Consider the following 54,877-nt stretch of genomic DNA (forward strand, 5'->3'; position numbering starts at 1 on the left):
CACCGTCCGACGGCGAGTTCCGCACCGATGGCGCGGCCTCGCCTTCGTTGCGCGCGAGCAGCGTGGACGAGCCGCCGCCGTCGAGGTTGATCGCGTCGTCCGCGCCGAGGCGCTTCAGCTGACGCGCCATCTCCAGCTCCGTCATGCCGCGGCTGTCGGCCTGCCGGCCGTCCACTGTGACGAGCCACATCTTCTTGCCGTCAGCGGAAAAACCGACGCCAGTACGCGGCGCGAGCGTGGTGTCGTCGAGCTGCTGGAGCTGACCGTCCTTCACCAGCGTCTTGTTGCCGCCGACCGCGACCGCGATCTTGCCCGCATCGGACCGCGGCGCGTACGTGACGCCAACGCGATCGCCGACCTTCAGCTTCGCCAAGCTGTCCGCACCGGCTTCACGGCCGAGCAGCAACGTCGCACCTGCCGGAATCGGACCGTCGGCAGGCTGCTGGCCCACCTTCGTCACCACCCCGTCGCGGACTTCGACCTCGGTGACCCGCTGCGCGCCGGCCACCGAGGTCGCGCGCGTCGAAGCGCCCCACAGCGGTGTGTAGACGCCGAGCGCGTCCTTGCCGAGGACCGGGCTGTTGAAGTTGGTGGCCGGCACGACGCGGCCGTCCGGCAGCGTCACCGCCGCTTCGAGGAAGATGTCGGCGAGCTTCGCGCGGCCCTCGGCGGTAATCGCGGCGGTGGTGTTGTGCCCGGCGGCGGGCGCGTTGCGCAACTCGCCCTTGTCGATGCCGACGCCGAGCGGAGCACCGGTGGCATTGATGTCGAAGAAGTCGCCGTTGACGCCCGCCACCGCGCCGGCGCGCGCCACTTGCTGGGACAGCGGGGTGCGCGCGGAAACGGTTCCCGGACTCAGGTAAGCCGGCTTCAAGACCTTGCTGGTCAGGTCAACGCTCAGCGCGTCGCCGCGGATCCAGCCCTTCGGGTCGAAGCGGTCGAACTGGGTGAGGTTCAGACCAGGTGCCACTTCGCTGGTGGCGCTGCTGGTTTCCAGCCCGTCGTCGGCTGCCGGTGCGGCGGCGACGGCCGGGGCCTCGCGGCCCGAAGAGAAGACGGGCGCGCTCTCGATCGGCGGCGCGGAAAGCGGGTCAGCATGTGCCGGAGTGGCAAGGCTCAGCGCCAGCACGGCGCTGAGCAGCACAGATCTCGACTTGTTCACAGAAGCCCCCACGGTCGTGAAAATGGCTCAGATCAGCCAAATCCATCGGCGCGACCGCTGGAGGTCTCCACGGTGAACGGCACCTGAATGGCGCGGGATGATCCGCTCAGGGAGTCATCCGCGCGGCGAGGAACGCCTTCGCGACCGCCTCGTCGCCCGTGATCTCAGGCGTCCACTCGCCGCGATTCCACAGCAGCAACAGCAAATCCTGCGCCGGTGCGGCGACCGTGGCGACCGGTTCTCCTTCGCCGAGCACCGGCGGTTCGCCCGGCACGACGGTCCAGGAATGCCCGCTGTCGGTGGTGCGCACAGTGATCGGTGCCGGAAGCGGCGGCATCGGGAGCCTCCACCGGGACACCCGAGGCAACATGGTGCCCAGGACTTCGTCGACGCCGTCCGCGGCGATCGCCGGGTCCAGCCTGGTCGTCGTGCCGCGCGCACCGAACAGATCCACCAGGTGGACGGCGGTCTCCTGCACCTGACGGCGGAACCAGAACGCCTTCGTCTTCGATGCGGCGCCGAAGACCCAGCACGGGCCAGCCGGATCCGCGGCGGCGAGCGCGTCGAGCAGTTCGGCCGCGCTTTCGGAGTACCAGGACGTCAGCTCGCCGGTCGGCTCGGCCTCGAACTCCTGCGAGCTCAGCTCGCCGGTGCGGACGATCCCGGCGGCCCAGCGGTGCACGTTGCCCAGGTGCAGCACCAGGTCGCGCTTGGTCCAGCCCGCGCAGTACGGCACCGGGTTGTCCAGGTGCCCGGCCGATTCGGCGGCGAACGCCTCGGTGAGCGCGCGCAGGTGCGGCAGATAGTCGATCGGAGGCAATGCGGTCACCGGTGGAGATTAGCCGATCTCCGCCGTCGGAAGCACCGGGTAAAAAGACGGACGCCGGGCAGGGACCGCGGTCCCTGCCCGGCGTCCGCGGGTGCGGTCAGCCCCGGATCACAGGTCCGGGAACCACAGCTTCAGCTCGCGCTCGGCCGACTCCGGCGAGTCCGAGCCGTGCACCAGGTTGTACTGGGTCTCCAGCGCGAAGTCGCCGCGCAGGGTGCCCGGGGTGGCCTTCTCGACCGGGTCGGTGCCGCCGGCCAGCTGACGGAACGCGGCGATAGCGCGCGGGCCCTCGACGGCCAGCGCGACGAGCGGGCCGGACGTGATGAACTCCAGCAGGTCGCCGAAGAACGGGCGTTCCTTGTGCTCGGCGTAGTGCTCCTCGGCGACGGAGCGCTCGACGGTGCGCAGTTCCAGCGCGGCCAGCTTCAGGCCCTTGCGCTCGATGCGCGAAACGACCTCGCCGACGAGGCCGCGCGCGACGCCATCGGGCTTGACGAGGACCAGCGTGCGTTCAGTCACGACGGTATTTCTCCTTGTGCGAATCTGTGTTAATCGGCACCGAGCCTATCCGACGCCCTGGCGCGGCCGGTTGCGGCCGGGTCAGCCGCGCTGGGGCTGCAGCGTCTTCGACCAGAGCGACCGCCCGGCCGAGTCGCGCAGGTCGACGGTCAGCTCGCCGCCCGCCCCGTCCACGTTCAGCTCGCCGAAGTGCTGGAACCCTTGTGCCGGCGAGGAATTCTGCGTCGCCGGGGCGTGCACGAACACCGCTTCCGGACCGAACGTCGGGTCCAGCTTGTTCGGGCCGAACGCGCCGGCGTTGAGCGGGCCGGACACGAATTCCCAGAACGGGTCGAAGTCCTGGAACGAGGCGCGCTCGGGCGAATAGTGGTGCGCGGCGGTGTAGTGCACGTCGGCGGTCAGCCACACGACGTTGCGGACCCGGTTGCGGGAGATCTGACCGAGCACCCAGGCGAGTTCGGTCTCGCGGCCGCCGGGCGCGCCGGGCAGGCCGTTCGACACCGCTTCCATGTCCTTGCCGTCCGGCACGACCAGCCCGATCGGCATGTCCGCCTGGACGATCTTCCAGGTCGCGGTGCTCCGCTGGAGCGCGTCGACCAGCCAGCGGGCCTGCGCCGCGCCGAGGATGTGGCCGGGCTTGGCCGGGTCGGAGGGGTTGGCGTCGCGGTAGGTGCGCATGTCGAGCACGAAGACCTCGACCCGGCTGCCGTAACGGAAGTTCCGGTACACCCGCCCGTCGACGGCCTGGCGGCGGTCGATCGGGTGCCATTCGTGGAACGCCTGGAACGCGCGCTGGGCGAGCACGTCGACGCGCTTTTCGGCGTACTCCGGGCGGTCGTTGAGGATTTCGCCCGGGTACCAGTTGTTCAAGACCTCATGGTCATCCCATTGGACACAGGCCGGAACCTCGGCGGCGAAGCGGCGGAAGTGCTCGTCCAGCCGGTTGTAGGCATGCTGGCCGCGGTACTCGTCGAGGGTCTCGGCCACCTTCGACTTCTCCGGCGTGACGACGTTGTGCCAGGTTCCGCCACCGCCGGGCAGCGTGACGGTGTCGGTGAGCGGACCGTCGGCGTAGACCGTGTCGCCGCTGTGCAGGAACAGGTCCGGGCGGCGGTCGGCCATCGCGGAGAAGATCGTCATCCCGCCGAGCGCCGGGTTGATGCCGTAGTTCTGTCCGGCGACGTCGCCGCTCCACAGGATCCGGGTGTTCGCGCGGCCGATCGGCGCGGTGGCGAAACGGCCGGCGACTGGCTCGCTCGCGCCGCGGCCGTCGAGGTCCACCGCGGTGACCCGGTAGTGGTACTCGGTGCCCGGCGCCAGCCCGGCGATCCGGACTTTGCCGGCACCGCCGGTCTGCGGCGTGGCGAGCGGGCCGGGAACCCGGCGCGCGTGGCGGAACGACGGATCGCGGGCGATCTCGACCATCAACCGGGACGGGCGGTCGGCGCGGGACCACACGATCCCGGAACCGGCGGTCACGTCCCCGGACGCGACGCCGTGGGTGAGCACCGGACGGCCCCGGCGGACGAGCGGGGCGGCGGAGGCCGGGCCGGACAGCGCCAGCCCGCCCGCCGCGGCGAGCGCGGGGACGACGATTCCGGCTTTGAGCACGGAGCGCCGCGATGAGGTCATTTCGGTCATGGCGGGTGTTCTATCCCGCGGTCACGGCCGGGCGGCCAATTCGGGTTTACCGGCGCGTGAACGGATCATCCAGCAGGACGAAGTCACCTTCGCCGGTCACGCCCGGCGTGCTTCCCGGACCATCTCGTGCCCGCACTCGCTCGGCCCGGACAGCGGCCGCTCCACGAACCCGTGCCGTTCGTACAGCGCCATCGCGTGCTCGTTGCCCGCCGCGACGCGCAACGCCAGTTCCTCCGCGCCGCGGCCCTCGCTCCACCGCACCACCGTCTGGACGAGAGCGTCGCCGACTCCCTGGCCGCGCGCGGTCGGGCTCACCCACATCGACAGCAGTTCGGCTTTGTCGCCGCCCTCGGCAAGATGCCCGCTGACCATGCCGGCGGGGACGCCGTCGAGGTCGGCCAGGACGTTGAAAGACACCGTGCGCAGCCGCGCCCGCCAATTCGGTTCGGCGTCGCTCTCGCCTTGCCAGTCGGCGAGTTTCGAGCTGAACGCCTCCGGGGCCTCGCGCAGCGCGGCGAGGCGGAGTTCTCGCCACTCCGCCCAGTTGTCGCCGCTCAGTTCGCGCACCACGATCACACTGAGACTGTCGTCGCAGCGGCCGGGCCGTTACCTCGGATTAGGGTGAATCCATGCGGATCGACCGGCTCGACCACCTCGTCCTCACCGTCGCCGACCTGGCCGCGACGGTGGATTTCTACACCCGGGTGCTCGGCATGACCGAGGTGACGTTCGGCGCGGGCCGGAAGGCGCTGACGTTCGGGACGAGCAAGATCAACCTGCACGAAGCGGGCCGCGAGTTCGAACCCAAGGCGGAGCGGCCGACGCCGGGCAGCGCGGACTTGTGCCTGATCACGGCCGATTCGCTGGAGCAGGTGGTGGCGGACCTCGCCGCGCACGGCGTCGCGATCGAGGAAGGCCCGGTCGACCGCACCGGGGCGACCGGGCCGATCCGCAGCGTGTACTTCCGCGACCCCGACCGGAACCTGATCGAGGTCAGCGTCTACCGCTAGGGCTGCGGCTGCTGCTGGCTCGGCAGCGTCCCGGCGGCCATCCGGCGCGCGACGTCGCGGCGCAGCCAAAGGAACCACAGGAACGCGGCCAGGAAGATGATGCCGATGATCGCGATCGCCGGCTGGGCGATCCCGGTCGCGATGATCGCCAGCTGCAGCAGCAGGATGACCGGTACCGCCCAGACGTGCTTGAGCATCCCGCACAGCACGACCAGCACCACGGCCAGCGCGATCACCGTCCAGCCGGTGAAACTGGTGAGGCCGCCGCCGAGCTTGGCGACGACCGGCAGCGCCAGCGCGACCGTGATCGCTTCCATGATCAGCGTGCCGGCCAGCACACCGCGGAACCCCTTCATCGGGTCCTTGGCGGGCGGCTTCGCCGGAGTGGTCTCGCTCATGCCGGTCCCTTCCCGAACAACGTGCGCGCGTCCCCCGCGAGGACCACCGATCCGGTCACCAGCACGCCGCCGCCGGCGAGTGGTTCCTCCGGGTCGTCGCTCTGCTCGACAAGACCGATCGCGGTCTCGATCGCGGTTTCCAGGTCCGGCTCCGCGAGCACCCGTTCCTCGCCGAAGATCGACCCGGCCAGCGCGGCCAGCTCCTCCAGCGGCAGCGACCGCGGCGACGAGCTGCGGGTGACCACCACGTCGGACACCACCGGCTCCAGCGCGTCCAGGATGCCGCGCGCGTCCTTGTCGGACAGCACGCCGACCACCGCGACCAGCCGGCGGAAGTGGAACTCGTCGGCGATCGTCGTGGCCAGCGCCCGCGCGCCCATCGGGTTGTGCGCCGCGTCGACCAGCACCGCCGGGGCGGCCCGGACGTGTTCGAGCCGTCCCGGGTTCTCGACCTCCGCGAACGCCTCGCGCACCGCCTCGACGACCAGCTGCTTGTCTTTGCCCGCCCCGAAGAACGCCTCGACCGCGGCCAGCGCCAGCGCCGCGTTCGCGGCCTGGTGCGCGCCGTGCAGCGGCAGGAAGATCTCGTCGTACACGCCGCCGAGACCCTGCAGCTTCAGCATCTGCCCGCCGACTGCGATCTCCCGCTCCAGCACGGCGAACTCACTGCCCGCGCGCGCCACCGCGACGTCGACCTCGACCGCGCGCTTCAGCAGGACGTTCAGCACCTCGGGATCCTGCTCGCCGATCACCGCGACCGCACCGGGCTTGATGATCCCGGCCTTCTCCGCGGCCGCGTCGACGGCGGTCGGGCCGAGATAGTCGGTGTGGTCCAGCCCGATCGGGGTGATGACCGCGACCTGGCCGTCGGCGACGTTCGTCGCGTCCCACGCGCCGCCCATGCCCGCCTCGATCACCGCCGCCTCGACCGGTGCGTCCGAGAACGCGGCGAACGCCATCCCGGTCAGCACTTCGAACTTGCTCATCGGCACGCCGTCCGCGCTGGCCCCGTCGACCATCGCCACGTAAGGCGCGACGTCCTGGTACAGCTCGGCGTAGCGCGCGGCGGACACCGGGCGGCCGTCGAGCGCGATGCGTTCGGTGACCAGCTGCAAGTGCGGGCTGGTGTAGCGGCCGGTGCGCAGACCCATCCGGGTGAGCAGCGAGTCGATCATCCGGGCAACCGAGCCCTTGCCGTTGGTGCCCGCGATGTGCAGCACCGGATAGCCGTGGTTCGGTTCGCCGAGCAGGGTGGTCAGCGCCTGGATCCGGGCGAGCGACGGTTCGAGCTTGGTCTCCGGCCAGCGCTGGTTGAGCTCCGCCTCGACCGCCATCAGCTCCCGACGGGCCTGCGGCCCGTTCTCGTCGCCGTACTCGGCCGGTGCACCCTCGTCGTCGAGCTCGTGCAGCTCGGCGCCTTCGTCCGCGATCAGGTCCGGGACCGGCCCCAGCGCCAGGTTGTCGCCGAGCTGTCCGATGCCGCCGATCCCGCCGCGCGAACCGCCGCCGACGGTGTAGGCCGCGTCGGGCGCGTCGAGGTCGGGTTCCAGATCGTCGCGTTCGTCGTCGCCGTCGTCGCTGTGCGCGAGGGCGCCCAGTTCGTCGACGCCCGCGAAGCTGTCCGGATCGGCGAGATCCGGCCGCCGGGTCTCCTCGGGCTCTTCACCGCGCGGCACGCACTCACTCCTTGGCAATCGCTGTCCCGGCGCTGCCGGGAGGACCAGGAGAAAGGCTCGTCCTGGCACCTGTCGAGCGTACCCGCAGACGCTGCGGTACCCGGCGGCCCCGGGGGCGTGCAGTGATCGTGCCCGCAGGAGTCGGCCGAAGCCGGCCGGCGTCGTTTGGTGGCATCGTCTGGCCCATGCCCTTCGACCACAACCACCACTACCACCCCACGCTCCTCAAGCTCCTCCCGCCCGGCCCCGGACGCGCGCTGGACGTCGGCTGCGGCGACGGCCGTTTCGCCCGCAGGCTGGCCGCGGCTGGCATGACCGTCGAGGGCATCGACGTTTCCGAAGAAATGCTCCGCCGGGCGACCGCCGCCGGTTCGCCCGGCCCGGGCACGGTCGCCTACCGCCGCGCCGATGTGACCGCCGAGCCGCTCGAGCCGGAGGCGTACGCCTTCATCTCCTGCCTCGCCTCGCTCCACCACGTCCCGTTCGAGACCGTCACCAAGTTCAGAACCGCCCTCGCTCCCGGCGGCACTCTCGCGGTCCTCGGCTGCGCCCGCCCCAGCCGCCCGGCCGACTTCGCGCGCGAGATCGTCGCCGTCCCCGCCAACGTCGTCGCCCGGCTCGTCACCGCGGCCGCGGATCGGCTCAACGGCGGGCCGGACCCGCTCCCCCGCGCGCCGGTCCGGATGGACTTCCCGTTCCTGGACGACGTCCGGCGCGAGGCCGTGGATCTGCTTCCCGGCAGCACCGTCCGCCGGCTCGTCTTCTGGCGGTACCTGCTGGTCTGGCAGAAACCGGCGGATCACCCGGCCGTTGGGTGAACTCCTGCCCTGGACCACCCGAACGGCGGAAAGCGGCCTCGTCGTGCCTGCCGAAAGGTATGGCGGGACGTACCGCTCGGGAGGACAGGGGTCGTATGCGCATCACCCGGATCGTGCTCGCCGCCATCGCGGCGTTCGCCTTGCTGTTGACGACGGCGGCGGCCGCCAGCGCCGCGTCGCGCCACTACCGCCATTACGTCGCCCTCGGCGACTCGTACACGTCGGGGCCGCTCATTCCGCTGCCCCGGCTCGATCCGCTCGGCTGTTTCCGCTCCACGAACAACTACCCGTCGATGCTCGCCATCGGCCTGCACGTGGACCGCTTCACCGATATCAGCTGCGGCGGCGCGGACACCTCGAACATGACCAAGCCGCAGAACGTGCCGCTCGGGCAGAACGCGCCGCAGTTCTCCGCGCTGCGCCCGGACACCGATCTGGTCACGGTCGGCATCGGCGGCAACGACTCGGCGCTGTTCGGCACGCTCATCGACACCTGCCCGGGCCTGCGTGCCTCCGACCCGACCGGCAACCCGTGCCAGCGGCACTTCACGGTCGACGGCGTCGACACGATCAAGGCGCTCCTGCCGAAGACCCAGGCCAGCATCCAGCAGGTGCTCGCCGGGATCCACGCCCGCTCGCCGCACGCGAAGGTGCTCGCCATCGGCTACCCGCGGATCGCGCCGGCCAGCGGCTACTGCCCGAACGTGCTGCCGTTCGCCAACGGTGACTACGCCTGGCTGTCCAGTGTGGAACAGGCGCTGAACGCCGCGGTCAGCGGCGCGGTCGCCGCGGACGGCAAATCATCCTATGTGGACACTTACCGTCCTTCGTTCGGCCACGACGCCTGCCAGAAGCCGGGTGTCGCCTGGATCAACGGCAAGGACCTGAACCCGCTCGCCGCCGCGCCGTACCACCCGTTGTACGCCGGGATGTACGGCGAGACCCAGGTGATCAAGCAGCATCTCGGGGCCTGAACCCGGGCTGCCCCAATGTGGCATTGGGTGCGTCACACGCAACCAATGCCACATTGGGTGCGTCACACGCAACCAGTGCCACATTGGGTGCGTCACATGCACCCAATGTGGCATTGGGGTGCTCAGGACGCGGGCAGCGCCGCCAGCCGGGCCTCGATCCGGCTGATGTCGGCCACCGCGGTCTCGCGACGCACCTTGATCTTCTCGATCACCTGCGCGGGCGCCTTGGCGATGAACGACTCGTTCCCGAGTTTGCCCTCGGTCTGCGCCAGTTCCTTCTGCGCCGCGCCGAGATCCTTCTGCAAGCGCTTGCGCTCGGCCGCGACGTCGATGGTGCCGGACGTGTCCAGCTCCACCGTCACCACGCCGCCGGCCAGCGCGACTTCCAGCGAAGCGCTCGCCGAGAACCCGTCCTCCGGCTCGGTCAGCCGGACCAGCGAGCGAATCGCGTTCGAGTGCCCTTCCGGGTACGCCTCGCCGGTCAGCCGCGCGGCGACCTTCTGCCCCGGCTTCAGGCCCTGGTCGGCGCGGAACCGGCGGATCTCGGTGACCAGCTTCTGCACATCGGCCACCCGGGCGTCGGCGACCGGGTCCGCATAGCCCTCGACCGGCTTCGGCCACTCGGCGATCACCAGCGATTCGCCGCCGGTCAGCGCGATCCACAGCTTCTCGGTGACGAACGGGAGGAACGGGTGCAGCAGCCGCAGCACCGTGTCGAGCACCTGGCCGAGCACCTTCTGGGTGGCCTCGACGCGTGCGGAATCCCCTTGGTACAGCTGAACCTTCGCCAGTTCCAGGTACCAGTCGCACAGCTCGTTCCAGGTGAACTGGTAGAGCGCGCCGGCCACCTTGGCGAACTGGAAGTCCTCGAACAGCCCGTCCACTTCGGACACCAGCGCGGCGAGCCGGCCCAGGATCCAGCGGTCGGACTCGGTCAGCTCGTCCGCCGCCGGCAGCGAGCCGGCCGCGGTCGCGCCGTTCATCATCGCGAACTTGCTGGCGTTCCACAGCTTCGTGCAGAAGTTGCGGGAGCCGGCCGCCCACTCGTCGGCGAGCGCCATGTCCGCGCCCGGGTTCGCGCCGCGGGCCAGGGTGAACCGGGTGGCGTCCGCGCCGTAGGCGTCCATCCACTCCAGCGGGTCGATCACGTTGCCGCGCGACTTCGACATCTTCTTGCCGTTGGCGTCACGGATCAGGCCGTGCAGGTACACGTGGTCGAACGGCTGGCGGCCGTCCATCTGCTGCACGCCGAACATCATCATCCGGACGACCCAGAAGAACAGGATGTCGTAGCCGGTGGACAGCACGCTGGTCGGATAGAACTTCGCCAGGTCGTCCGTTTTGCCCGGCCAGCCCAGCGTCGACATCGGCCACAGGCCCGAGGAGAACCAGGTGTCCAGCACGTCCGGGTCCTGCGTCCAGCCCTCGCCGGCGGGCGGCTGCTCGTCCGGGCCCACGCAGACGACCTGGTCGTCCGGGCCGTACCAGACCGGGATCCGGTGGCCCCACCACAGCTGGCGCGAAATCGTCCAGTCGTGCATGTTGTCGACCCAGTCGAAGTAGCGCTTCTCCAGCTCGGCCGGGTGGATCTTGGTGCGCCCGTCGCGGACCGCGTCGCCCGCGGCCTTGGCCAGCTCGGCGACCTTGACCCACCACTGCAGCGAAAGGCGCGGCTCGACCACGGTGTCGCAGCGGGAGCAGTGCCCGACCGCGTGCACGTACGGCCGCTTCTCGGCGACGATCCGGCCCTGCTCGCGCAGCGCGGCGACCACCGCGGGGCGCGCCTCGAACCGGTCCAGGCCCTCGAACGGGCCGGACACGGTGATTTCGGCACGCTCGTTCATGATCGTCAGCATCGGCAGGTCGTGGCGGCGGCCGATCTCGAAGTCGTTCGGATCGTGCGCCGGCGTCACCTTGACCGCGCCGGTGCCGAACTCCGGGTCGACGTGCTTGTCCGCGACCACCGGGATCTTGCGGCCGGTCAGCGGCAGCTCCACCTCGGTGCCGACGAGATGCGCGTAGCGCTCGTCGTCCGGGTGCACCGCCACCGCGGTGTCGCCCAGCATCGTTTCGGCGCGCGTGGTCGCCACGACGATCGCGTTGTCGCCGTCGCCGTAGCGGATCGAGACGAGTTCGCCGTCGTCGTCGTGGTGGTCGACCTCGATGTCCGAAAGCGCCGTGTGGCAGCGCGGGCACCAGTTGATGATGCGCTCGGCACGGTAGATCAGGCCCGCGTCGTAGAAGTTCTTGAACACTGTCTGGACGGCCTTGGACAGGTTCTCGTCCATCGTGAAGCGCTCGCGCGACCAGTCGACGCCGTCGCCGAGCCGCTTCATCTGGCCGAGGATCTTGCCGCCGTACTCGGCCTTCCACTCCCAGACCCGCTCGACGAACTTCTCGCGGCCCAGGTCGTGCCGGGACAGCCCTTCGCCGGCCAGCTGGCGCTCGACGACGTTCTGCGTCGCGATGCCCGCGTGGTCCATGCCGGGCAGCCACAGCACCTCGTAGCCCTGCATCCGGCGGCGCCTGCTCATCGCGTCCATCAGGGTGTGGTTGAGCGCGTGGCCCATGTGCAGGCTGCCGGTGACGTTCGGCGGCGGCAGTACGATCGAGAACGGCGGCTTGTCCGACGAAGCGTCAGCCGTGAAGTACCCGGCCGCTACCCAGCGGTCGTACATCGGGGCTTCTTCGGCGGCCGGGTCCCAGGCACCCGGAAGGTCGGTTTTCTGCTGCGGAGCGTTCTCGGTCACAATGGACAAGTCTACGAACCCGCCGCGGCGGGGTTACGCAGGGGGAAAGGCGGTGCGCGGATGAGTCGGCCGGACGAGCCGGACGACCGGATGGAAACCCATCCGGACCTCGTCGACCCGGAGTGGCGCAAGCACGCCGAGCTGGACGCGTGGCTCGGCGCGAAGAAGGACCTGAAGAAGAAGCGCAAGCGCGAGCGCCGCACAGGCGGCCCGGTCGGCTACGGCCGTTCGGCCGCGCCGAGCCGCTGGCCGGGCATCGTGGCGATCGTCGGGCTGGTCGTGCTGCTCGCCGCCGCGATCGTAGTGCACCAGGTGATGCCGGTCGGCGTGAATCAGGACCGGCTCGGGTACACCTACGGCATGAGCGCCGCCCCGCACCAGACGGACCGCTCGCCCGCCTGATCCGCCCCCGAAGGCCCTCTCCCCTGCCGGGAGGGGGCCTTCGTCGCGCCTGCGGTCCGTGAAGGGAACTTTGAGGGAATCAGATTCCCTCAAAGTTCCCTTCACGGACTCCGAGCCGCCCAAGGGGTCGCTTCACGGAGATCACACGGCAGCAGGATGCACAGGCTGAACTCAACAGGCTAGACTGTGCTTATGACCGATCTGCCGCCTCCTGTCGCCGAGTCCGCCGGCTGGATCCGCGGCGTGGTCGGCCAGCTGCACCGCAGGCTGCGGCAGGTCGACAACGCCGAGATCCTCACGCCGACGCAGACCGCGGTCCTGCACCGGCTGCACCGCGAAGGTCCTGCGACCCAGGCGGAGCTGGCCGCCGCGGAGCACGTCCGCCAGCAGTCGATGGCCGCCACGCTCGGCGTCCTCGATTCCCTCGGCTACCTCAGCCGCACCCGCGACCCGGCCGACGGCCGCCGCACCGTGATCTCCCTGTCCGACCTCGGCACGAAGACGGTCGTCGGGATCAAGCAGCATCGCGACGAATGGCTGGCCCGCGCGCTCGCCGCCGAGCTCTCCGACGACGAACTCGAGACCGTCCGGCGCGCCCTCCCCCTGTTGCAACGCATCGCCCAGCGCTAACGACCCGAGGAGTTCTGACGAACACCGCGACCGCCCCCGCGAAAGCCCCGTCCCGTTTCGGCGCCCGCCTGGTGACCCCGCTGGTCGCGAGCGCCGTCCTCAACCCGATCAACTCGACTCTCATCGCCGTCGCGCTCGTCCCGATCGGGCAGGCGTTCGGCGCCGGGCCCGGCCGGACGGCCTGGCTGATCTCTTCGTTGTACCTGGCCACCGCGGTCGGCCAGCCGGTCGTCGGACTGCTCGTGGACCGCTACGGCGCCCGCCGCGTGCTGCTCGGCGGCGCGTCCGTGGTGCTGGTCGCCGGGGTCGCCGGGATGATCCCGATCTCGGTCGAATGGCTCACCGGAGTCCGCGCGGTGCTGGGCATCGGCACCTGCGCCGGATTCCCGGCCGCGATGGCCGTGCTGCGCCGCCGCGCCGACGAACTCGGCGTGGGCGTGCCCGCGCGGGTGCTGTCGGTGATGGCGATGTCCGCGCAGACCGTGATGGTGATCGGCCCGACGCTCGGCGGCGTGCTGATCGCGCTCTTCGGCTGGCCCGCGATCTTCGCGGTGAACCTGCCGCTCGCCGGCATTTCGCTGGCGCTGACTCTTGTCTGGGTCCCGAAGGACGCACCGGCGGTCAAGCCGGCCGACCCGATCGACGTCGCTGGGATCGTGCTGTTTTCCGCTTCCCTGCTGGCATTGCTCTGCTACCTGATGGCGCCTGGCATCGGGGACCTGTGGCTGCTGGCCGTCGCGATCGGGCTCGCCGCCCTGTTCGCCCGCGTCGAACTGCGTGCCCGGCGGCCGTTCATCGACCTGCGGATGCTCGGCGCGAACGGGGCCATCCTCCGCACCTATGTACGGCAGGCGCTGAGCTTCCTGGCGATCTACACGATCATGTTCGGCTACGTGCAGTGGCTGGAAGAGGCACGCGGGTTCGCCGAGTCCGTCGCCGGGCTGCTGCTCCTGCCGATGTCCGGCACCGCGGTGGCCGCTGCCGCCCTCTCCGGCCGCCCGACCGGCGTGCGGCTGCGGTTGCTGCTGGTCTCCGGGGCGCTGCTCGCCGGTTCGGTCGCGTTGCTGTTCGTGGGCAATCGGACCGCGTTGATCTGGCTGCTCGTGCTCGCCGCGTTGTTCGGGCTGGCGCAGGGGCTGACCAGCGTCGCCAACCAGACCACTCTCTACCGCGAGACACCGGCCGAGACGATGGGCACCGCGAGCGGGCTCTTCCGCACCGCGCAATACCTCGGCGCGATAGTCGCGGCCACGGTTATCGCGCAGTGCTATGGCGGCAACGCCGACTCCGGCGGACTGCACCGGCTGGCCGTCGTGCTCATCGTGACCAGCGCATTGCTGCTCGTCGTGACGGCGGCGGACCGGGCGCTGCTGCACGCGGAACGGCGGGAACGGGCCCACAACGACGCGCAATGACGACCCCCTGCTTGGGTTATGGGCCGCCAAGGCGGACGATGAAGCCATGACACGCGAAGCTCCTACTGGTGATGTGGACGAGGCCCGCTTGGAAGTGGGCAAGCCGAAGGCCTGGGCGGCCGGGATCCCGGGCGTCGCGGTGTCGCTCGCGCGCGGAGTGGAGCAAATGGGCCCAGTCCGCACCGCGAAGACGCTGCGGCTGCTGAACCAGCGCTCCGGGTTCGACTGCCCGGGCTGCGCCTGGCCGGAGCCGCGGCAGGCCGACGGAGAGAAGCGCAAGCTCGCCGAGTTCTGCGAAAACGGCGCGAAGGCGGTCGCCGAGGAGGCCACGAAGCGCCGGGTCGGCCGTGAGTTCTTCGCCGCCCACCCGGTGTCCGAACTGAACGAGCGCACCGACTACTGGCTGGGCCAGCAGGGCCGGCTCACCGAGCCGATGGTGCTGCGCGAGGGCGCCACGCACTACGAGCCGATCTCCTGGGACGACGCGTTCGGCCTGATCGCCGATGAGCTGAAGGCGCTCGCGAGCCCGGACGAGGCGATCTTCTACACCTCCGGCCGGACCAGCAACGAGGCCGCGTTCGTGTACCAGCTGCTGGTCCGCGCGTACGGCACGAACAACCTGCCGGACTGCTCGAACATGTGTCACGAGTCGTCCGGCGCGGCGCTGTCGGCGACCACCGGCATCGGCAAGGGCTCGGTGTCGCTGGCCGACCTCCACCACGCCGACCTGATCGTGGTGGTGGGCCAGAACCCGGGCACCAACCACCCGCGGATGCTGTCCGCGCTGGAGCAGGCGAAGGGCAACGGCGCGAAGGTCGTCGCCGTCAACCCGCTGCCCGAGGCCGGGCTGATGCGGTTCAAGAACCCGCAGAACGTGCGCGGGGTGATCGGCAAGGGCACGCCGCTGGCCGACGAGTTCGCCCAGATCCGGCTCGGCGGCGACCTGGCGCTGTTCCAGGCGGTCGGGCACCTGCTGCTGGAGTGGGAGGACGCCGCGCCGGGGTCCATTGTGGACCGTGCGTTCGTCGAGCAGTCCACGCACGGCTTCGAGGACTGGGCCAAGCAGCTGCGCGAGATCGACTGGCCGGAAACGGAGAAGGCGACCGGGCTGCCGCGCGAGCAGATCGAGCACATCGCCCGGATGATCGCGACCTCGGAGCGCACCATCTACTGCTGGGCGATGGGATTGACCCAGCACAAACACGCGGTGCCGACGATCGCCGAGATCGTCAACCTGGCGCTGGCGCGCGGGATGATCGGCAAGCCGGGCGCCGGTCTGTGCCCGGTGCGCGGGCACTCGAACGTCCAGGGCGACCGGACGATGGGTGTCTGGGAGAAGATGCCCGAGCAGTTCATGGACGCGCTGGACCGCGAGTTCGGCATCACCGTTCCGCGCGAGCACGGCTGGGACACCGTCGACTCGATCCGCGCGATGCTGGACGGGCGCGGCAAGGTGTTCTTCGCGATGGGCGGCAACTTCGCCTCCGCCACCCCGGATTCGGAACGGACCGCGGACGCGCTGAAGTCCTGCTCGCTGACCGTGCACGTGTCGACCAAGCTCAACCGGTCGCACGTCGTCCCCGGCCGCACCGCGCTGATCCTGCCGACGCTCGGCCGCACCGAACGCGACGAGCAGGCTTCGGGCGCCCAGTTCGTCACGGTCGAGGATTCGATGTCGCAGGTGCACGCCTCCCGCGGGCGGCTGGCCCCGGCGAGCCCGGAGCTGCTGTCCGAGGTCGCGATCGTCTGCCGGCTCGCCGCGCGCCTGCTCGGCGACGGGCACGCGGTGCCGTGGCTGTCCTTCGAGAAGGACTACGACCTGATCCGCGACCGGATCGCCGCCGTGGTGCCGGGCTGCCACGACTACAACCGGCGGGTCCGCGAGCCGGACGGGTTCGTGCTGCCGCACCCGCCGCGCGATTCGCGGGAGTTCACCGGGACGGCAACCGGCAAGGGCACCTTCACGGTGTCCGAACTGGAGTACCCGCAGGTGCCGGAAGGCCGGCTGCTGCTGCAGACGCTGCGCAGCCACGACCAGTACAACACCACGATCTACGGGCTGTCCGACCGCTACCGCGGCATCGAGGACGGCCGCCGCGTGGTGTTCGTGCACCCCGACGACCTGGCCGGGCTGGGCGTCGCAGACGGCGAAATCGTCGACCTGGTCTCGGAATGGCGTGACGGGGACCGCCGGGCGCCGAGCTTCCGGGCGGTGGCCTACCCGACGGCGCGGGGCTGCGCGGCGGCTTACTTCCCGGAGGCCAACGCGCTGGTGCCGCTGGATTCCGTCGCGGAGAAGTCGAACACGCCGGTGTCGAAGGCCGTGGTGATCCGGCTGGAGCCGCACCACCACGTCTGAGGCCTCTTGAGCGGCGGTGCCGGTCGAACCCGGCACCGCCGCTCAAGTCGTCAGTCCACGCAGTTGTCGCCGTCCGACGTCACGGGCTGCGGCTCGTCGGCTTGCGCCGGGCGGCCAGCCGTGGACCCGCCGTCGGACACCCCCGGACCGGAGTAGACCTTGCCGAGCACGACCTGGACGTGCCCGGCCGGAACGTCCGCCGATTCCTTGGTGGACAGTCCGCCCAGTTCCTTGGCCACCTGCGCGCCCTCGTCGGCGAGTCCGGCCGGGTAACGCACGACCGAAGTCCGCTGCGCGGGCGCGTTGCCCGCCGCGTTCGCGGCGAATCCCTTGCTCTTCAGCGCGTCCGCGACCCGCGCCGCGAGACCGGAGGCATCCCCGGCGTTGGAGACGTCCACCGTCGCCTTCGGCGCGGCCGGGGCGGAAGGCGGCGCGGCCGCGCCGATCAACCCGGCGGCAAACGCTTTCACCTGCACCGGATCGACCTGCACGGCGGTCGCCTTGTGGTTCGAAGGGTCGTACCGGTAGTCCGGGTTCACCACCGGGATCGTCGTGAACTGGATACCGCCGCCGGACACCCCGCGCATCTTGGTGACGAAGTCGAGGATGTTCCACGACTGGTCCAGCACCACCGACCGCTTGACCGCGTCGATGAGATCGCTCAGCTTCCCCGGGTCGGCGAGCGTGCCGGCGGACAGCACCTCGTGCGCCATCGAGGCGAGGAACACCTGCTGCCGGCGCATCCGGCCGAAGTCGGTGCCGGGCAGGTTGTCGCGCTGGCGCACGAAAGCGAGCGCGGCCCCGCCGGAGAGCCGTTGCTTGCCCGCCGGGAAGTCCGCACCCGAGTTCTCGTCCTTGGTGGCCTTCTTCAAGCACACCTCGACTCCGCCGACCGCCTTGCTGATTTCGGAGAAGCTCAGCAGGTTGACCTCGGCGTAATGGTCGATGGTGATGCCGGTGAGGTCTTCGACCGCCTGCCGGGTCGCTTTGCGCGCCGCGGTCATCGACTCCTGTTCGATCTTGTCCTTGTCGGTCTCCCCCGCCGCGCGCAGCCGCGCCGCCTCGGCCGCCTTGCCGCGGCCGAACGCGGCGTTGATCTTGCCTTTCCCGCCGGGCATCGAGACGTATGAATCGCGCGGGATCGAGAACGCCTTGACCTCCTGCTGCCCGTTCGGGATCCGCAGCACGATCAGCGTGTCGGTGAGGTCGTCGCCGTTCGGTCCGGCGCGCAGTTCCTGCAGCACGCTTTCCGGCAGCGGGTTTCCCTGCGGGTCCTTGCGCGCGTCCCGGCCGACCAACAGGATGTCCGTCGCCCCGTCGGCGGGCTGTTCGCCGCCCTCGTTCACGGCGCCGCCGCTGCCGATCACGTCGCTGCGCGTGATGTCGTCCAGCGCCTGCAGCGTCGAGTATCCGTAGGCCGTTCCGGCGAACACCACCAGCGACAGTGTTCCGGCGATGACTTTTCCTGCGATCCGCACGCCTCTCTGGACGCCGCCGGGCCTCGTTCTGCTGCATGAGTGACCCAGTTCACAGCCTCAGCGCAAGTAGGAGGCGCCGTTCAGGTCGAGGATCGAGCCGGACGCCCAGGGCGTTTCCGACGAGGCCAGGAACACCACCGCTTCGGCGATCTCCTCCGGCTCGGCGACCCGGCCGAACGGGCTCTGCCGCCGGACCTCGTCGGTGACCCGGCCGGCCACCCGCTCGGTCGCGGTGAACCCGGGCGCCACCGACGTCACCGAAATGCCGTGCGGAGCCAGTTCGACCGCCAGTGACTGGCCGAGCGCGTGCAGGGCGGCCTTGCTCGCGCCGTACGCCGGGTACTCGGGCTCGCCGCGGAACGCGCCGCGCGAGCCGATGTTCACGATCCGGCCCGGTGCACCGCGCGCGATGAGGTGGCGCGCGACGTGGAAGGAAACGTTGGCCGCGCCGAGCAGGTTGACGTCCAGTGTGTGGCGCCAGGCGGCCAGCCACTGCTCGTAGGACACTTCGGCGATCGGCGTGCGGGTTTCCGGCGTGGTGCCGACCGCGGCGTTGTTGACCAGTACGTCGACGCCGCCGAGCTTTTCTTCGGCCACGTCGGCGATCCATTGCGCGGCTTCCGGATTGCCGAGGTCGCCGGACACCAGCACGTGCCCGGCCCCGGGCAGCGCTTCGAGCGTCTCCCGCGCGGCCTCGCGGTCGGAACCGCAGTGGACGGCGATCCGGTCGCCCCGGGTGGCGAAGGCGACGGCGATGGCGCGGCCGATGCCGCGCGATGCACCCGTGACGAGGACGTTCATTTCGCGAACAGCTGCCCTTCGTCACGGAAAGCCTTGAATTCCAGCGCGTTTCCCGCCGGGTCGTGCAGGAACATCGTCCACTGCTCTCCCGGTTCGCCGGCGAAGCGCTGATACGGCTCGATCACGAACTCGGCACCCGCCGCACGCAGCCGTCCGGCCAGCTCGTGGAACCCGTCGACGTCTAACACCAGCCCGAAATGCGGAACCGGCACGTCGTGCCCGTCGACTGGATTGCGGCCGGCCTCGACACGGGCGCCGGGCACCACGTGCGTGACGACCTGGTGGCCGTGGAAGTCCCAGTCGACCCACGAGTCCGCCGAGCGTCCCTCCGCCAAGCCGAGCACGCCGCCGTAGAAGGCACGCGCTTTCGGCAGGTCGTCGACCGGGATGGCCAGGTGGAACGCGGGACGGACGGCCATGGGCACTCCTCGGGTCCGGGGCTCGGCACTTTCACGTTGACGGGCTGATGTCCGAATGTCAACATTAACCCGTGGAAGTCACCCCGCTGAGGAAGGCGGCGCGCCGCGGGCTCGCCGAGGAGGCCGCCGACCGGGTGCGCGAAGCGATCTTCGCCGGCCATTTCCCGCCCGGCGCGCCGCTGCGCGAGGTCGAGTTGGCCGCGTCGCTGGAGGTCAGCCGCGGTTCGGTGCGCGAGGGCATCGCCCAGCTCGCCAGGGAAGGCCTGGTCCGCTGCGACTGGCACCGGCCGACCACGGTGGTGGACGTGACCGCCGAAGACGTCGAAGAGGTCTACTCGGTCCGCGCCGCACTCGACCGGCTTGCCGCGGTGACCGCGCAGGCCGCCGCATCCGCCGAGGATCTCGACGCACTGGATGAGTTAGTCGAAGAATTGGCCACGGCCGTGCGCACGGATGCGGAGGGACCGCGACTGCTGGCACTGGACATCGCATTCCACGACCGCGTTTACGCGGCAGCGGGCAACGGCCGGCTCACCGAAGCCTGGGAAGCCGTGCGGTCGCAGGTGTTCCTGTTCCAGCTGCGCCGGGTTTCGCTCGGACACGAGCATTACCGCGCCCGAGTGGTGGCCGAGCACCGGGAATTGGCGGAACTGATCCGGGCGGGAGACCGGGACCGGCTTTCCCGGGTGGCGGAAGCGCACGTCCATTCGGCACGGGAGAGCCTGCTTTCTGGATTGTGACCCGGATCCGCCCCAGCAGATTTGTCCGGGCGGAGAGAATTTCCGGGTGCGGGTCCAGGACGCGTCGCCCGAAAAGGCCATCCGTCCAGCATCTCCGACCGGCTCTGGTTCGGCGCGACGCGCGGACTCGGCGCGGCTCTGGCGGCCGGGACGCTGGTGAGCTTCGGGTCGGGATACTTCGCGGGCGGAGCAGCGTCCGGCGCGCTGTTCGCGCTCGTCTACCGCCGCTGATCCGGGTAGTTTCACGGATTCGCCCGCGCCGCCCGGACCGGCAGCATCAGCGGGGTGAACACCGAACCGAGCCGGGCGCGCGTCGCGGTAACCGGCGCACTGCACGGCATCGTCGCGTCGCTCGCCTGCGCCCTCGTACTGGCCGGGATCGCGCTAGCGGTGTGCAACGGCGCGCACGAACTGTCGCTGCCGGTGCTGTTCGCCATCATCCTGCTCACCAGCTTCCTCCACTTCTGGTACGTCCTGCTGGTTGCCGCCGCCGGGATCAGCGCATTGGCAGCCGGAGCCGGGCGGCCGGGGCGGGCGGCGCGACGGGTGTGGTGCACCGTCGCGCCGCTCACCCTCGTCTTCCCGATCTTCGCGTTCTCCTTCGCGACCGTTCAGGCGCGATAGCCGGTTTCTCCCCAGGGCATCCGCAACTTCCGGACAGTCCGGGCCAGCGGAGGTCGCCGCTCGCCCTACCCAGACCAGGAAAGCGGTTCCCGGCGCGCGCCTGGCGGTCGCCGCCGCGTGAGCACCTTGCTCACGCGGCGGCCATCGCTGGAGAGGCCTTCGCCCGCGCCAACGCGGCTTCTACCCGCTTGTTGCTCGTCATCGTGATCGTCACCAGCGTCATCGAGACCAGCACTCCGGAGGCCGCCAGATACGGGACGCGCAACCCGGCCTGAGCCGCGAGCCAGCCGCCGAGCACCGCGCCCAGCGGAGCCGCAGAGGCGCCGACCAGCCGTGTCGCCGCCGCCACCCGGCCCATCAGCCGAGCCGGCACGATGACCTGCCGCAGCGACGCACCGAGCACCATCGTCGTCCCCATCGCGCAGCCGAGCACCGCGAACATCGCGCCGGCGAACCACGGGTCGCGCGCCAGCCCGAACGCCAGCGTCGCACCGCCTTCCACGAGCGCCGTGACGGTGAGCGCGGTACCCGTGCCCAGCAGCTTCTCCACTGGCCCGGCCAGCACCATCGCGCCCAGCAACCCGCCGGCCGCCTCCGCGGACAGCAGCAGGCCGAAGCCCGCCGAGTGCAGTTTCAGCTCGCCCTGCGCGAACAGGACCAGCACCGCGCCGAACGCGCCGAACGCCAGGTTTCCCACTGCTGGACGCAAGGAAAGCCCCAGCAGCAGCTTGTCCTTGAGCACGTACCCGAACCCTTCCTTCGCGTCCGCCCACACCGAACGTCCCGGATCCCGCTCCGGCACCGGGGTCCGCGGCAGCGTCCGGATCAGCACCGCACTAGCCACAAACGACAGTGCATCGGCCGCGAAAGGCAGCATCCGGCCTGCCGCGAACAGGAAACTGCCGGCCGGCGGCCCGGCGAACTGTCCGCCCGCGCTGGACCCGCCGCGCAGGTAGCCGTTGGCCCGGCGGAGCAAGGTCTGGTCGCGGTCCAGCAGATCCGGCAAGTACGCCTGTGCGGCGACATCGAAGAACAGCCCGGCGGAGCCCAGCAGGAACGCGACCGCGAGCAGCACCGGGATGCTGAGCCAGCCCAGCATCCCGGCCACGACGGTCAGCGCCAGCAGCGCCGCCCGGCCTGCATCGGCGACCCACATCGTGCGCCGCCGGTCCCAGCGGTCGACCAGCGCGCCGGCGAACAGCCCGGCCAGCGGGTACGGCGCGAACACCGCCACCGTGACCAGACTGACCACCAGCGGATCGCTGTCCAGCACCACGGCCATGAGCGGCAGCGCGGCCGCGGTCGCGCCGTCGCCGACGGAACTGATCGTCGCCGCGGTCCACAAGCGACCGAACGACCGGGGCATGATCGGCTTGGTCATCGGGCCGCTCCGGGACCCGGCCGGAAGAACGCGACCGCGACGGTGGCCGCCGGGGCGGCCGGATCGCGCGCCTCGATCATCTCGTCCAGCAGCGCTTCCAGCCGCCGCTCGAACTCCGCGAACTGGTCCTCGCTCAGCCGGGAGTGCCCGAGCCGGACGTACCGCTCGGAGCCCTGCTCGGCGGTCGCCAGGTCGTCTAGCGCGTGCTGCATCAGCACGTCCCGCTGGCCGGCCACCGGTTCGGGCAACTGAATGCCCCGCCCGGCGATCGCGTAGTAGCGCTCGAGCACGCCGCGCACCTTGCGGGTGCGCACCACGTGCACGATCCCAGCTCGCTCCAGCACCCGCATGTGGTAGCTGGAACTGCCCTTCGCGATGCCGAGCCGCTCGGCGACCTGCGTGATCGTCGCCGGCTCGTCGCGCAGCACGGCGAGCACCCGGTGCCGCACGAGGTTGCTCACCGCACGCAGCTGTTCGGCGGTCTCCACCCGGACAGCGTCTTCTCGCGGGTCGTCGCCCGCTGGTCTCTCCCCAGTCATGCGGACAATGGTCAACGACTCTTGACCATTTGTCCAGCTCTCTTTCGGCGGGCCTCATCCGCCGAACAGCACGACCACCTTCCGGACCAGCTCGACCACGCCGTAGCCGAACGGGGCGAGCACCCACAGCCAGGCGATCACCAGCAGGAACGTGCGGCCGCCAGACCGGCCCTGACTTGCGCTCATGCCGCGCTCCTCGCTTTCTCGCCGACGGGTTCGTGGTACTTCGCGCTGACCGGGCGCACGCATTCGTTCGCGACGAACCCGACCACCAGCAGGCCGATCATGATCCAGAACGACAGCGCGTACAGGTCCGGCCCGGTCTTCCCGGCGGCCTTCTGGCTGTCCGCGATGCCGTCCACGATCAGCGGCCCGAGCACGCCCGCCGCGGACCACGCGGTGAGCAGCCTGCCGTGGATCGCGCCGACCTGATAAGTGCCGAACAAGTCCTTGAGATACGCCGGAAGCGTGGAGAAGCCGCCGCCGTAGAAGGAAAGGATGAGCATCGCGCACAACACGAACACCAGCTTCGACGCGTTCGTGGTCAGCGCGATCACCAGGTACAACAGCGCCCCGACGCCGAGATAGAACCGGTAGATGTTCTTGCGCCCGACCAGATCCGAGGCGGACGACCAGACGAACCGGCCCAGCATGTTGGTCAGCGAAAGCAGCGCGACGAACCCGGCGGCGGATGCCGTGCCCACCGGTGCCGAGGTGCCCTTGAAGAAGTCGGTGATCATCGGCGCGGCCTTCTCCAGGATGCCGATGCCGGCGGTCACGTTGAGGCACAGCACGATCCAGAGGCACCAGAACTGCGGCGTCTTCAACGCGTTCGCGGCCGACACGTTCGCCGTCGACACCAGCGGCCTGGGTGCCGCCTGCGCCGCCTCGCGCGCCGGGCGCCAGTCGTCGGCCGGGACGCGGACGAGCAGCACGCCCATGGTCATGAACACCGCATACACGAGACCGTGGACGAGGAAGGCCATCGCGATGTCGTTCGAAGTGGGCGCGGTGCCGAGCATCGCCGACGACCACGGCGAGGCGATCAGCGCGCCGCCGCCGAAGCCCATGATGGCGATCCCGGTGGCCATGCCCGGCCGGTCCGGAAACCACTTGATCAGCGTGGACACCGGCGAGATGTAGCCGATGCCGAGCCCGACGCCGCCGACTCCGCCGTAGCCGAGCACGACGAGCCAGAACTGCCCGGTGGCGACGCCGAGCGCGGCCAGCAGGAAACCGGTCGAGAAGCAGACCGTGGCGACGGTCATCGCCCAGCGCGGGCCGTTGCGCTCGACCAGGGTGCCGCCGAACGCGGCGGACAGGCCCAGCATCACGATGCCGAGCTGGAACGGCAGCCCGGACTGGGTGCCGGACAGGCCGAGAGTCTTCTCCAGCGGAGTCTTGAAAACGCTCCACGCGTAGGCTTGGCCGATCGAAAGGTGGATCGACAACGCTGCGGGCGGCACCAGCCAGCGGGTCCATCCGGGCGGTGCGACGATGCGGGCACGGGCAAGGAAGCCGGGGACAGCCATCGGCAGTCTCCTCCCAACAGTGACGAGGTGCTGGGAATGTATTACCAAATCCTCGACGTTGCACAGCATGATTGTCGAAGGTTTGTCCGTGCGGACACCGAAGAGCGGAGCGGGCGATGGGCAGAGTGACGGTGCGGCGGCCGGTGCGGCGGATTTCCGCGGCCGGGGAACGGCGCCGGCCGGACTCGCTGGCCGCGGAGGAGCCGCTGGAGCTGCGGGTCGGCGGCAAGGCGCTCGCGGTGACCATGCGCACCCCCGGCCACGACGTCGAACTGGCGCACGGCTTCCTGCTTTCCGAGGGCGTGCTGGGGTCGCGGGAGGACGTCGCGGTGGCGCGCTACTGCGACGGCGTCGACGACCAGGGCCGCAACACCTACAACGTGCTCGACATCGCGCTCGCCGAGGGAGTCGCCCCGCCGGACACCGGCGTCGAGCGAAACTTCTACACCACGTCCTCGTGCGGCGTCTGCGGCAAGGCCGCGCTCGACGCGGTGAAGCTGCGCAGCCGGTTCTCCCCCGCCTCGTCGGAGTTCACGGTGAAGACCGACGTCCTCACCCAGATGCCGGACCGGCTGAGAGAACAGCAGAAGGTGTTCTCCTCCACCGGCGGGCTGCACGCCGCCGGACTGTTCACTGCGGACGGCCAGCTGGCGGTCGTGCGCGAAGACGTCGGACGGCACAACGCGGTGGACAAGGTGCTCGGCTGGGCGCTGCAGGCGGGCCGGATCCCCGCCCCGGACCTGGGACTGCTGGTCTCCGGCCGCGCCTCGTTCGAGCTGGTGCAGAAGGCCGCGATGGCCGGCATCGGCCTGCTCGCCGCGGTGTCCGCGCCCTCGTCGCTGGCGGTCGAGCTAGCCGAGGAGAACGGCATGACGCTCATCGGCTTCCTGCGCGGCGACAGCATGAACCTCTACACCGGAGACCAGCGGCTGCTGACCTGATCGGCCCGGCCGACGGGGCGCCGGCCGGGCCGCCGGTCACGCTCCGGCGGGCACCCAGTTCCCGTGGAAGCCGTGCGGGACCCGGTCCGGCAGGTGTACCGCGGCGACGGTTTCCAGAGTGCCCGCATCGAGCACGACAAGATCGCTGCGCGCCTCGGCCGCGTCGTAGACATAGCCCATCAGCACGCCCTCGTCCTCGCCCGCGTCCGGCCGGGACGGGACGAACACGAACTCGCCCGGCTCGCGCCCGGCGCCGAAGCGGCGCGCTTCGGTGCTGCCCTTGTGCAGGTCGTGCTTGTACACCGCACCGACGCTTCCGGCCCGGTCGTCCACCGCCGTGGAGTAGCCGTAGCGGTGCGGGAGGCCGACCAGTCGCTCGTCGACGCGCGGGAATTCCTGGCCGCGGTCGTCGATGCGCTCCTCGGCCACTTTTCCGGCCGCGAGGTCGACCGTCCACCGGTCCAGCGTCGGTTCGCCCTCGGCCGGACCGTGCAGCGCGCGGTCGAACATCTTCGGGTGGCGCACGACGTCGAGCACGATCCGGTCGCCGTCGTCGTAGGCGTTGAGCGGGTGGAAGACATAGCACTGCCCGATGTCGAACCAGCGGACATCGCCGTTGTCCCCCTCGCGCGGCATCACGCCGACGCGCGCCGGATAGTCCGGATTCCACCGGTAGGGCAAGGCGCTCACTCCGCGGCCGGTGCGCGCGGTCAGCGGGTCCGGCACGTCGACCGGCACCGGGGCCTGGTCCAGGTCCAAGGTCACCGGCAGGTCGTAGAACACGACGTGCCGTTCGGTGAGCGAGAAGTCGTGCATCATCGGCGCGCCGGTCACCTCGACGTCGACGGTGCGCCGTACCCGGCCGTCCGCCCCGACGACCGAGTACTGCACGCGGTTGCCCACCCCGAACTGGTAGGAGACGGCGTGCAGCTCGCCGGTCCGCGGGTCGCGCTTGGGATGCGCGGTGTAGCCGCCGCCAGGCAGCGTGCCGCCGAAGTCGCAGACGCCGAGGGTGTCCAGTTCCTCGCTGAGCTCCCACTGCGGCAGGCCGCCTTCGACCAGCGCGATCGTTCGCCCGGCGTGCCCGATCACGTTGGTGTTCGCGCCGCCTTCGGCAGTGCCGACCCGACGGCTGCGGTACCACTCGGCCCGCCCGCCGCGCAGCCGCACGCCGTGCACCATGCCGCGGCCGAGGAACCAGTGGTGCGTTTCCGGGTCCGGATGCTCCGCGTTCGGCCCGTTGCGCAGGTACCGGCCGTCCAGGTACTCGGGCAGCTGCCCGGTGACGACCAGCCGCGTGCTCGTGTACTCGCGCTCGATCGGCGCGAAGTTCCCTTCCAGGAAGTGATTGCCCATGTCCCGCTCCCAGTTTCATAACGTGGTTATGGACCCGGTATAACAGAGTTATAGGGATACTGGCAACCATGAGCGAGCGGACCCGGAGCGAACAGACGCGGGCGAACCTGGTGACGGCGGCGATCCGGCTGCTCGGCCAGGGCGGGACTGAGGCCCTGCAAGCGCGCAAACTGGCCGCGGAGATCGGCGCGTCCACGATGGCCGTCTACACCTACTTCGGCGGCATGTCCGGACTCACCGAGGCCGTTGCCCGCGAAGGGTTCAGACGACTGACCGCGAACCTGACGGAGGTCGAGCGGACCGGCGATCCAGTAGCCGACCTGTACGGGCTGGCGCTCGCCTATCGCCGGACCGCGGTGGACCACCCGGAACTGTTCACGCTGATGTTCCGCGAGGCCGGCGCTCGGGGGCAGGCAGTGAGCGACCTCGTCCGGGCGAACGCGGAGGTCGAAGCCGCCGACTCGTTCCGCAGCCTGGTCGCCGCCACCGAACGCGCGATCGCCGCCCAGCGGCTGTACGGCGAGCCGATCTCGGTCGCGTCGCAGATCTGGAGCGCCCTGCACGGCTACGTGACACTCGAACTCCTCGGCCACTTCGGGACGGAGGACCGGGGAGTGACGGAGGTCATGGGCCCGCTGGGCGTGACCTTGATGATCGGCCTCGGCGATAAACCGGACATGGCTCGCGCTTCAGCGGCCACCTTCGCCCGGACGGCACCGGCCGAATAGCCGCACGTTGGCCGCCGAGTCCGCTTTCCTGCCTCCCGTAGCCTATTCGTGACCTGATCTCGCCACCGCCTGAAACCTTCCGTACACGGTCGGTCGTTTTCGCCGGCGAACCCTGGAACGCGCCGTGCTTGCCTGTCACCCTCGAATCGGTGCGCCCGGTCACAACTGCACAGCGAATTCAGGGAAAGGCAACTTTCCGGCGATTCGCTGCGTCTTAGGCTGTGTGGGTGAGGGGGTGCGGGTGAACGAGCCAACCGAGGGCCGGCGGCGGGTCAGCCGCCGGTCGTTGCTGATCGCGGGGGCTTCGGGCCTCGGCGTGGCCGGGCTCGCGGCGGGGACCGCGACCGGAGTCGTGCCGTTCAACCAGGCGTTGCAGCGCGCGCTGGGCGTCGCATCGTCCACTCCGGTCACTCAGCTGGGCAGCATGCGGGTGGAACGGGTGTACTCGCACGCCCGCGGCCGCCAGGTCGATCTCGTTTTCCTGTTGCCGAGCAAAAAGCCCCCGGCCGGCCTGCCGATGTCGCTGATGCTGCACGGCCTGCACGGTTCCGCCCGCACCGCCGCGCCGAGCGGGCTGCTGAAGCAGCTCGGCAGCGACGTCGCACGCAAGGCGGTGCCCGCGTACGGCTACGTCGCGGTGGACGGCGGCGACAACTACTGGCACCAGGTCCGGCCGGGCGACGACCCGATGGCGATGCTGCTGGAGGAAGTCCCGCAGTGGCTGCGCGCCCGCGGTTTCGGCGGCGCGGACGGCACGCCGTTCGCCTGCTCCGGCGTGTCCATGGGCGGTTTCGGCGCGCTGCTCTACGGCCGCCGCCGGGTCGAGCGCCGTCAGCCGCCCGCCGCGATCGCCGCGATCGCGCCGGCTCTGATCACGTCCTGGCAGGAAATGGCGAAACGCCGCATTTTCACCGGAATGACGGACTGGACGTCACTGGACCCGCTGCGCCATCTGACCGCCCTGCAGGGCATTCCGACAGCGGTCTATTGCGGCACCGAAGATTCGTTCATCACTGGCGTACGCCGGTATATCGCGGAAACGCACCCGGCGATCGGGTATACCGCGCACGGGAAGCACAGCGATACCTTTTTCCGGACCACGGTACCGAGCCTGGTCGGTTTTCTTGGGAAGCATTTGCCGAAGAAGGCGTAAACCTGGTGAACGCGTAAACCCGGTTCAGGACACCCAGCGAGCGACGACGGAAATCACCCAGAACCCGCCCATCGCGGCGAGGGCGGTCAGCACCGACCAGCGCAGCCGGTGGGCACTGGTCTCGGCGTCGCGCAACTGGCGCAGGAACAGCCAGGACACGACGAACAGCGGGATCGGCAGCAGCGGCAGCGCCGACAGCCGGGTGCCGCACGCGACCAGGCAGACGAGCGTGAACAGCGCCAGCATGATCTCCGACGCGCGAACCAGCCACGGGAAGCGCGTCAGCACGGACGCGGCCACCCGCTCGCTCAACTCGAGGATGCCGACCGGCGTCGCCGACTGCTCAGCGGACACCGCCTCGCCGGGGTCGGCAGTCTCGTCCCCGGTGGGTGCGGTCAGCGGCACTGTTGTCATCCTGTCCATTATCGCGCCTGCCGCGGACGGGCTCGCAGCCGACTCCTGCTAAGGCCCGGCAACCGGCCGGAACGGGCACCGGGCCTGCACGGCCCGGCCCGGCGGGACGTACTGCGGTTCGGCCGCCGCGACGGCGCCGGCATCACCCGATCGGTCCTGCGTCCAGAATGCCAGAAGCCTCTCCCCGCCGCCTCGACTTTCACCCGCTCCGGCGCGCGCGGCCCTTGGATTCTCTCCGCGGAACGTGCTCAGCCCCTGCCCCAAGTCCGTGAAGGGCCCCTTGAGGGAATCTGAGTCCCTCAAGGGGCCCTTCACGGACCGTCGACCAGGCCGCCGCGGGGAGCTGCCGGGAGCCGCCGGGAGCCGCCGGGAGCCGCAAAACAAAACCCCGGCCTCGCCCAGAGGGCGCGACCGGGGCAGTGAAACCAACCCTCAGGCAGACTTCTCGCCACGCTCGCTGCGCGTCCGCCGGGTAGGCTGCCGAGCCACGATCGTCGGGTTCACGTTCTCCCGCACCGTCTGCTCGGTGATGACGACCTTGGCCACGTCCTCGCGGCTGGGAATGTCGTACATGACCGGCTGGAGGACTTCCTCCATGATCGCCCGCAGGCCGCGAGCGCCAGTCCCGCGCAGCACCGCCTGGTCCGCGATCGCCTCCAGCGCGGTCTTGGTGAATTCCAGCTCGACGTTGTCCATCTCGAACAGCTTCTTGTACTGCTTCACCAGCGCGTTGCGCGGCTGGGTGAGGATCGAGACGAGCGATTCCTTGTCCAGGTGGTTCACCGTCGCCACGACCGGGAGCCGGCCGATGAACTCCGGGATCAGCCCGAACTTGATCAGGTCCTCCGGCATCGTGTCGGAGAAGACGTCGCTGCCCTCGATCTCGGCCTTGGTGCGGATCTCCGCGCCGAAGCCGAGGCCGCGCTTGCCGACCCGCTCGTTGATGATCTTTTCCAGCCCGGCGAACGCGCCCGCCACGATGAACAGCACGTTCGTGGTGTCGATCTGGATGAACTCCTGGTGCGGGTGCTTGCGCCCGCCCTGCGGAGGCACCGACGCGGTGGTGCCCTCGAGGATCTTCAGCAGCGCCTGCTGCACGCCCTCGCCGGACACGTCGCGGGTGATCGACGGGTTCTCGCTCTTGCGGGCGATCTTGTCGACCTCGTCGATGTAGATGATGCCGGTCTCGGCGCGTTTGACGTCGTAGTCGGCGGCCTGGATGAGCTTGAGCAGGATGTTCTCGACGTCCTCGCCGACGTAGCCGGCCTCGGTCAGCGCGGTGGCGTCGGCGATGGCGAACGGCACGTTCAGCAGCTTCGCGAGCGTCTGCGCGAGGTAGGTCTTGCCGCAACCGGTCGGGCCGAGCATCAGGATGTTCGATTTGGCGAGCTCGACCGGCTCGTCCTTGGAGTCCTTCGGGCCGGACTTGTCGTCCGCCTGGATCCGCTTGTAGTGGTTGTACACCGCGACCGCGAGCGTCTTCTTCGCGTCGTCCTGGCCGATGATGTACTGCTCGAGGAACTCGTGGATGTCGGCGGGCTTCGGGAGCTCGTCGAGCTTCACGTCACCGGCCTCGGCCAGTTCCTCTTCGATGATCTCGTTGCAGAGGTCGATGCACTCGTCGCAGATGTACACCCCTGGCCCGGCAATGAGCTTCTTCACCTGCTTCTGACTCTTCCCGCAGAAAGAACACTTCAGCAGGTCGCCGCCGTCACCGATCCGTGCCATGGCCGTTGACCTCGTCCCCTCCGGTGCGCGCTGCGCACCTGCACTACTCTTTCGCGGCCCCGGGTCTGCCGGGCGTTCCCGGGGTCCGACACGCATTGCCATCGACGGTACCCGCCCGAAGGCGTGGGCGGGAACACCCGACCCCTTCGAGCACGTCGACGACCGACAGTAGACCAGCGGGCCGGTGCGCGCCGTGATTCGCCGCGCACCGGCCCGTCGCGGTCAGTTCGCCGATGCCTTCCGGTACGGGAGCACCTCGTCGATCAGGCCGTAAGCCTTGGCTTCCTCGGCGGTGAGGATCTTGTCCCGCTCGATGTCGGCCTTGATCTCGTCCGGTTCCTTGCCCGTGTGCTTGCCGAGGATGATCTCCATCTGGCGGCGCACGCGCTGGATCTCGTTGGCCTGGATTTCCAGGTCGGAGACCTGCCCGTAGGTGCCCTCGGTGGCCGGCTGGTGGATCAGCACGCGCGCGTTCGGCAGCGCCATGCGCTTGCCCGGCGTGCCCGCCGCCAGCAGCACCGCGGCGGCCGAGGCAGCCTGGCCGAGGCACACGGTGGAGATGTCCGGGCGGATGTACTGCATGGTGTCGTAGATCGCCATCAGCGACGTGAACGACCCGCCAGGGGAGTTGATGTAGATGCTGATGTCGCGGTCCGGGTCCTCGTGCTCGAGGTGCAGCAGCTGGGCCATCACGTCGTTGGCCGACGCGTCGTCCACCTGCACGCCGAGGAAGATCGTCCGCTCCTCGTACAGCTTGTTGTACGGGTTGGACTCCTTCACGCCGTAGCTGGTGCGCTCGACGTAGGACGGCAGGATGTACCGCGACTGGGGGGTCTGCGGTGCCCGGAAGTCACCCGGGAGCCGGAAGTTGCTCATGAGAGGTCTCCTGTGTGCTTCGGGACTCAGTTGCTGTTGGTGAGGCCGCTGTCGCGGGTCAGCACGTGGTCGACGAAGCCGTAGTCCTTCGCCTCCTGCGCGGTGAACCAGCGGTCGCGGTCGCCGTCCTTGATGATCTGCTCGGTGGTCTGGCCGGTCTGCTCGGCGGTGATCTTCGCGAGCTCCTGCTTCCACTTGTTGAACAGATCCGCCTGGATCGCGATGTCGGAGGCGGTGCCGCCGACGCCCGCGGAGGGCTGGTGCATCAGGATGCGCGCGTGCGGGAGCGCGTAGCGCTTGCCGGGGGTGCCCGAGGAGAGCAGGAACTGCCCCATCGAGGCCGCCATGCCCATCGCGTAGGTCGCCACGTCCGGGCGGATCAGCTGCATGGTGTCGTAGATCGCGAAACCGGCGGTCACCGAGCCGCCCGGCGAGTTGATGTAGAACCGGATATCCGATTCGGCGTCGTCCGCGTCGAGCAGCAGGAGCTGCGCGGTGAGCCGGTTGGCGACCTCGTCGTTGACCTCGGAGCCGAGAACGACGATCCGCTCCTGGAGCAACCGCTCGAACACCGAGTCGGTGAGGTTGAGCCCCGCGGTGCCGGTCCGCCCCTCGGGCATGTGCTGCTTCACGTCTGCCTGCCTTTTCACCGGCGGCGGGCCGCCGGTGAAGGCTGCCTGCGCCGCTGTCGTGTTCAGATGCTTGAGATCTTGCAACCGACCCTAACGAACTTGGGCGGTGCAGAATGCCTGACACCGCCCAAGTTCGCTCACAGCTTTACTCCGCGGGGGTCGCCACCGCTTCTTCGGTGACCTGCGTCTCTTCGGCCTCGTCCGAGCCGAACAGCTCGGAGAGGTCGACCTCGGCACCCGAGGCGTCCTTGACGGTCGTGCCGCGCACGACCGACGCGAGCGCCTTGCCGCGGCGGACGTCGGCGTAGATCGCGGTCAGCTGGCCGGACTGCTGGGCCCGCTGCACGTACTCGTCCGGGCTGACGCCGAAGCGCTGCGCCTGGTAGATGATCCGCTCGGTGAGCTCGCCGTCGTTGACCGACGTCTTCTCCTTGTCGGCGATGGTGTCCAGCAGCAGCTGCGTACGGACGGCCTTCTCCGACTCTTCCTTGACCTCGGCGTTGAACTCGTCGAGCGTCTTGCCCTCGGCCTCGAGCGCCTTCGCGAACTGCGCCTCGTCGTGGTCGAACGGGTGCACCGCGTCGTGCTTGCGGTTCTCGATCTCGGACTCGACGACCTTCTCCGGCAGCGGCACCTCGGTGCGCTCCAGGAGGATCTCGAGGACCTTGTCGCGGGCCTGGACGCCCTGCTGCATGATCTTGACCCGGCCGAGGCGCTTGCGCAGGTCCTCGCGCAGCTCGTCGATGGTGTCGAACTCGCTCGCCAGCTGGGCGAACTCGTCGTCGGCCTCGGGCAGCTCGCGCTCCTTGACCGACTGGACGGTGACGGTGACCTCGGCGTCCTGGCCGGCGAACTCGCCCGCGACCAGCTTGGTGGTGAACGTCTTGGTCTCGCCGGCGTTCGCACCGACGATCGCCTCGTCGATGCCGTCCACGAGCTGGCCGGAGCCGATCTCGTAGGACAGGCCGGTGGTGGATGCCTCTTCGACGGCCTTGCCGTCGACGGTGGCCGACAGGTCGATCGACACGAAGTCGCCGGTCTGCGCCGGGCGCTCGACGCCGGCCAGGGTGCCGAAGCGGGCGCGCAGCTCGTCGAGCTGCTCGGCGACCTCTTCGTCGGTGGTCTCGACGTCGTCGACGCTGATTTCCAGGCCGGCCAGGTCGGGCAGCTCGATCTCCGGGCGCACGTCGACCTCGGCGGTGAACTCCAGCACCTCGCGGTCCTCGAGCTTGGTCACCTCGAACTCGGGCTGGCCCAGCGTGCGAACCTCGCCCGCGCGGACGGCCTCGATGTACTTGGCCGGAATGGCTTCGTTGACGACCTCGTCGAGCACCGGCGCGCGGCCGATCCGGCTTTCGAGGACGCGAGCGGGGACCTTGCCGGGGCGGAAGCCGGGCACGCGCACCTGCTGCGCGATCTTCCGGTACGCGGCGTCGAAGTTCGGCTTGAGCTCGTCGAACGGCACCTCGACATTGATCTTGACTCGCGTCGGGCTGAGCTGCTCGACGGTGCTCTTCAAGGTCTTCTCCTCGAGCGGTAAACGATGTGGGCGGAACGTCCCTCGGGACGGCCCCGGTCACCTGCTGACCGGGACATCCGAGTCTAGGCCAGAGGCGCGACAACTCCGGCTGCGGGGCTCCCGGGCGTCCCGGCCGGTCAGCGGCGGCGGTTCGGCGGCCGTAGCGTGCCCCGGGTGGATTCCGGTCAGCAGCGGGAAGGTCCGGCCGCGGCGGCTGCGCGGCTGACGGGCATGCGGGTGGTTTCCGCTCGCCCGATGGGCACTGTCAGTGATATAGTGATTACTGACGGAGATCAGAGTTACGAGGTCGTGGTCAAGCGGGCGCACGCGCCAGGTGCGGCGCTGGCGGAGGCGGCCGGACTGCGCTGGCTGGCGGCGGCGGGTGCGGTGCGGGTGGCTCGGGTGCGCGGTGCGGACGAGGCGTGGCTTGTCGTGGATCGGGTCGGCGCGGGTTCTGGGTCGGCTGGTTCTGGAGCGGGTGCTGGCGAGGCTGGCGAGGCTGGCGAGGCTGGCGAGGCTGGCGAGGCTGGCGAGGTCACGGTGCCCGGGTCTGCGCGAGCGGAGGCGTTCGGGCGGGATCTCGCCCGGATGCAGGTTGCTGGCGCACCGGCGTTCGGTGCCGCTCCCCCAGGCGGCATGACCGAGGCATGGATCGGGACAGCGCCGATGCGGAACGTTGCGGGCGAGTCGTGGCCGGAGTGGTACGCCGAGCATCGGGTCCAGCCATACGTCCGGATGGCGGTCGACGCCGGGATGCTCGACGCGCCGGCCTTCGAGCGCGCCATCGCCCGGATCCCGGCGATGGCCGGACCGCCGGAACCGCCGGCCCGGCTGCACGGCGACCTCTGGAGCGGGAACGTGCTGTGGGACGGCCGGGGTGCGGTGTTGATCGATCCGGCCGCACACGGCGGCCACCGCGAGACGGACCTGGCGATGCTTCGCCTGTTCGGATGCCCTGGGCTGGAGCGGATCATCGCCGCCTATGACGAGGTCGCGCCGCTGGCGGAGGGCTGCCGCGAGCGGATCGGGTTGCATCAGCTATTCCCGCTGCTGGTGCACACTGTCCTGTTCGGACAGTCGTATGCCGGGCAAGCGGTGGCTGCGGCCCGCTCGCTCGGGTAACGCCCGCTCACCCGGTCGAAGCCCGGCATGGCCCGGCTATTCGGCCACGACCGGCCGCGCAGGCCAGCGGGTCGCAGGCCGAGCGTCTCGGGCCTGCCGCAGTCTCCCCTCCACGCGCCCAGCCGCGCCCGGGCCGTCGATGCATCCGCCCGCCCGCACCGCCCGGCGCACCCCGGTCGGCCCCACCCCGGTCCCATCCCGGTGCCCGCCCAGCGCCCCGGCAATCACCGGAATCCCCCGAATCGCCCCAACCGCACAGCCGGCTCACAGGAAGCACACATCGCGCCCACACCGTCGCCACGCACGCTCGGGAGCATGAGTCTTCGCACCAGGATCGCGGCTGCCCGGATGGGGCGGCGGTCGTTGCGCGCGAAACTCACCGTGTCCGTCGTGGTGCTCTTGTCGCTGGTGTGCCTGGTAATCGGAGTCGCCAGCGAGTTCGCGCTGCGTGCCTTCCTGATCTCCCAGACCGACGGCCAGCTGTCCGCCGCGGCCACCCGGGCGCTGGATTTCGCCACCCGGGGCGGTCCGCCGGGCGACGGCGGGCGCAATCCGCTCGACGCGCCCGGCCAAGGGGCGGGCACGGTCAACGCGCACTTCGCCGACGGGATCCTCGTCGACGGCGGATCCCTCTCCCCGCACGGCCAGCGCATCACCCTCACCTCCGACGAACTCGCTGTCCTGCAAAGCCTTCCCGCCGACGGCCGTGCCTACAGCCGACCGCTGGGCACGCTCGGCGACTACCGGCTCACCGCGTTTCCCATCCCGGACGGCGTCGTCGTCACCGGTGTTCCGCTGGCACCGGTGCAGCAGACGCTGCTGACCGTCGGGCTGATTCTGTTCGGCGTCGCGGCGGCCGGTGTCACTGGCGCGGCGATGCTCGGCGCGTTCGCGGTGCGCCGCACCCTCCGTCCGCTCGAGCGGGTGGCGGAAACCGCTTCGCGGGTGTCCGAGTTGCCGTTGGATCGCGGCGATGTCGACTTGACGGTGCGCGTTCCCGATCAGGACACCGACCCGCGGACCGAGGTCGGCCAGGTCGGAGCGGCGCTGAACCACATGCTCGGCCATATCTCGTCCGCGCTCGAGGCTCGGCACGCCAGCGAACTGCGCGTCCGCCGGTTCGTCGCGGACGCCAGCCACGAGCTGCGCACGCCGCTCGCCGCGATCCGCGGGTATGCCGAGCTCGCGGGCCGGTCCGGGCGGGCCGGAGGCCAGGTCTCGCCGGACGTCGCGCGGTCGATGACGCGCATCGAGTCCGAAGCGGACCGGATGACGACGCTCGTCGAGGACCTCCTCCTGCTCGCGCGCCTCGACGCCGGGCGCCCGCTCGACTTCGCCGAGGTCGACCTCACCCGTCTCGTCGCGGACGCGGTCGGCGACGCGCACGTGGCCGGTCCCCACCACGTCTGGCAGCTGCGGCTTCCGGATGAGCCGATCCTCGTCCTCGGCGACGTCCAGCGCCTGCACCAGGTGCTGTCCAACCTGCTGACGAACGCCCGGGTGCACACGCCGCCGGGGTCGACCGTCGTCACGGCGCTCGCCAGGTCGGCGGACGGCAGCGCGGTCGTGACCGTGACCGACAACGGGCCGGGCATTCCCGAGGAGCTGCAGCCGGCGGTGTTCGAACGGTTTGCCCGCGGCGATTCGTCCCGGTCCCGTGCGGCCGGGTCGACCGGGCTCGGCCTGGCGATCGCGGCTGCGGTGGTCAGCGCGCACCGCGGCGCCATCGAGATGCGCAGCCAGCCGGGGCACACCGAGTTCGCGGTGCGGCTGCCGACCGCGGTTCCGGCGCAGCGACCGCCGCTCGAGGTCGCGCGTGACCCCAGGTCGCACAGCGGGCACACAGGGTAGGCACATGCCGGCCCCAGGTCCGGCCGCAACGCTGCTGGCATGACCGCAGTCGCGACCCCTGATGCTGCCCCGAGCGCGCCCGCCGCACGCCCCGCACCGAGGTGGGTCCGGCCCTCTCTCGCCGTCCTCCTCGTCGCGACCGCGGCGCTCTACTTGTGGGACCTCAGCGCCTCCGGCTGGGCCAACGCGTTCTACTCCGCCGCCGCGCAAGCCGGGTCGCAAAGCTGGAAGGCGCTGTTCTTCGGCTCCAGCGATGCGGCCAACGGAATCACGGTGGACAAGACGCCGGCCGCGCTGTGGGTGATGAGCCTTTCGGCGCGGTTGTTCGGTGTGAGCGCGTGGAGCATTCTCGTGCCGCAAGCCTTGATGGGGGTCGGTTCGACCTGGCTGCTGTATGCGACCGTCCGACGTGCTTCCGGCGCGGCGGCCGGGCTGATCGCCGGCGCGGTGCTGACGCTCACCCCAGCGGCAGCGTTGATCTTCCGGTTCAACAACCCGGACGCATTGCTCGTGCTTCTGCTCGTCGCAGGGGCTTACGCGACGGTGCGCGCGATCGAGAAGGCCAGCCCGAGTTGGCTGGCACTGGCCGGAGTCGCGGTCGGATTCGGTTTCCTCGCCAAGATGCTGCAAGCTTTTCTGGTGCTGCCCGCGTTCGCGCTGGCCTACCTCGTCGCGGCGCCGGCACCGGTTGGCAAGCGGTTGCTGCATCTGCTCGCTGGGCTGGGCGCGATCGTCGCCTCCGCTGGCTGGTACCTCGCGGCGGTGGCGTGGTGGCCGGCCGCGGACCGGCCCTACATCGGCGGGTCGCAGCACAACAGCCTCCTCGAACTCACCTTGGGGTACAACGGTTTCGGCCGGATCACCGGCGACGAGACCGGCAGCGTCGGCGGCAGCCGCGGCGGCGGGTGGGGCAGCACGGGGCTGTTCCGGTTGTTCGGCAGCGAAATGGCCGGCGGCATCGCCTGGCTGTTGCCCGCCGCGGTGCTCGGGCTCGCGGCAGGGCTGTGGTTCACCCGCCGCGCGCCTCGTACCGACCGCGGTCGCGCCTCGCTGCTGCTCTGGGGCGGCTGGCTGCTGATCACCGCGGCGGTGTTCAGCTTCATGGGCGGCATCATCCACCCCTACTACACCGTCGCGCTGGCCCCGGCGATCGCCGCGCTGGTCGGCATCGCCGCGGTCCAGCTGTGGCGGATCCGCCGCGACCCGACGGCCATCGGCCTGCTCAGCGGCGGAGTCGCGCTGACGACCGTGACCTCGTACCTGCTGCTGAACGGTTCGTGGCAGCCGTGGCTCGCTCCGACGGTGCTCGTCCTCGGGATTTTCTCCGCCATCGCCCTGTTTTTCGTCCAGCAGTTCGGCCGGATCGCCGCCGTCCTCGGGCTGGTCGTACTGCTCGCCGGGACCGGCGCGTACAGCGTCGCTACCGCGGCGACCCCGCACAGCGGCGCGATCCCGTCTGCCGGTCCTAGCACCAGGCGCATGTTCGGCGGCGGTGCGGGCGGGCTGCTCGGTGCGTCCGAGGCGGGACCGAACCTCACCGCGTTGCTGCAGCAGTCCGGCAACCACCGGTGGGCGGCAGCGACGGTCGGGTCCAACAACGCGGCCGGGTATCAGCTCGGCAGCGGCAAACCGGTGCTGGCGGTAGGCGGATTCAACGGCACCGACCCGTACCCGACCTTGGAGCAGTTCGAGCAGTACGTCCGAGACGGGCAAATCCGCTATTTCCTCGGCGAGGGCATGACGATGCGCGGGGCCAGCAGCAGCGGCAGCGACAACGCCGAGCAGATCGCGCAGTGGGTGGCGGAAAACTACCGATCGACCACAGTGGACGGGGTGGCGGTGTACGACCTGGCTGGCTGAGTTCCGTTTGCGCGGCCGAGACGCGCGTTCGCACAGGACAGCCACAGGAACACCACATGGCCGCCAAAGCCCAGCGGACGACGGTAGCAGCCATGAACGCCACCGCCCCCTCCCGCAGCGGCGCACCGCGGCCCGGCACGACACCGGTCGGCCTTGGCGGGCCTCAGCCCGTGCTGGACGTCGTCATCCCGGTCTACAACGAGGAAACCGACCTGGAGCGGTGCATCCGCCGGCTCCGGGCGCACCTCGCCGAACGCGCCGGGTATCCGTACCGGATCACCGTCGCGGACAACGCGAGCACGGACAAGACTCTCGCCGTCGCCGAACGCCTGGCCCGGGAGTTCCCCGAGGTCACGGTGCGCCACCTGGACGAGAAGGGCCGAGGCCGGGCGCTGCGCACCGTCTGGTCCGCCTCCGACGCGGCCGTGCTCGCCTACATGGACGTCGACCTGTCGACCGACCTCGCCGCGCTGGACCCGCTCGTCGCGCCGCTGCTGTCCGGGCACTCGGACGTAGCGATCGGCAGCCGGCTGGCGAGAGGCGCTCGCGTGGTGCGCGGCCCGAAGCGCGAGTTCATTTCCCGTTGCTACAACCTGATTCTGCGCGGCACGCTCGCCGCGAAGTTCTCCGACGCGCAATGCGGGTTCAAAGCGATCCGCGCCGACGTCGCCCGCGCGCTGCTCCCCCACGTGCGAGACACCGGCTGGTTCTTCGACACCGAACTGCTCGTCCTCGCCCAGCGCGCCGGACTCCGGATCCACGAGGTGCCGGTGGACTGGGTCGACGACCTGGATTCGTCGGTCGATCTCATCGCCACCGCGACCGCCGACCTCAAGGGCATCGCGCGAGTCACCCGGGCCACCCTCACCGGCGAAATCCCGGTGCACCGGCTGCGCGAACAGCTCGGCCGCGAACCGATCGGAGTGGAGGCCGCCGGCGTGTCCCCCAGCCTGGTCAAGCAGCTCGTGCGGTTCGCCGCGGTCGGCGTCGCCAGCACCGTCGCGTACCTGCTGCTTTTCCTGCTGCTGCGGACAATGGCCGGCGCGCAGGCCGCCAATTTCACCGCGCTGCTCGTCACCGCGATCGCGAACACCGCGGTCAACCGGCGCGTGACGTTCGGCGTGCGCGGGCGAGCCGGAGCGGGGCGGCACCAGTTCGAAGGGCTGATCGTGTTCGGTCTCGGACTGGCGCTGACCAGCGGTTCGCTCTTCCTGCTCAACCACACCACCCATCCCGGGCTGGTGCTGGAGACCGTCGTGCTCGTGCTGGCGAACCTCGCCGCCACCGTGCTCCGCTTCCTGCTCTTGCGCGGGTGGGTCTTCAACCCGCGCCGTGCCGCCGCCGAGGAGCCTTCGTGACCACTGTCCTGACCCGCCGCCACCCTGCCCCGGGCGCCCCGGCGCGCGGTCCCGCCCGGCCGCGCTGGGTCCGGCCGTCGGTGTTCGGTCTCCTGGCGCTGACCGCTGTCCTGTACTTCTGGAACCTGACCGCATCCGGGTTCGGCAACTCCTTCTACGCGGCGGCCGTGCAATCCGGCACGCAGAGCGCGAAGGCGTGGCTGTTCGGCTCGCTCGACGCCGGGAACGTGATCACTGTCGACAAACCGCCCGCCGCATTGTGGGTGGGGACGGCATTCGCCCGGATCTTCGGATTCTCCAGCTTCACCGTCCTGGCACCGCAAGCCTTGATGGGCGTCGGCGCGGTCGGGCTGCTGTACCTGACGGTGCGCCGCGTTTCCGGCCCGCTGCCCGGGTTGCTCGCCGGGGCGATGCTGGCGCTGACCCCGGTCGCCGCGCTGATGTTCCGGTTCAACAACCCGGACGCGCTGCTCACGCTGCTGCTGATCGCCGGCGCGTACTGCACGGTGCGGGCGATCGAGAAGGCCAGCCCGAAGTGGCTCGTTTTCGCCGGTGTGGCACTCGGTTTCGGGTTCCTGACGAAGATGATGCAGGCGTTCCTGGTGCTGCCCGCGTTCGCACTGGCGTACCTGGTCGCCGCGCCGGCCGGACTGGGCAAACGATTCCTGCACCTGCTCGCGGCGGGCGCGGCAGTGGTCCTGTCCGCGGGCTGGTTCGTGACTTTGGTGCAGCTGTGGCCGGCGGCTTCGCGTCCGTACATCGGCGGGTCGACCGGGAACAGCCTGCTGGAGCTGGCGCTCGGGTACAACGGGCTCGGCCGGATCTTCGGCGGCCAGGGCAACGGCGGCGGTGGCATGGGCGGCGGAATGGGTGCCGGCAACACCGCGTTCGGCGGGAGTTCCGGCCTGGGGCGGATGTTCGGCGCGAGCTTCGGCACCGAAATCTCCTGGCTGCTGCCCGCCGCGCTGATCGGCCTGGCGGCCGGCCTGTGGTTCACCCGGAGGGCCGTGCGCACCGACCGGACGCGTGCGTCGCTGCTGGTCTGGGGCGGCTGGCTGCTGGTGACTGGGCTGGTTTTCAGCTTCATGAGCGGCACCGTGCACCCGTACTACTCGGTGCAGCTCGCGCCCGCGATCGCCGCACTGGTCGCGATTTCCGGGCGCGCGCTGTGGCATGGCCGGGCACACCTCGCGCCGAGGCTGACGCTGGGCGGGATGATCGCGGCGACCGCGGGGTGGGACTTCGTTCTCCTCGATCGCACGCCGGACTGGCTGCCCGCGTTGCGATGGATCGTCGTCCTGCTCGGGTTGCTCGTGAGCACCGTCGTGGTGGTCGGGCTGCCCCGAGCGCGGACGGTGCTGATCGGCGTGGCGGTGACGGTCGTCGCGACCCTCGGAATGTCGACGGCCGGGTATGCGCTGGAGACGGCTTCCTTGTCGCACAACGGTTCCATCCCTGTTTCAGGCCCGCGGACCACCGGGACGCGCGGTTTCGGCGGCGGCATGGACGAGACGAGCGGCGCCGTCGCGCAGTTGCTGGCCAGCACGACGACCAAGTGGGCGGCCGCGACGACCGGTTCGCAATCGGCGGCGAGCCTGGAACTGGCGAGCGGCAAACCGGTGATCGGCATCGGCGGCTGGGACGGCAGCGATCCGGCCCCGACGCTGGCGCAGTTCAAGCAGTACGTCGCGGCGGGCGAGATCGCCTACTACGTCGACGGCGGCCGCGGCGGCCCGGGTGGCGGATCCAGCGATATCGGCGAATGGGTGGCCGCGAACTTCACCGCGACCACGGTCGGCGCCGAAACTGTTTACCAGCTCACCCGGTGAGTTGGGGAATCCTCAGCCTCCTCCCAGGAAGAAGGCGCATTCTGGGAAGCACGGAGAGTCATCCGCCGCGAACGTCCGGGAGGTCACGATGGCCGGATACCCACGCTGGCACACCGCGAGCGAGCAAGGACCACGGGCGCGCAATGCCGACGCGGTGAGCGCGTACGCGGCCGCCGGGGCGCGCGGGATCACCTTCGCCCTCGCCGACGGGGTCGGCGACGATCCCGGGGCCGGACGGGCCGCACAGGTCGCCGCCGCGGCAGCCGCGCGCACCCCGTTGTCGGCCGGTCCGGTCCGGGCGATCCTGGCGGCGCAGGAGGCGTTGCAGCGCCTGGGCGGCACCGGGGACGCGGTGCTGGTGGTCGCGATGCCGTTCGAAGGCGGGTACCAGATCGCGTGGGTCGGGGACGCGCGAGCGTACGCGTGGGACGGGTCGATGATCCACAAGCTGACCCAGGACCACACGATGGCCGAGTACTTCCGGTCCCGGCATCAGCCGTACTCGCCGCGCATGGAGCACCTGGTCACCACCAGCGTGCGGACCGCGCGGCCGGAGGAGATCGGCACGACGTCGACGACGTCCGGCGGGTTGCTGCTGACCAGCGACGGAGTGCACAAGGTGCTGCCGCCGGCCACGATCGACTCGATCCTGGCCGACCCGGCGCGCGGTGCCTCCGCGCTGGTGGCGACGGCGATCGCACTGGGCGGGCGCGACAATGCGACGGCGTTGTTCGTGGAGGCACCGCCGACCGTGGTGCCGGAACCGGGCTCGGAATCGGCTTCGCTGGTGACGGAGAGGTTTCCGACCGCCGCCTGAGTCCGGTCAGGCGTGAGCGTGTTTGAGTGCCCGGTACTCGCGGAAGACGAGGACGATGATCAGCGCGTCCAGGGCGGCGAAGAACGGCAGCGCGATCGAGCCGGTCTGCACCGCCCGGTAGAGCTCGTAGACGACGAACGCGGCCAGGATGAGCATGGCGACCGGGTAGGCGCGGAGCCATTTGCGGGCCAGAGCCCAGACCAGGAGGAGTTTGATCAGGCCGTGCGCCAGCAGGTAGCCGATGGCGAAGGTCTTGGTACCGCCGCCCGCGAAGTGCTCGGCCGCCAGTTCGAGGTGACGGGCGAGGGTGCCGTTCGGGTCGCCGAGGAGGTCGCGGGTGATGACCGCGTTGGCAAGACCGGTGACGGCGGTGGCCGGGATGAAGGCCAGGACTAGGGCGCCGATCAACTGGAAGGCACCGTCCAGTCCTTTCAGGGTGATGGCGATGCGGAATAGGCGCTCGGTGCTGCGGGTCGGCGCGTCGTCGTCGGTCATGGGTACAGATAACCGGAAAAGCGCTGGTGATGCAGGGTTGCGAGTGGTTTTTCATGGTGTGTCGCGGTTTGGGCGTGGTTGGGGGAAAGGTGCGCCCGTCGCGCGGTGCGGCGGGGGTTTGCTGAGGTTGCATCGTCAGGGCCGGGCGGGGGCGGCGGCTTTGCGCAGGCATTCGGTGCATCGTTCGTACCTGCTGGTGCGGTCGTGCGGATCTCGGCCGTAGACCGGGAAGCACGCGGCGCCGCACAGCCCCAGATACACCGGCCCGCACCGGAGCGGGCGGCGGCCGACTTGGTGTGCCGTCCGGGCAGCGGTGCGCGGTGCGCCCGCCTGGGGCAGCCATCCGTGCGAGGGCAGGCTGGACAGGACGGCCTCGTTCATCCGGTCGGCGCGGCGGAGCAGGGCCTGGCCCAGGTCGAGCAGCCGTTCGCCGAGGTCGCGTACGGCGTCTGGACGCGGCGAACGTTCGTCCAAGGCCCGGGTCAGGAACGCGAGGTCCAGTGCCAGTGAGGCTTGCAGGTCGCGGATCCATTGCATCAGTTCGGGCCCGGTGGGCCGGGACGGCACCGCGCAACGCTGGCCGGGCGGGGTGCTTCGACTGCTCACGCCGGGCACCGGTCCGCCGCCCGCCGTGCCTGCTCGGCCCTGCGCAACCATTCCTCGGCGCACTCGGCGCACGTCGGGTCGAACCAATGCCCGCCCAGTTGCGGGATGTCGTGGCGAGCCACCGTGACATCCACTCCGCAGAGCGCGGTGAACGTTTCCTCCGGTCTCGGCGCGAACGGCGCGTCCAACGCGTGCCGTTTCCCTTCCGCCTGTTGCCATCTGAACACCGGACTCCTCCCCTTGTGGTGCGTGGAGTCCTATTTGGCGTGTCGACGGCCGGTAACGCAACTCACCGGTCCGGGTGATCATCACGGTGCCAATTTTTCCTGCAACCGCACGGAAATCCTGAGTGCGTCAACGCACCGAGCCGGATTTCGGCGAGCCAGCTGTCACCAGTTGATGACACCTGCCTGGCTCCGGCCGCGCGGATTCCGGGGCGCCGGCGGCGAGGCGAGACGCTGGACAGCGCCGCACGGGACCTGCCAGGCACAGGGCGCCAGGCATCGCTTCGCTTCCCGAACTCGCACTCAGGGCAGGTGCCCCCACTGCACCCGCAAGCCCGGTCGCGCCGGATCACCCCGTCGTGCGGCTCGCCAGCACCGTCGCGCCCGGACCGGTCAGGTCGTCGGCGGCGGCCCCGCGGCCGGCGAGAGCCAGCAGGAGCGCCTCGCCTGGGCCGCGGACCTCGATTCCGTTGCCCACGGCCCAGTCCACGTCCGTCGCGACCGCGCGCAGGCCGCGCAGCCGGCGGGCGACGCCGACCGGCGGGGCGCGCAGCGACAGCTCCAGCGCCCGGCGCAAGCGCGCCGCCGGGATCGTCCTGGGCAGGCCCAGCGGGCGGCGGATGTCCTGCTGGTGGATCAAGCCGTCCAGGAAACCGACCATGCCGCCGAACTTGCCCAGCCGCCGTCCGGGCTGGGGGTGGCGGCGCATCACCCCGATCAGCTCCTCGGGCGGGCGCACCTGGTACTCCGCCAGGCCGATTTCATTCGACCGCGCAAGGGAAAGCCGGGCGCGGGCGAACCGTCGTGCGAGCTGGCGGCCGTCCAGTTCGTCGTAGCTCACGACGTGGGCGACGACCGCGCGCACGTTCCAGCCGGTACACAGGGTCGGGTGGTCCCACTGGCCCGGCGCCAGCGTTTCCAGGAAGTCGGCGAAGTCGAGGCGTTCCTCGCGCGCCAGCGTGCGTACGTCCATGCCCTCCCCCTGCCCTCCCCGATCGGCGGATGCCGACCACCGTAGCAGCCTGGGCCGGGTCAGCGTTTCACCCGATCCAGTTAGCGGCGTCGACATTCGGCGACGGCCACGAGGGCAGCGCCCGACCACCCGGACAATCCCGGAAACAGCAGGCAGAGATGGTCGCGGAAAGAAATTCCCGATCCGGGTTGACGCGGTCGGCACCGGGCATGAGAAGATGGCATTGCCGCAGGCCAGAGCCCACTTTAATGGTGGAATATTCCATTCTTAGCGCGATCATGGACAGCTCTCCGGAAGCGACCTGGATGCGACCTGGAAAACCGTGTTCTCCGATCTTTTCGACCACCTGGAAAGGGACTTACGATGACCGGTCCTGGCACTGAAAAAGCAGGCCAGGCATATCCTTGGACTGATCGTTCGCACCTGATCGGCGACGTGCCGGAGGGGGTCGCCGTGAAGCGTCGCCGGGTGACCGTCACGTTCCACGAGCCGGACACGCCGGCCCTCCGCCGGACCGCCCGGCCGGCGGCGCTGCCGTCCCGGCCGATGAGCGGATCGACGCAGACGTGGCAGGTGATCGTGGTCCTGCTGGCCCTGACCGCCGGAGCCGCCGCGATCGTCTTCGCGGCAGCCGGCGCGATCGCCGGCACCGGCGCGGCCGGCGGGCTGGCGCTCGGACTGACCGGTGCGGTGATCCGCAAGCGGCGCAAGCCAACCCGGTCCTTCTGACCATCCCCGAAGCGGGCGCCGGCGGCCGGGATTGCACGGGTCGCCCGCGTCCTGCGCTCCCGGCGCCCGGCCGGGCAGGGCCGGGCGCCGGGAGACGAGGAGTGGCACCCTCGACGGCGGCCGCGTGGCCGCCGACGGAGAGGACGCGAGACGTGCCGGAGCTGCGAGTCGAAATACGGTCGGGACCCCAGGCGGGCCAGGTGGCCGCCCGCCTCGCGCGGCTGGACGAGCGCGGATGGCTGACGCTCGCGATCGTCGACCGGCCCGGACTGGCCGCGCTCGTGATCGGCGACGATTCAGCCGATCCGGACGCGGATGCCCTCGTCGACGAGCCGGTGGACAGCCTGTGGCGTGACCGGATCGAACCGCTGGCCCGGTTCCTCGCCGGTGCGGAGGCGCCGCCGGCACCGAAAGCAGTGCTCCGCGCGCATGATCCGCGCTACGGCGTCCTCGCCGAGCGGCTGCTGCGCCGGGTCCGGGACGCATTGCTCAGCCGCGGAATCGCCGACGACATCTGGACCTTCGACCACATCGGTTCGACCTCGGTACCCGGCCTGCGCGCCAAACCGTACGTCGATCTCCAGATCGGCGCCGATCCGCTGCCGGTCGAGGGCTCCGGGTTCGACGCGGTGCTCGCGACCGCCGGCTTCCTGCCCGCCCGCGGCGCGCGGCCCGACTCCCCCGGCGTCCACCGCGACACGGTCAAAGACCCTGGTCTCGCACCGGACGAGGCATACCGCAAACGTCTCTACGTCCGTGCCGATCCGGCCGGTCCGGCCATCCTGCACGTCCGCCGGACGGGCAGCCCCTGGTGGTCCTACAGCGTGCTGTTCCGGGACTGGCTCCGTGCCGACCCGGCCGGGCGGCAGGCGTACGAAGCGACCAAGGTCGAGCTCGCCCGGGAGCACGCGGAAGACCCGGACTACGACGACTACACCCGCGCCAAGGCGGCATTCTTCGACAAAGTCCAGCAGGACTACGAGAAACTCGGAGAGACCTCGTCCTACCGCGTCCGGCGGTGACCGCACCCGGCCGGCGCGGACGCCTGCACCGTCCGCAGCAATCGCGTTGCTCCGTCGCGACACAGACCGCTCGCCGCATCGTCCGGCCAAGGAAACTACGAAATACTCAACTCTCCGCCGCTAATACCGCGAATTCTGCATCGCCGAACAGAAAGTGCTCATGCACCAGCACGAGCATGAGCGCGCCACACTGTCCATTCGAGTGAATTCCCGTTACCTCGCCGGGAAGATCGCGCAGCGCCCTTACCATGAGGAATATTCCGAACTCGTTCCGCATTCGGTGGAATATTCCATTCCACCGCCCGACGAAGGGTTTGCCGTGGACACTGACCACCCGCACGACCCGAGCACGACAGCGCCCAGCCGCGCCGGATTTCCCGAGCACGCCTGGCAACGACCCTCGGCCTGCGGGCCGAACTCCGGCAACTGCGTCGAAGTGAACCTCGGCTCCGGCGGGTTCGTCGGCGTCCGGGACAGCAAGATCGCCGGCTCCCCGGTCCTGGTCTTCGACCGCGGCGAATGGGCCGAGTTCCTCGAAGCCGTCCGGCGCGGGGAATTCGACAGCTGAAACAACGCGGCCTGCCAGGCATGACTGCCGAACCGACGGCCGCATTGCGGTGAACCCGCGGAAAAATTCGGCCACCGGAAACACCGACCCGGCGTATCGCTCGCCGGGTCGGCGCATTATGCTCGGAGATCCCCCACTGGCCCTGAATGAATGCGGAGCTCCTGGTGACCTCCCCCGTCCGGCAGCCACCGCCGTCCCTGCGCACCCAGCGTTCCCGGCTCGGCGCCCGGATTCTCCGCTGGCGCACCGACCGCGGACTGACCCAGTCCGAACTGGCCGGCGGGATCGGCTGCAAGCAGCCGAAGATCCAGAAGATCGAGAGCGGGAAGGCGGGCACCCGGCCCGAGGACCTCGAGAAGATCATCGACCTGCTGCGGATCCCGCCCGGCGAAGCCGCGCTGCTGCGCGAGCTCAACGAGGCCAACGACCCGTCCGCACGGCGCGCCGAGCGCCGGATGATCACGCCGTACTGGTTCCGCGAGATCCTCGCGAAGGAACAAGCGGCGTCGGAAATCCTGAGCTGGACCGGCAACCGCGTCCCGGGGCTGCTCCAGTCGGAGTACTACATGCTCGCCCAGTTCCAGGCCAGCCGGCAGGAACGGGTCACCGACCGGGTCGCCGAACGCAAGGCGCGGCAGCGGATGTTCGACGGGCCGGGGCCGCGCGTCGTGTTCATGCTCGAGTACAGCTGCATCGAGAAGCTCGTCTTCGGCGGCAAGACCAGTGTCGCGCTCGACCAGCTCGAACACATGGTGCGACTGCTGGAAACCCGGCCCACCGCGGACATCCGGATCCTCCCGCGAGACGCGACCGCCTACCCGGACGAGGATTTCACCATCCTCCGGTTCGCCCAGCCGGACCTCACCGATTTCGCCTACCAGGAAAGCAAAGTCAAGCTCATCACGGTCCCCGCCGACCAAGAGGGCTTCGCCTCCTACGAGGAGTCCTGGGAAGCCCAGCTCGCGGGCACTCTCACCCGCGAGCAGTCCCTGCTGTTCCTGAAGGAGTGGGCCAGCCGCTGCGCCCGCTGACCCGCCCGCACCGACGAAAGGAGCCCCCTCGGTGGCCGACGAACCCTTCCCGCCCCCCGGGGTCGACCTCGACCACCCGAGCGTGGCCCGGGTGTACGACTACTACCTCGGCGGCACCACCAACTGGACGATCGACCGGCAGTTCGCCGACGAGGTGATCCGCGAGTTCCCGCTGATCCGCCCGATCGCCCGGGCCAACCGGCTGTTCCTGCACCGCGTCGTGCGGCATCTGGTGAAACAGGGCGTGCGGCAGTTCGTCGACATCGGCTCCGGCGTGCCCACCATGGGCCACGCGCACCAGGTCGCCGACGAGGTCGCGCCCGGCGAAGCCCGCGTCTGCTACGTCGACTACGAGCCGGTCGCCGTCGCGCACTCGGAGACGCTGCTGCGCGAGTCCGGCGATCTCGACCGGCACGCGGTGATCCACGCCGACATGCGCGATCCCGAGGGCCTCTGGGAGAAAATCGCCGGCACCGGAGTGATCGACGTCGAGCAGCCGGTCGCGCTGCTGCTGATCGCGGTGCTGCACGTCCAGCAGCCGCCCGCCGAGGACAGCGGCAGCACCGACGACCTCGGCCCGTCCGTCGTCGCGCGCTACCGGGACCTGCTTCCGTCCGGCTCGTTCCTGGCCGTTTCGCACATCACCGACGAGGGGGTGCCGGCCGAGGTCGGCACTGGACTGGTCGAGCTGAAGCAGATGTACGACCGGTCCAGCAGCCCGGTGATCTGGCGTTCGCGCGCGGAGATCCAGGCGCTGTTCGGGCCGTTCGAGATGATCGAACCGGGACTCACCTGGACGCCGTCGTGGCGTCCGGAGGAGTCCGGCGCGGGTGCGCCGCAGGTGGAGTTCCCGTCGCCGGCGCATTCGGTGATCCTGGCCGGGGTGGCGCGCAAACCGTAAGACCGTTGGCTTCTGACCGGGCCGGGCCGTGAAGGGAACATTGAGGGACTCAGAGTCCCGGAATGTTCCCTTCACGGACGGCAGCCGAAGCGATGTCCGCCGTTTCAGCGAAAGTCCGCGGCGCTGCGCTCCGCCCACGCCGCGAACGACGTCGCCTCCCGTCCCAGCACCGCGGCCACGTCCGGGCTAACCCGGACCTCCTCCGGCGTCGGCTGCCCGAGGATCTCGAGCGTCCCGTCCGCGACCGGTGCCGGCATCAGCCGCAGCATCTGCTCCCGCGCCTGGTCGGGCCCCAGCTCGACGAACTCCAGGTCGACGCCCAGCACGTCGCCCAGGATCCCGGTCCGCTGGCGTGGGCTGGTCGCTTCCGGCCCGGTCAAGACATAAGTCCGGCCCGCATGCACCCCGCCGGTCAACGCCGCGGCCGCGACCGAGGCGAGGTCGAGCGGATCGACCGCGGGCAGCGCGACATCGCCATACGGGGCGAAAACCTTGCCCTGTGCCCGAATCGACGGAATCCAGGCGAACGCGTTGGTGGTGAACCCGCCCGCGCGCAGGACTGTCCACTCCAGACCCGAACTCCGCACCACCTGCTCCAACGCGGCCAGCGGGGCGTGCGAAACCGCCTCCGGCCGGGTGCCTGCCGCTTGCGAGGACAACAGGACGACCCGCGAGACCCCGGCGTCCGCCGCCGTACGCAGCACCGCCTCCCCGTCCACGTGCGCTCCCGCGCCGGAGACCAGCAAGAACAGTGCGTCCGCGCCCTTAACCGCGGGTGTCAGGCTGCCCGCGTCGGACAGGTCCGCGACCATCGGCGTGACGCCGGCCCGTTCCGGCACCGGCGAGCTCACCCCGCGCGAAACGGCCGTGACCTCATGGCCCGCCTCGGCCAGCGACTCGACCAGCAGCCGGCCGACATTCCCGGTTGCCCCAGTGACGACGATCAAGGTTCTCTCCTCAGCCAGTTCCCGCTTCCCGTGCGAAAGCGGTACGGCGAGGCTAAAACCGGCCGTACAGTAGGTTCCCCCTGGAAAGTATTGGAGCGCCCGTGACCGCCCTCGACCAGACCGGTGCCGGCCCGGTCGCCGCGTGCCGGATCAGCCCGGCCGTCGACCTGCTGTTCAGCCGGTGGACGACGCCGGTCCTCTGGCTGCTCAACCAGGACGGACCGCTCCGGTTCGTCGAGCTCGAACGGCAGCTCGGCGCCACCGGAAAGGTGCTCACCCAGCGGCTGCGCCAGCTCGAACGAGACGGTCTGGTGCACCGGCACTACTACGCCGAGGTGCCGCCGCGCGCCGAATACGAAATCACCGAACTCGGCCGGAGCCTCGCGCCGGTGTTCGCCGCGCTCGCCGAGTGGACCGACGAACACCTGCCGTCGGTCGAGAAGGCCCGCGACGAATACACCGGGCCGCTCCCCCGCTAACCGGCGAACTGCTCGTTGCCCAGCACCGCGAGCAGCTGGATCTTCTCGAACGCCTCGCTGCGGGGCGGCGCGGTCAGCACCAGCAGCGCCTGCGACTGGTCCTCGGTGAACAGCACTTGGCAGTCCACCTCGATCTCGCCCAGCTGCGGGTGCAGCAGCACCTTGTGGTCGGCGAACCGCTGCGCCACCTCGTGGTCCTCCCACAGCCGCACGAACTCCGGGCTCTCCCGGCGCAGCGCCCGCACCAGCTCGCCCGCGCGCGACTGCGGGCCCATCGACCCGTGCGCCATCCGCAGGCTCGCCACCAGCGCCCGGCCCTGCCGGTCCTGGTCGTCCACCGGGTAGACCTGCCGTTCTTCCGGGTTCGTGAACCACCGGTAGATCTCGCTGCGGGCCAGACCGGTGTACTGCGACCGGTCCCCGTACAGAGCCTCGGCCAGCCGGTTCTGCACCAGCACCTCGCCCAGGTTCGACAGGATCAGCGCGGGGGTGTCGGACAGCCGGTCCAGCACCCGCATCAGCGCGGGCGCGACGTGCGTCGCCGCGAGCACCGGAGACGGCGCGTTGCGACCGGCGATGCGAAAGAGGTAGTCGCGTTCGTCGTCGGTCAGCCGCAGCGCGCGAGCGAGCGCGGCCAGCATCTGCTCGCTCGGCTGCGGTCCGCGTTGCTGTTCCAACCGGGTGTAGTAGTCGGTCGACATCGCCGCGAGCGCGGCGACCTCTTCGCGGCGCAGACCGGATGCCCGCCGCCGCGCGCCGACCGGCAACCCCACGTCGCCCGGCCGTAAGCCCTCGCGGCGGTTGCGCAGGAAAGCGGCCAGCTCAGCTCGGTCCATGTGTCCAGTATCCGGCCGCTCCGGCACGCCAGCCAGGGATCGCCGATCCCCCGATGTCCGCTCTCTGCCGCGACCGCCGTCCCCGGCCGAGACTCAATGGCATGAACATCAGCGGAAACACCGTCTTCATCCCCGGCTCGACCAGCGGCATCGGCCTCGCCCTCGCGCTCGAGCTGCAGGCCAAGGGCAACACCGTCATCGTCGGCGGACGGCGCACCGAGCTGCTCACGCGGATCGCCGCCGATCACCCCGGCCTGGACACCGTGCGGATCGACACCGCCGACCCGGCCAGCATCGAAGCCGCCGCCAAGGAGGTGCTGGCCAAGCACCCGGACCTGAACGTGCTGGTCCCGATGGCCGGCATCATGCAGGTCGAGGACTGGCACCGGCCGGAGTCCTTTCTGGACAGCGCGGAAGCGGTCGTGACCACCAACGTGCTCGGCCCGATCCGGCTGATCGCCGCCTTCGTCGAACACCTGCAGACCCGGCCGGACGCGACCATCCTGACCGTCTCGTCCGGGCTCGCGTTCGCACCGCTCAAGGCCACGCCGAGCTACAACGCGTCCAAGGCGGCGATCCACCTGCTCAGCGAATCGCTGCGGCTGCAGCTCGCCGACACCACGGTCAAGATCGTCGAGCTGGAACCACCGGCCGTGCGCACCGCGCTGCTGCCCGGCCAGGAGGAAAGCGAGTTCGCCATGCCGCTGGCCGATTTCGTGGCCGAGGTGATGACGCTGCTGGAAACCCAGCCGGACGCGACCGAAATCCAGGTGGAGAACGTCAAGTTCCTCCGCTACGGCGAGGCGCGCGGCGACTACGCCCAGGTGGTGGCGGCGCTGAACGCCGCGGACCCGCACGGCAAGTGAGGCAGCGGCGACGCACCGCGGTCTAGGCCAGGTACGTCGGGCGTCCGGCGAGGATCGTCGCGGAGACCGGCATTTCCCGGAGTTCCTTTGTCGACAGTCCACTCGGGTCAGCCGCGGTGAGCACCAGGTCGGCCGGATCGCCGACCCGCACTCCGCGCCGGCCTCCCGACGAAGCGGCCAGCGCGTCTTCGAGCGGAATAGCCTGCTCGGGATGCCACGGCGGGCGCTCGTCGTCGGTCCGGCCGACCGCCGCCGCGATGCCGTCCCACGGGTCGAGCGGCGCCACCGGCGCGTCCGAACCGAATTCCAGCCGGGCACCGGATTGGAGCAGCGCACGGTAGGCGTACGCGCGATGGGTGCGGCCGGGCCAATGCCGGTCGGCGACGTCGCGATCGTCGGGCTGGTGCGCGGGCTGCACGCTCGCCACCAGCCCGAGCGCGGCGAACCTCGGCACGTCTTCGGGACGCAGGAGCTGCGCGTGTTCGATCCTTCCCGGACAGCCGGTCTCGGCGAACGCGTCGAGCGCGATCGTGTTGGCGTGGTCGCCGATCGCGTGCACCGCGGGCAGCAGCCCGTGCTCGCAGGCACGGCGCAGCAACGGCACCAGCTCTTCGGGCGGCAACTCCAGCAGCCCGGTCTCGCCGGATCCCGGGTATGGCTGGTGGCAGTAGGCGGTGCGAGTGTTGAGCGATCCGTCCACGAACAGCTTGAACGGGCCTACGCTCAGCAGGCCGTCGCCCGCTTGGAGGACGTCGCCGGTCCGGTGTCCTCTTTGGATGGTCTCGTCCAGCAGATACCGGGCGATGACGCAGGAAACCCGGGCGAGCGGCCGCTGCCCTTCCGCGCGCCGGGTCCAGTCGGCGACCGTGTCGGCGTATTCGTAGTCGACCACCGAGGTGACTCCCCGGCGGGCCGCGGCGGCCAGTGCGTCCGCGACCCATTCGTCCTGGACCTCCACCGGCGCGGACGGCAGCGCGGCGGTGGCGCTCATGCAGTCGTTTTCGAGCAGAACTCCAGTCGGATGGTCACGGCCGATCAGCTGCAGGGCCGCCGGACTGAGCCACAGCGTGTGCAAGTCCGCGCTGAACAGCGCGACGGCCCGGCCGGGAAGCGCCCGCTGCAGCAGATCTTTGTGCGGCCGGTCCGGCCACAGCCCGTCGCGGAAGCCCACTCCCACGACCAGGTCCTGCGCCGGACCGGCCAGCAGCTTCTCCATCAGCAGCTCGACCGCGCCGGCCGCCGACTTCGCCTCGCCGAGCGGAATGCGGCGGCGGAACGCGGCCCATTGCACGAGGTGCGCGTGCGCGTCCACCAGACCAGGCAGCAGCGTGCCGCCGTGCCCGTCGAGCACCCGCGCCGCGAACCCGTCACCGGCGCCGGGCGCTTCGACGGCGGTCACGACGCCGTCGCGCACCCGGACGTCGGCGAGCCGGCCCCGCAGCCCGATCCGGACGCGGCGGAGGAGAAGATCGTCCATCCGCCCAGCCTGCCAGCCCGGGTTGGCCGGGTGAAGCCGGATTCGCGGAAAATCAGCGCCGGCGGAGGGTGAACCAGAACGTGGGGAACGGGTTCGTGCCGGGCGTGACGTCGACCAGGTCCCAGCCGGCGAACCGGGTGCGCAGCTCGTCCGCGGTGACTCCGGAGATCAGGTCCGGCAAGGCGTCCGGCCCGTACCCGAACATCAGCAGCCGCGCACCCTTCGCCGCCGCAGCGGTGACGCCTGCCGCGTACGCGTCGCGGCGGTGCGGCGGAATGCCGCAGTAGCAACTCAGGTCGAACACCAGCGAAAACCCGTCGCCCACCGCCGCTTCGTCCAGCCGCGTGGCGTCGCCGTGCACCACCCGGACCGCCGCGCCGGCCGCTTCGACCTTCGCCCGTGCCCGCCGCACCGCCTCTTCGATGAAGTCGACCGCAACCACGTCCCAGCCGTGTTCGGCCAGATAGACCGCGTTCGTTCCGGTCCCGCAGCCGAGTTCGAGCGCCCGCCCGGCGGGCTCGGCAGCCACCAGCTCGACCAGCTCGGGCGGCGTGATCCCGGAGTCCCACGGCGGCCGTCCGGCCTCGTAGTAGGCCGCCAGTTCGTCGCGCACCGCCAGCTCTTCCTTGCTCAGCACCATGCTCTTCCTCCTCCGTTACTAGAGTCAAACTCTAGTGTTTCACTCTAGAGATATACTCCGTTCCATGAGCACTGCCAAGTCCGAGCGATCCCGGCTGACCCGCGCGAAGATCGTCGCCGCGGCCGGCGAACTGTTCGCCGAAAAGGGCTACGGGGCCACGAGCCTGCAAGACGTCGCGGCGCGGGCCGGGGTCGCGGTGCAGACGATCTACTTCGTCTTCGGCAACAAGCGCACCCTGTTCAAAGACGTCGTCGACACGACGATCGCGGGCGACGCCGAGCCGATCGACACGATGAGCCGCGAGTGGTTTCAGTCCGCGTTGTCCGCACCGTCCGCGGCGGCGCAGGTCCGCCTGCACGTCCGCGGCACCCGCCGCGTGCTGGAGCGAGTCGCGCCAGTCATCCCGGTGATCGCCGCCGCGACCGCGACCGATCCGGAGATCCCGGCACTGTGGCCGGACCGGGACCCGCGCTACACGGTGCAGCAGGCGGCCGCGAAGTCGCTGATCACAAAGCCGGGCGCACGCGAAGGCGTGTCCGCCAAGCACGCGGCGGACGTGTTGTACGGGGTACTCAGCCCGGAGCTGTACCTGGTGTTCACGCGGGAGCGGGCGTGGTCGGGCGCGAAGTGGGAGCGGTGGGCCGAAGAGACGCTGACCGGCCAGCTGTGCCAGCCGGACTGAGGCTTTCGGGTGAACCGCGGGCGACGGGAATTCCTGGCCGGGGGCAGGCGTTAAATCCGAGTAAGCAAGGCAGCCGTCGCCCGCCGAAGGGTCAGGGCCGGTCAGGGGCGCCGCCGTCAT

57 protein-coding genes (1 of these 57 cut by a window edge) are annotated in these 54,877 nt (G+C 70.3%); 26 read left to right on the plus strand and 31 right to left on the minus strand.

All coding sequences use genetic code 11. The features are described 5' to 3' along the window. From AMYBE_RS0119065 to AMYBE_RS0119085, 5 genes are all read right to left on the minus strand, one after another. Positions 1-1,144: the 5' portion of a phosphodiester glycosidase family protein gene (locus AMYBE_RS0119065; RefSeq protein WP_020660994.1), read on the minus strand. The gene continues 2,180 nt to the left of window position 1, outside the view; only the first 1,144 of its 3,324 coding nucleotides appear in the window; the start codon lies at positions 1,142-1,144; its stop codon lies beyond the left edge, outside the window. A gap of 124 nt (positions 1,145-1,268) precedes the next feature. After that, positions 1,269-1,991: a maleylpyruvate isomerase family mycothiol-dependent enzyme gene (locus AMYBE_RS0119070; RefSeq protein WP_020660995.1), complete on the minus strand. Its 723-nt coding sequence runs from the start codon at positions 1,989-1,991 to the stop codon at positions 1,269-1,271. Between the two features lie 108 nt (positions 1,992-2,099). Beyond that, positions 2,100-2,510 carry a nucleoside-diphosphate kinase gene (gene ndk / locus AMYBE_RS0119075; protein WP_020660996.1) on the minus strand — a complete coding sequence of 137 codons (411 nt, stop codon included), beginning with the start codon at positions 2,508-2,510 and terminating at the stop codon, positions 2,100-2,102. 81 nt (positions 2,511-2,591) lie between these two features. Then, on the minus strand, positions 2,592-4,151 hold the full coding sequence (locus AMYBE_RS0119080) for an alkaline phosphatase D family protein (RefSeq protein WP_020660997.1): 1,560 nt from the start codon (positions 4,149-4,151) through the stop codon (positions 2,592-2,594). Positions 4,152-4,247: 96 nt separating this feature from the next. Next, positions 4,248-4,727, minus strand: a complete 480-nt coding sequence (locus AMYBE_RS0119085) for a GNAT family N-acetyltransferase (protein ID WP_020660998.1) — start codon at positions 4,725-4,727, stop codon at positions 4,248-4,250. 53 nt (positions 4,728-4,780) lie between these two features. On the opposite strand from AMYBE_RS0119085, the gene AMYBE_RS0119090 reads away from it, so the two are divergent. Continuing rightward, entirely contained in the window at positions 4,781-5,161 is a 381-nt protein-coding gene (locus tag AMYBE_RS0119090) for a VOC family protein (protein ID WP_020660999.1), read from the plus strand. Here the strand turns inward: AMYBE_RS0119090 and AMYBE_RS0119095 are convergent. Both AMYBE_RS0119095 and folC read right to left on the minus strand, forming a co-directional pair. After that, positions 5,158-5,559, minus strand: a complete 402-nt coding sequence (locus tag AMYBE_RS0119095) for a DUF4233 domain-containing protein (protein ID WP_020661000.1) — start codon at positions 5,557-5,559, stop codon at positions 5,158-5,160. The two genes, AMYBE_RS0119090 and AMYBE_RS0119095, sit on opposite strands and share 4 nt — an antisense overlap. Beyond that, positions 5,556-7,235, minus strand: coding sequence for a bifunctional tetrahydrofolate synthase/dihydrofolate synthase (gene folC / locus AMYBE_RS0119100; RefSeq protein WP_020661001.1), 1,680 nt, complete (start codon positions 7,233-7,235; stop codon positions 5,556-5,558). The genes AMYBE_RS0119095 and folC overlap by 4 nt, the downstream gene beginning before the upstream one ends. 185 nt (positions 7,236-7,420) lie before the next feature. On the opposite strand from folC, the gene AMYBE_RS0119105 reads away from it, so the two are divergent. After that, positions 7,421-8,053, plus strand: coding sequence for a class I SAM-dependent methyltransferase (locus AMYBE_RS0119105; RefSeq protein ID WP_020661002.1), 633 nt, complete (start codon positions 7,421-7,423; stop codon positions 8,051-8,053). Between the two features lie 95 nt (positions 8,054-8,148). After that, positions 8,149-9,027 (plus strand): SGNH/GDSL hydrolase family protein, encoded by an 879-nt coding sequence (locus tag AMYBE_RS0119110; protein WP_020661003.1) that lies wholly within the window; start codon positions 8,149-8,151, stop codon positions 9,025-9,027. Between the two features lie 122 nt (positions 9,028-9,149). On the opposite strand, the gene AMYBE_RS0119115 is transcribed toward AMYBE_RS0119110, so the two are convergent. Continuing rightward, entirely contained in the window at positions 9,150-11,777 is a 2,628-nt protein-coding gene (locus AMYBE_RS0119115) for a valine--tRNA ligase (protein WP_020661004.1), read from the minus strand. 60 nt (positions 11,778-11,837) lie between these two features. Between AMYBE_RS0119115 and AMYBE_RS41955 the strand changes: the two genes are divergently transcribed. The 4 genes from AMYBE_RS41955 (at position 11,838) to AMYBE_RS0119135 (ending at position 16,583) form a co-directional block, all read left to right on the plus strand. Further along, on the plus strand, positions 11,838-12,179 hold the full coding sequence (locus tag AMYBE_RS41955; protein ID WP_020661005.1) for a hypothetical protein: 342 nt from the start codon (positions 11,838-11,840) through the stop codon (positions 12,177-12,179). A gap of 192 nt (positions 12,180-12,371) precedes the next feature. Then, positions 12,372-12,809: a MarR family winged helix-turn-helix transcriptional regulator gene (locus AMYBE_RS0119125; RefSeq protein WP_020661006.1), complete on the plus strand. Its 438-nt coding sequence runs from the start codon at positions 12,372-12,374 to the stop codon at positions 12,807-12,809. A 71-nt stretch (positions 12,810-12,880) separates the two neighbouring features. Continuing rightward, complete coding sequence (locus tag AMYBE_RS0119130) at positions 12,881-14,224, plus strand: MFS transporter (protein ID WP_020661007.1); 1,344 nt, start codon at positions 12,881-12,883, stop codon at positions 14,222-14,224. A 46-nt stretch (positions 14,225-14,270) separates the two neighbouring features. Next, positions 14,271-16,583, plus strand: coding sequence for an FdhF/YdeP family oxidoreductase (locus tag AMYBE_RS0119135; RefSeq protein ID WP_027927796.1), 2,313 nt, complete (start codon positions 14,271-14,273; stop codon positions 16,581-16,583). 50 nt (positions 16,584-16,633) lie between these two features. On the opposite strand, the gene AMYBE_RS0119140 is transcribed toward AMYBE_RS0119135, so the two are convergent. Genes AMYBE_RS0119140 through AMYBE_RS0119150 form a run of 3 tightly spaced genes read right to left on the minus strand, consistent with a single transcriptional unit; the run spans position 16,634 to position 19,281 of the window. Beyond that, entirely contained in the window at positions 16,634-18,061 is a 1,428-nt protein-coding gene (locus tag AMYBE_RS0119140) for an LCP family protein (RefSeq protein ID WP_020661009.1), read from the minus strand. Between the two features lie 57 nt (positions 18,062-18,118). Next, complete coding sequence (locus AMYBE_RS0119145) at positions 18,119-18,862, minus strand: SDR family NAD(P)-dependent oxidoreductase (protein WP_020661010.1); 744 nt, start codon at positions 18,860-18,862, stop codon at positions 18,119-18,121. Then, positions 18,859-19,281, minus strand: coding sequence for a VOC family protein (locus tag AMYBE_RS0119150; protein ID WP_020661011.1), 423 nt, complete (start codon positions 19,279-19,281; stop codon positions 18,859-18,861). The genes AMYBE_RS0119145 and AMYBE_RS0119150 overlap by 4 nt, the downstream gene beginning before the upstream one ends. A 71-nt stretch (positions 19,282-19,352) precedes the next feature. Between AMYBE_RS0119150 and AMYBE_RS0119155 the strand changes: the two genes are divergently transcribed. Beyond that, positions 19,353-20,021: a GntR family transcriptional regulator gene (locus AMYBE_RS0119155; protein ID WP_020661012.1), complete on the plus strand. Its 669-nt coding sequence runs from the start codon at positions 19,353-19,355 to the stop codon at positions 20,019-20,021. Positions 20,022-20,306: 285 nt separating this feature from the next. Then, on the plus strand, positions 20,307-20,645 hold the full coding sequence (locus AMYBE_RS0119165) for a hypothetical protein (RefSeq protein WP_020661014.1): 339 nt from the start codon (positions 20,307-20,309) through the stop codon (positions 20,643-20,645). A gap of 130 nt (positions 20,646-20,775) precedes the next feature. On the opposite strand, the gene AMYBE_RS0119170 is transcribed toward AMYBE_RS0119165, so the two are convergent. Genes AMYBE_RS0119170 through AMYBE_RS0119185 form a run of 4 tightly spaced genes read right to left on the minus strand, consistent with a single transcriptional unit; the run spans position 20,776 to position 24,097 of the window. After that, a complete protein-coding gene (locus AMYBE_RS0119170; RefSeq protein ID WP_020661015.1) occupies positions 20,776-22,026 on the minus strand; it encodes an MFS transporter in 1,251 nt (416 codons plus the stop codon). Continuing rightward, positions 22,023-22,565: an ArsR/SmtB family transcription factor gene (locus AMYBE_RS0119175; protein WP_034287116.1), complete on the minus strand. Its 543-nt coding sequence runs from the start codon at positions 22,563-22,565 to the stop codon at positions 22,023-22,025. The genes AMYBE_RS0119170 and AMYBE_RS0119175 overlap by 4 nt, the downstream gene beginning before the upstream one ends. A gap of 54 nt (positions 22,566-22,619) precedes the next feature. Then, positions 22,620-22,751, minus strand: a complete 132-nt coding sequence (locus tag AMYBE_RS46660; RefSeq protein WP_020661017.1) for an MFS transporter small subunit — start codon at positions 22,749-22,751, stop codon at positions 22,620-22,622. Beyond that, positions 22,748-24,097, minus strand: a complete 1,350-nt coding sequence (locus tag AMYBE_RS0119185) for an OFA family MFS transporter (protein WP_020661018.1) — start codon at positions 24,095-24,097, stop codon at positions 22,748-22,750. Before AMYBE_RS0119185 ends, AMYBE_RS46660 begins: the two co-directional genes overlap by 4 nt. Before the next feature lie 116 nt (positions 24,098-24,213). Here AMYBE_RS0119185 and fdhD point away from each other — a divergent pair, with 116 nt between their 5' ends. Next, complete coding sequence (gene fdhD, locus AMYBE_RS0119190) at positions 24,214-25,038, plus strand: formate dehydrogenase accessory sulfurtransferase FdhD (protein ID WP_020661019.1); 825 nt, start codon at positions 24,214-24,216, stop codon at positions 25,036-25,038. Between the two features lie 36 nt (positions 25,039-25,074). Here fdhD and AMYBE_RS0119195 read toward each other — a convergent pair whose 3' ends face one another. Beyond that, positions 25,075-26,394, minus strand: coding sequence for a carotenoid oxygenase family protein (locus tag AMYBE_RS0119195; RefSeq protein ID WP_020661020.1), 1,320 nt, complete (start codon positions 26,392-26,394; stop codon positions 25,075-25,077). Positions 26,395-26,462: 68 nt separating this feature from the next. On the opposite strand from AMYBE_RS0119195, the gene AMYBE_RS0119200 reads away from it, so the two are divergent. After that, positions 26,463-27,122 (plus strand): TetR/AcrR family transcriptional regulator, encoded by a 660-nt coding sequence (locus AMYBE_RS0119200; protein WP_020661021.1) that lies wholly within the window; start codon positions 26,463-26,465, stop codon positions 27,120-27,122. Positions 27,123-27,357: 235 nt separating this feature from the next. Next, entirely contained in the window at positions 27,358-28,275 is a 918-nt protein-coding gene (locus AMYBE_RS0119205) for an alpha/beta hydrolase (protein ID WP_020661022.1), read from the plus strand. A gap of 24 nt (positions 28,276-28,299) precedes the next feature. Here AMYBE_RS0119205 and AMYBE_RS0119210 read toward each other — a convergent pair whose 3' ends face one another. From AMYBE_RS0119210 to tig, 5 genes are all read right to left on the minus strand, one after another. Then, positions 28,300-28,689: a hypothetical protein gene (locus tag AMYBE_RS0119210; protein ID WP_084470416.1), complete on the minus strand. Its 390-nt coding sequence runs from the start codon at positions 28,687-28,689 to the stop codon at positions 28,300-28,302. 432 nt (positions 28,690-29,121) lie between these two features. After that, entirely contained in the window at positions 29,122-30,417 is a 1,296-nt protein-coding gene (gene clpX, locus AMYBE_RS0119215; protein ID WP_020661024.1) for an ATP-dependent Clp protease ATP-binding subunit ClpX, read from the minus strand. Positions 30,418-30,639: 222 nt separating this feature from the next. Continuing rightward, the gene (locus AMYBE_RS0119220; protein WP_020661025.1) at positions 30,640-31,293 is read right to left on the minus strand and encodes an ATP-dependent Clp protease proteolytic subunit; all 654 of its coding nucleotides are present in this window, start codon (positions 31,291-31,293) and stop codon (positions 30,640-30,642) included. 26 nt (positions 31,294-31,319) lie between these two features. Next, positions 31,320-31,925: a ClpP family protease gene (locus AMYBE_RS0119225; RefSeq protein ID WP_027927799.1), complete on the minus strand. Its 606-nt coding sequence runs from the start codon at positions 31,923-31,925 to the stop codon at positions 31,320-31,322. 145 nt (positions 31,926-32,070) lie between these two features. Further along, positions 32,071-33,444 carry a trigger factor gene (gene tig, locus AMYBE_RS0119230; RefSeq protein WP_020661027.1) on the minus strand — a complete coding sequence of 458 codons (1,374 nt, stop codon included), beginning with the start codon at positions 33,442-33,444 and terminating at the stop codon, positions 32,071-32,073. 255 nt (positions 33,445-33,699) lie between these two features. Between tig and AMYBE_RS0119235 the strand changes: the two genes are divergently transcribed. The 6 genes from AMYBE_RS0119235 (at position 33,700) to AMYBE_RS41965 (ending at position 42,281) form a co-directional block, all read left to right on the plus strand. Further along, positions 33,700-34,566, plus strand: coding sequence for a fructosamine kinase family protein (locus tag AMYBE_RS0119235; protein WP_211226832.1), 867 nt, complete (start codon positions 33,700-33,702; stop codon positions 34,564-34,566). 315 nt (positions 34,567-34,881) lie between these two features. Then, positions 34,882-36,417: a sensor histidine kinase gene (locus tag AMYBE_RS41960; protein ID WP_051124740.1), complete on the plus strand. Its 1,536-nt coding sequence runs from the start codon at positions 34,882-34,884 to the stop codon at positions 36,415-36,417. Between the two features lie 39 nt (positions 36,418-36,456). Beyond that, entirely contained in the window at positions 36,457-38,277 is a 1,821-nt protein-coding gene (locus tag AMYBE_RS0119245; RefSeq protein ID WP_027927801.1) for a glycosyltransferase family 39 protein, read from the plus strand. A gap of 92 nt (positions 38,278-38,369) precedes the next feature. Further along, on the plus strand, positions 38,370-39,635 hold the full coding sequence (locus AMYBE_RS0119250) for a bifunctional glycosyltransferase family 2/GtrA family protein (protein ID WP_027927802.1): 1,266 nt from the start codon (positions 38,370-38,372) through the stop codon (positions 39,633-39,635). Continuing rightward, positions 39,632-41,464 carry an ArnT family glycosyltransferase gene (locus tag AMYBE_RS0119255; protein WP_020661032.1) on the plus strand — a complete coding sequence of 611 codons (1,833 nt, stop codon included), beginning with the start codon at positions 39,632-39,634 and terminating at the stop codon, positions 41,462-41,464. Before AMYBE_RS0119250 ends, AMYBE_RS0119255 begins: the two co-directional genes overlap by 4 nt. A gap of 88 nt (positions 41,465-41,552) precedes the next feature. Continuing rightward, complete coding sequence (locus tag AMYBE_RS41965; protein ID WP_020661033.1) at positions 41,553-42,281, plus strand: PP2C family protein-serine/threonine phosphatase; 729 nt, start codon at positions 41,553-41,555, stop codon at positions 42,279-42,281. A gap of 6 nt (positions 42,282-42,287) precedes the next feature. Here the strand turns inward: AMYBE_RS41965 and AMYBE_RS0119265 are convergent, their stop codons facing one another. The 5 genes from AMYBE_RS0119265 to AMYBE_RS44955 form a co-directional block, all read right to left on the minus strand. Then, positions 42,288-42,776 (minus strand): DUF2127 domain-containing protein, encoded by a 489-nt coding sequence (locus AMYBE_RS0119265; RefSeq protein ID WP_020661034.1) that lies wholly within the window; start codon positions 42,774-42,776, stop codon positions 42,288-42,290. Positions 42,777-42,911: 135 nt separating this feature from the next. Continuing rightward, positions 42,912-43,382, minus strand: a complete 471-nt coding sequence (locus AMYBE_RS0119270) for a hypothetical protein (RefSeq protein WP_245573217.1) — start codon at positions 43,380-43,382, stop codon at positions 42,912-42,914. Continuing rightward, complete coding sequence (locus AMYBE_RS0119275) at positions 43,379-43,609, minus strand: HC3 family zinc finger protein (RefSeq protein ID WP_020661036.1); 231 nt, start codon at positions 43,607-43,609, stop codon at positions 43,379-43,381. Before AMYBE_RS0119275 ends, AMYBE_RS0119270 begins: the two co-directional genes overlap by 4 nt. A 346-nt stretch (positions 43,610-43,955) precedes the next feature. Continuing rightward, the gene (locus AMYBE_RS0119280) at positions 43,956-44,579 is read right to left on the minus strand and encodes a maleylpyruvate isomerase family mycothiol-dependent enzyme (RefSeq protein WP_020661037.1); all 624 of its coding nucleotides are present in this window, start codon (positions 44,577-44,579) and stop codon (positions 43,956-43,958) included. A gap of 67 nt (positions 44,580-44,646) precedes the next feature. Beyond that, positions 44,647-44,925, minus strand: coding sequence for a hypothetical protein (locus AMYBE_RS44955; RefSeq protein ID WP_154676245.1), 279 nt, complete (start codon positions 44,923-44,925; stop codon positions 44,647-44,649). 122 nt (positions 44,926-45,047) lie between these two features. Here AMYBE_RS44955 and AMYBE_RS0119285 point away from each other — a divergent pair, with 122 nt between their 5' ends. Together AMYBE_RS0119285 and AMYBE_RS44095 are read left to right on the plus strand one after the other, a co-directional pair. Next, entirely contained in the window at positions 45,048-45,308 is a 261-nt protein-coding gene (locus AMYBE_RS0119285; RefSeq protein WP_154676246.1) for a hypothetical protein, read from the plus strand. A 152-nt stretch (positions 45,309-45,460) separates the two neighbouring features. Continuing rightward, a complete protein-coding gene (locus AMYBE_RS44095) occupies positions 45,461-46,330 on the plus strand; it encodes a GrpB family protein (RefSeq protein ID WP_020661039.1) in 870 nt (289 codons plus the stop codon). Between the two features lie 106 nt (positions 46,331-46,436). Here AMYBE_RS44095 and AMYBE_RS46205 read toward each other — a convergent pair whose 3' ends face one another. Continuing rightward, positions 46,437-46,607, minus strand: a complete 171-nt coding sequence (locus AMYBE_RS46205; RefSeq protein WP_245573218.1) for a hypothetical protein — start codon at positions 46,605-46,607, stop codon at positions 46,437-46,439. 42 nt (positions 46,608-46,649) lie between these two features. On the opposite strand from AMYBE_RS46205, the gene AMYBE_RS46210 reads away from it, so the two are divergent. From AMYBE_RS46210 to AMYBE_RS0119305, 3 genes are all read left to right on the plus strand, one after another. Then, positions 46,650-46,898 (plus strand): DUF397 domain-containing protein, encoded by a 249-nt coding sequence (locus tag AMYBE_RS46210; RefSeq protein ID WP_027927803.1) that lies wholly within the window; start codon positions 46,650-46,652, stop codon positions 46,896-46,898. A gap of 164 nt (positions 46,899-47,062) precedes the next feature. Then, a complete protein-coding gene (locus AMYBE_RS0119300) occupies positions 47,063-47,929 on the plus strand; it encodes a helix-turn-helix domain-containing protein (RefSeq protein WP_169515252.1) in 867 nt (288 codons plus the stop codon). A 31-nt stretch (positions 47,930-47,960) separates the two neighbouring features. Next, positions 47,961-48,830 carry an SAM-dependent methyltransferase gene (locus tag AMYBE_RS0119305; protein WP_020661042.1) on the plus strand — a complete coding sequence of 290 codons (870 nt, stop codon included), beginning with the start codon at positions 47,961-47,963 and terminating at the stop codon, positions 48,828-48,830. Between the two features lie 104 nt (positions 48,831-48,934). Here AMYBE_RS0119305 and AMYBE_RS0119310 read toward each other — a convergent pair whose 3' ends face one another. Continuing rightward, positions 48,935-49,777, minus strand: coding sequence for an NAD(P)H-binding protein (locus AMYBE_RS0119310; protein WP_020661043.1), 843 nt, complete (start codon positions 49,775-49,777; stop codon positions 48,935-48,937). Between the two features lie 101 nt (positions 49,778-49,878). Here AMYBE_RS0119310 and AMYBE_RS0119315 point away from each other — a divergent pair, with 101 nt between their 5' ends. Further along, positions 49,879-50,256: a winged helix-turn-helix transcriptional regulator gene (locus tag AMYBE_RS0119315; protein WP_020661044.1), complete on the plus strand. Its 378-nt coding sequence runs from the start codon at positions 49,879-49,881 to the stop codon at positions 50,254-50,256. Here the strand turns inward: AMYBE_RS0119315 and AMYBE_RS0119320 are convergent. After that, complete coding sequence (locus AMYBE_RS0119320) at positions 50,253-51,092, minus strand: helix-turn-helix transcriptional regulator (protein WP_020661045.1); 840 nt, start codon at positions 51,090-51,092, stop codon at positions 50,253-50,255. The two genes, AMYBE_RS0119315 and AMYBE_RS0119320, sit on opposite strands and share 4 nt — an antisense overlap. 101 nt (positions 51,093-51,193) lie before the next feature. Between AMYBE_RS0119320 and AMYBE_RS0119325 the strand changes: the two genes are divergently transcribed. Continuing rightward, positions 51,194-51,958 (plus strand): SDR family oxidoreductase, encoded by a 765-nt coding sequence (locus AMYBE_RS0119325; protein WP_020661046.1) that lies wholly within the window; start codon positions 51,194-51,196, stop codon positions 51,956-51,958. A 22-nt stretch (positions 51,959-51,980) separates the two neighbouring features. Here the strand turns inward: AMYBE_RS0119325 and AMYBE_RS0119330 are convergent, their stop codons facing one another. Beyond that, positions 51,981-53,435, minus strand: coding sequence for an amidohydrolase (locus AMYBE_RS0119330; protein WP_020661047.1), 1,455 nt, complete (start codon positions 53,433-53,435; stop codon positions 51,981-51,983). A gap of 52 nt (positions 53,436-53,487) precedes the next feature. After that, positions 53,488-54,075 carry a class I SAM-dependent methyltransferase gene (locus AMYBE_RS0119335; protein WP_020661048.1) on the minus strand — a complete coding sequence of 196 codons (588 nt, stop codon included), beginning with the start codon at positions 54,073-54,075 and terminating at the stop codon, positions 53,488-53,490. Between the two features lie 64 nt (positions 54,076-54,139). On the opposite strand from AMYBE_RS0119335, the gene AMYBE_RS0119340 reads away from it, so the two are divergent. Next, the gene (locus AMYBE_RS0119340; RefSeq protein WP_020661049.1) at positions 54,140-54,757 is read left to right on the plus strand and encodes a TetR/AcrR family transcriptional regulator; all 618 of its coding nucleotides are present in this window, start codon (positions 54,140-54,142) and stop codon (positions 54,755-54,757) included. The last annotated feature ends 120 nt before the right edge of the window (positions 54,758-54,877 follow it).

This window comes from Amycolatopsis benzoatilytica AK 16/65 (assembly GCF_000383915.1).
GTDB lineage: Bacteria > Actinomycetota > Actinomycetes > Mycobacteriales > Pseudonocardiaceae > Amycolatopsis > Amycolatopsis benzoatilytica.

Excerpts from the sequence above, each read along its gene's own strand:
- AMYBE_RS0119080 (WP_020660997.1), bottom strand. The coding sequence starts at position 4,151 with ATGACCGAAATGACCTCATCGCGGCGCTCCGTGCTCAAAGCCGGAATC.
- AMYBE_RS0119090 (WP_020660999.1), top strand. The coding sequence starts at position 4,781 with ATGCGGATCGACCGGCTCGACCACCTCGTCCTCACCGTCGCCGACCTG.
- AMYBE_RS0119095 (WP_020661000.1), bottom strand. The coding sequence starts at position 5,559 with ATGAGCGAGACCACTCCGGCGAAGCCGCCCGCCAAGGACCCGATGAAG.
- AMYBE_RS0119105 (WP_020661002.1), top strand. The coding sequence starts at position 7,421 with ATGCCCTTCGACCACAACCACCACTACCACCCCACGCTCCTCAAGCTC.
- AMYBE_RS0119110 (WP_020661003.1), top strand. The coding sequence starts at position 8,149 with ATGCGCATCACCCGGATCGTGCTCGCCGCCATCGCGGCGTTCGCCTTG.
- AMYBE_RS41955 (WP_020661005.1), top strand. The coding sequence starts at position 11,838 with ATGAGTCGGCCGGACGAGCCGGACGACCGGATGGAAACCCATCCGGAC.
- AMYBE_RS0119125 (WP_020661006.1), top strand. The coding sequence starts at position 12,372 with ATGACCGATCTGCCGCCTCCTGTCGCCGAGTCCGCCGGCTGGATCCGC.
- AMYBE_RS0119135 (WP_027927796.1), top strand. The coding sequence starts at position 14,271 with ATGACACGCGAAGCTCCTACTGGTGATGTGGACGAGGCCCGCTTGGAA.
- AMYBE_RS0119145 (WP_020661010.1), bottom strand. The coding sequence starts at position 18,862 with ATGAACGTCCTCGTCACGGGTGCATCGCGCGGCATCGGCCGCGCCATC.
- AMYBE_RS0119150 (WP_020661011.1), bottom strand. The coding sequence starts at position 19,281 with ATGGCCGTCCGTCCCGCGTTCCACCTGGCCATCCCGGTCGACGACCTG.
- AMYBE_RS0119170 (WP_020661015.1), bottom strand. The coding sequence starts at position 22,026 with ATGACCAAGCCGATCATGCCCCGGTCGTTCGGTCGCTTGTGGACCGCG.
- AMYBE_RS0119175 (WP_034287116.1), bottom strand. The coding sequence starts at position 22,565 with ATGACTGGGGAGAGACCAGCGGGCGACGACCCGCGAGAAGACGCTGTC.
- AMYBE_RS46660 (WP_020661017.1), bottom strand. The coding sequence starts at position 22,751 with ATGAGCGCAAGTCAGGGCCGGTCTGGCGGCCGCACGTTCCTGCTGGTG.
- AMYBE_RS0119185 (WP_020661018.1), bottom strand. The coding sequence starts at position 24,097 with ATGGCTGTCCCCGGCTTCCTTGCCCGTGCCCGCATCGTCGCACCGCCC.
- fdhD (WP_020661019.1), top strand. The coding sequence starts at position 24,214 with ATGGGCAGAGTGACGGTGCGGCGGCCGGTGCGGCGGATTTCCGCGGCC.
- AMYBE_RS0119195 (WP_020661020.1), bottom strand. The coding sequence starts at position 26,394 with ATGGGCAATCACTTCCTGGAAGGGAACTTCGCGCCGATCGAGCGCGAG.
- AMYBE_RS0119200 (WP_020661021.1), top strand. The coding sequence starts at position 26,463 with ATGAGCGAGCGGACCCGGAGCGAACAGACGCGGGCGAACCTGGTGACG.
- AMYBE_RS0119210 (WP_084470416.1), bottom strand. The coding sequence starts at position 28,689 with ATGACAACAGTGCCGCTGACCGCACCCACCGGGGACGAGACTGCCGAC.
- clpX (WP_020661024.1), bottom strand. The coding sequence starts at position 30,417 with ATGGCACGGATCGGTGACGGCGGCGACCTGCTGAAGTGTTCTTTCTGC.
- AMYBE_RS0119220 (WP_020661025.1), bottom strand. The coding sequence starts at position 31,293 with ATGAGCAACTTCCGGCTCCCGGGTGACTTCCGGGCACCGCAGACCCCC.
- AMYBE_RS0119235 (WP_211226832.1), top strand. The coding sequence starts at position 33,700 with ATGGGCACTGTCAGTGATATAGTGATTACTGACGGAGATCAGAGTTAC.
- AMYBE_RS41960 (WP_051124740.1), top strand. The coding sequence starts at position 34,882 with ATGAGTCTTCGCACCAGGATCGCGGCTGCCCGGATGGGGCGGCGGTCG.
- AMYBE_RS0119245 (WP_027927801.1), top strand. The coding sequence starts at position 36,457 with ATGACCGCAGTCGCGACCCCTGATGCTGCCCCGAGCGCGCCCGCCGCA.
- AMYBE_RS0119250 (WP_027927802.1), top strand. The coding sequence starts at position 38,370 with ATGAACGCCACCGCCCCCTCCCGCAGCGGCGCACCGCGGCCCGGCACG.
- AMYBE_RS41965 (WP_020661033.1), top strand. The coding sequence starts at position 41,553 with ATGGCCGGATACCCACGCTGGCACACCGCGAGCGAGCAAGGACCACGG.
- AMYBE_RS0119265 (WP_020661034.1), bottom strand. The coding sequence starts at position 42,776 with ATGACCGACGACGACGCGCCGACCCGCAGCACCGAGCGCCTATTCCGC.
- AMYBE_RS0119280 (WP_020661037.1), bottom strand. The coding sequence starts at position 44,579 with ATGGACGTACGCACGCTGGCGCGCGAGGAACGCCTCGACTTCGCCGAC.
- AMYBE_RS46205 (WP_245573218.1), bottom strand. The coding sequence starts at position 46,607 with ATGCGGAACGAGTTCGGAATATTCCTCATGGTAAGGGCGCTGCGCGAT.
- AMYBE_RS0119320 (WP_020661045.1), bottom strand. The coding sequence starts at position 51,092 with ATGGACCGAGCTGAGCTGGCCGCTTTCCTGCGCAACCGCCGCGAGGGC.
- AMYBE_RS0119325 (WP_020661046.1), top strand. The coding sequence starts at position 51,194 with ATGAACATCAGCGGAAACACCGTCTTCATCCCCGGCTCGACCAGCGGC.
- AMYBE_RS0119330 (WP_020661047.1), bottom strand. The coding sequence starts at position 53,435 with ATGGACGATCTTCTCCTCCGCCGCGTCCGGATCGGGCTGCGGGGCCGG.
- AMYBE_RS0119335 (WP_020661048.1), bottom strand. The coding sequence starts at position 54,075 with ATGGTGCTGAGCAAGGAAGAGCTGGCGGTGCGCGACGAACTGGCGGCC.
- AMYBE_RS0119340 (WP_020661049.1), top strand. The coding sequence starts at position 54,140 with ATGAGCACTGCCAAGTCCGAGCGATCCCGGCTGACCCGCGCGAAGATC.